This is a genomic window from Streptomyces panaciradicis (assembly GCF_023516615.1).
Lineage (GTDB): Bacteria > Actinomycetota > Actinomycetes > Streptomycetales > Streptomycetaceae > Streptomyces > Streptomyces panaciradicis.
This window is the reverse complement of record NZ_JAMGBF010000072.1, coordinates 1-45645: the sequence shown is the minus strand read 5'-3', so window position 1 is coordinate 45645 and position 45645 is coordinate 1. Positions and strand designations below refer to the sequence as shown.

The following is a 45645-nucleotide window of genomic DNA, read 5'->3' as shown; positions in this document are numbered from 1 at the left end:
AAGGGGACTTCGAGCTGTTGCAGGACCGGGTCGGCGGGGCGGCCGGCGAAGGTGTCGCCGGGCAGCAGCAGGACCGGAAGGTGGTTGATGGTGGCAAGGGCGGCGCCGGTGACCAGGTTGGTGGCGCCCGGGCCGATGGAGGTCGTCACCGCGTGGGTGGACAGCCGGCCCGACTGGCGGGCGTAGCCGACGGCCGCGTGCACCATGGCCTGTTCGTTGCGGCCCTGGTGGTACGGCATGTCGTCCGCGTACTCGACGAGCGCCTGGCCGATGCCGGCCACGTTGCCGTGGCCGAAGATGCCCCAGGTCGCGCCGATCAGCCGCTGCCGTACGCCGTCGCGTCGGGTGTACTGCGCGGACAGGAAGCGCACCAGCGCCTGGGCGACCGTCAGCCTCGTCGTCGAGGTGGTCGGAGTCATCGGTAACCCTCCGTGTGGTCCGGGTGGAAGCAGATCCGCCACTCCCGTGTCCCGCCCGGCCCCGCCATGACGTTGAGGCAGTACATGTCGTGGCCGGGCTGGGCGATGGACGGGCCGTGCCATCCGTCGGGGACGAGGACGGCGTCGCCGGAGCGGACCTCGGCGAGGACGTCGGATCCGCCCTCACGGGAGGGAGATACGCGCTGATAGCCGAAACCGTTCGGGCCGTCGATCTCGAAGTAGTAGATCTCCTCCAGCTCCGCCTCGACGCCCGGCCGGTCCTCGTCGTGCTTGTGCGGCGGGTACGAGGACCAGTTGCCGCCGGGGGTGATCACCTCGACGGCGATGAGCTTGTCGCAGTCGAAGGCGTCGGCGGAGGCGAAGTTGCGGACGTGCCGCAACTGGGCGCCGCTGCCGCGCTGTTCGACGGGGACCTCCGGCGCGGGGCCGTAGCGGGCGGGGAGTCGTCGCTCGCACTTCGCTCCTGCCAGGGCGAAGCGGCCTCCCGCGCCGGAGGCGATCTGGACCCGGGCGTCACGGGGAACGTACGCGAAGTCGGTGACCGACGCGAAAACGCTTCCCCTGCCCAGGAGTTGGAACTGTTCGTCCGCCGTTCGCACGCTACATCCGCCCTCCAGCGGAAGCACGATCCACTCGCTGTCACCGGTGGTGAACGTGTGGGTGCCGCCCGGCGGCAGGGCGACGATCCGCAGACTGCAGTACTCCCAGCCTGCCCGCTCGGGGCCGATGTCGAGCACGTGATCGGCGTCGGCGGTAGCGCCCCGCGGAACGTACAGCTCCTTGCTGCTCATGCGGCCCTCACAGCAGTCCTACGGCGGTGTCCACGGCGGCGGCCACGTCGCCGTCCGCCGGGTACAGCAGTGAGCGGCCGACCACCAGGCCGCGCACGGTGGGCAGTTGCAGGGCGCCGCGCCACTTCTCGTACGCGCCGTCCTGGTCGTCGCCGACCTCCCCGCCCAGCAGCACGGCCGGGAGGGTGGAGGTCTGCATGACCTCGGCCATGTCGTCGGGGTTCTCGGTGACCGGCAGTTTCAGCCAGGTGTAGGCCGAGGTGCCGCCGAGCCCGGAGGCGATGGCGATGGACCGGGTGACCGCCTCGGCGGACAGGTCGTTCCTCAGCCGGCCCTCGTCCGTGCGGCGGCTGAGGAACGGCTCGACGAACACGGGGAGCCGGCGCGCCGCCATGTCGTCGATGGCGCGGGCGGTGGACTCCAGGGTGGTCAGGGAGCCCGGGTCGGAGTAGTCGATGCGCAGCAGCAGCTTGCCCGCGTCGAAGCCGAGCCGCTCGATGTCCTCGGCGCGGTGGCCGGTGAAGCGGTCGTCGAGTTCGAAGCTGGCGCCCTGCAGTCCGCCGCGGTTCATGGAGCCCATGACGACCTTGCCGTCCAGGGCGCCGAGCAGGAGCAGGTCGTCGAGGATGTCGGCGGTCGCGAGGACGCCGTCGACGCCGGGCCGGGACAGCGCGAGACAGAGGCGTTCGAGCAGGTCGGCGCGGTTGGCCATGGCGAAGGCGCGCTCGCCGACGCCGAGGGCGCCGCGGGCCGGGTGGTCGGCGGCGACGATCATCAGCCGGCCGGAGTCGTTCAGCAGCGGACGGCGGACCCGGCGGGCGGCGGCCTCGGCGATCGCCTCGGGGCGCTGGGCCCGCAGCCGGACCAGCTCGCCGACGTCGACGCTGCGCACGGCCGGTGCGCCGCTCGCGCCCCGGTCCGTCCCCTCCCCCTCGGTCCCGCCGACCCGGCCGGCCCTCACTGGACCGCTCCGGCCTTGAGGGCGGCCTCGATCTCGTCCGCCGTCGGCATGGCGGAGGAGCACTCCAGCCGGGAGGCGACGATCGCCCCGGCGGCGTTGGCGCGGCGCATGATCGTCTCCAGGTCCCGGCCCGCCAGCAGGCCGTCGCAGAGGGAGCCGCCGAACGCGTCGCCGGCGCCGAGGCCGTTGAGGACGTTCACCGGCAGCGGGGGCACCTCGGCCGACTCGCCCTTGCTGTCGACGGCGAGGACGCCCTTGGGGCCCTGCTTGACGACCGCGAGCTCCACGCCCGCGGCCAGCAGCGCCTCGGCGGCCGCCCGGGGTTCGCGGACGCCGGTGGCGACCTCCACCTCGTCGAGGTTGCCGACCGCGACGGTGGTGTGGCGCAGGGCCTCCTTGTAGAAGGGGCGGGCCGAGGCCGGGTCGCTCCAGAACATGGGGCGCCAGTCGAGGTCGAAGACGGTCGGGCCGGCCTTGGCGCGGTGGGCGAGCGCCGCCAGCGTCGCCGTACGGCTGGGTTCCTCGCTCAGGCCGGTGCCGGTGACCCAGAAGAGGCGGGCCTCGCGGACGGCGTCGAGGTCGAGGTCGTGGGCGTCGATCTCCAGGTCGGGGGCCTTGGGCTGCCGGTAGAAGTAGAGCGGGAAGTCGTCGGGCGGGAAGACCTCGCAGAAGGTGACCGGTGTGGGCAGGCCCGGTACGGGGGTGACCCAGCGGTCGTCGACGCCGAAGTCCCGCAGCGCCTGGTGGAGGTAGGTGCCGAAGGGGTCGTCGCCGGTGCGGGTGATCACCGCGGTCCGGTGTCCGAGGCGGGCGGCGGCCACCGCGACGTTCGTCGCCGAGCCGCCGAGGAACTTGCCGAAGCTCGTCACCTGCGGCAGCGGAACGCCGGTCTGCAGTGGATACAGGTCCACCCCGATCCGCCCCATGGTGATCAGGTCGTACGCCATCGGCTTCCCTTCGTCACGGCTCTCCCCGCCGTTTGTAGCCCTGTCCGCGCGGCCCTGTCAATGTTTTGTCCAGACATTCGGACGAGACCTTGACAGCGCTTACTGGTGCCGCTGAAGCTGACCGGCATGACGCCGATGTCCTCCCAGTCCTCACTGTCCCGCATCCGGATCGGGTCGGCTCCCGACTCATGGGGTGTGTGGTTCCCCGACGACCCCCGGCAGGTGCCCTGGCAGCGCTTCCTCGACGAGGTCGCCCGGTCCGGCTACGAGTGGATCGAGCTGGGCCCGTACGGGTACCTGCCGACCGATCCCGCGGTGCTCACCGAGGAGGTGAACCGGCGGGGGCTGAAGGTCTCGGCGGGCACCGTCTTCACCGGTCTGCACCACGGCGAGTCCGTCTGGGACAAGACCTGGGCGCACGTGGCCGACAACGCGGTCCTCGCGCAGGCCATGGGCGCGAAGCACCTGGTCGTGATCCCGTCCTTCTGGCGGGATGACAAGACCGGCGAGGTGCTGGAGTCCTCCGAGCTGACCCCCGAGCAGTGGGGCAACCTCACCTCGCTGACCGAGCGCCTCGGACAGCGGGTGCGGGAGGAGTACGGGCTGCAGATCGTCGTGCACCCGCACGCGGACACGCACATCGACAGCGAGGAGAACGTCGTCCGCTTCCTGGACGGCACCGACTCGTCCCTGGTCTCGCTGTGCCTGGACACCGGGCACTACGCCTACTGCGGCGGCGACAGCGTCAAGCTGATCGAGACCTACGGCGAGCGGATCGGCTATCTGCACCTGAAGCAGGTGGACCCGGAGATCCTGGCGGACGTGCGGGCCAAGGGGACGCCGTTCGGGCCGGCCGTCGCCCAGGGCGTGATGTGCGAGCCGCCGTCCGGGGTCCCCGCGCTGGGGCCCGTGCTGGAGGCGGCGCAGCGGCTGGACGTCGACCTGTTCGCGATCGTCGAGCAGGACATGTACCCCTGCGAGCCGGACAAGCCGCTGCCCATCGCCCAGCGCACCCGGGCGTTCCTCCGGTCCTGCGGGGCATAGGGCGTGTGTCGAAAGTCCCGTCGTCCGCCCGAAGGGCGGGCCCCGCGGCGTCTGGTGCGTGCGATCGCAAGGCGCCGGAGCGCCCTAATAGCGGAGCTATTCGGGCGTTTCGGCAACGCCGCGAGCGCGCGTGCCAGGCGTCGCGGGGCAGGCGGGACTTTCGACACACGCCCTAGCCGTCACGGGGGCGTTCGCCCGGCGATGTCAACGCGCCGCGCCCAGGAGCCCGCGTACGCCCGTGCACCACTCCTGTCACGAACGCCCCCTTCGTGTCACACATGTCGCGGGTACGCGGGTCTTGCGTCACACCCGGCGCACAGGCCCTGACCGGCTTTCGGACCCCGTCGTTCACCGGGCACAGGCTTTGTGATCGCCAGCGCAGCGCCCGGCTCCCCCGACGGCCCTCCCCGGCCGCCCCGCGGCGCGCGCAGGGAGGTGCGACTCGTGTCAGACCGACGGCTGTGGTCCTACAAGGAGATCGCCGCGCACATCCGGGTGCAGCCCGACACCGTGCGCTCCTACCGCAAGCACGGGCTGCTGCCGCCGCCCGACCACGTCGAGGGCGGCAAGCCGTTCTGGTACGCCGACACCGTGCGGGCCTGGGTGGCCTCCCGGCCCGGCAACCGGGGCCGCAGAGACGAGTGAGCCGCGGCGGGCGCGGGTGCTACGCGCGCCCGCCCCACGGCTCGATCACCGTCACCCCCGCTCCCGCCGCCGTGCCCAGCGCGGCCAGGGCGGCGGGGGCGGCGTCCAGGCCGATGGCGGAGGTGACCAGCAGGTCGGGACGCAGGACGCCCGCGCGGACCAGCTCCAGCATCGGCGGATAGGTGTGCGCCGCCATGCCGTGGCTGCCGAGGAGTTCCAGCTCCAGGGCGATCGCGCGGGCCATGGGGACGGGGGTGGTGCCGTCCGGCGAGGGCAGCAGGCCCACCTGGACGTGCCGGCCGCGACGGCGCAGGCCGTTCACGGAGGCCGCGCAGGTGCCGGGCGAACCCAGGGCGTCGAGCGACAGGTGGGCGCCCCCGCCGGTCAGTTCACGGATCGCCGCGGCGGTGTCCGGCGTACCGGAGGCGTCGACGACGTGCGCCGCGCCGAACGTCCGCGCCAGCTCCAGGGCCGCGGGCGACACGTCGACGGCGACCACGCGCGCGCCGGACGCCGCCGCGATCATCACCGCCGACAGGCCGACGCCCCCGCACCCGTGCACCGCGACCCACTCCCCCGCGGCCACCCGGCCCTGCTGCACCACCGCGCGGAAGGCCGTGGCGAACCGGCAGCCCAGGGAGGCGGCCGTGGCGTACGACAGGTCCTCGGGGACGGCCACCAGGTTCACGTCGGCGTGGTCCAGGGCGACGTACTGCGCGAAGGAGCCCCAGTGCGTGAAGCCGGGCTGGGTCTGCCGCTCGCAGACCTGGTGGTCGCCCGCCTGGCAGGACGGGCAGCTCCCGCAGGCGCACACGAAGGGCACGGTGACCCGGTCGCCGGGGCGCCAGGCGGTGACCCGCTCGCCGGCCGCCTCGACGACACCGGCGAGTTCGTGGCCCGGCACGTGCGGCAGCGTGATGTCCGGGTCGTGGCCCTGCCAGCCGTGCCAGTCGCTGCGGCACAGGCCGGTGGCCTCGACCCGGACGACGACCCCGTGGGGCGCCGGGCGGGGGTCGGGCAGGTCGCGTACCTCGGCCGGCTCGCCGTACCGCTCGAACACCACAGCCCGCATACCTGCTCCCGTCGTCGTCCGCGTGTGCGCGTACAGGATGCCCGGCGGGGGCACCCGCGTGGCCAGGGGTGTGATCACAACGGGCGCCCCGGACTGCGCCGCGGGCGGTATCTCCATAAAGTTCCGGTAAATCCGCCCTGCATGAGTGAGGGGACCTGCCGTGACCCACTTCTCGCCGCCCGGCGCCCCGCGGGCCCGCATCCCCTCCCCACGGCAGCCCCGGCGGCCGGACCCGCGCATCCGCTCGCGGCTGCGCGCCCTGTTCCTGTGGGCCGGGCTCACCGTGTCGGCGCTGGCCCTGCTGCTGGCGTACGCGGCACGGCCCTGAACGTGAGGCGGTCCACGTCCTCCGGCGCCGCCACCCCTTGGAGCGATACCCCCTAGGGGTATAGTGTGGAGAGTGCGGGGCCCACCGTGGGTCCCGGCAACCCCATACGCCTCCTTGAGGAGAACGACATGACCGCGCAGAGCGACACCCAGGGCACCGTCACCGCCGTCTACAAGGTGAGCGGGATGAGCTGCGGGCACTGCGAGGGGTCCGTCTCGAGCGAGATCTCCGAGATCGCCGGTGTCACCTCGGTGAAGGCCGTCGCCTCGTCCGGCGAGGTCACCGTGGTCTCCGAGGCCCCCCTCGACGAGGCCGCGGTGCGCGCCGCGGTGGACGAGGCCGGCTTCGAGCTCGTCGGCCGGGCCTGAGCCGGCACTTCCGTTCCTGTTCTCCGACCGGCCGTGCCGACCAGCTGATACTGGCTCCGTACGGTCCCGGTCCGATGTCTGGAGTCCGGACATGACCAGCACGACAAGCACCACCGGCAGCACCGCGACACCGATAGCCGACGCCTCCGAGGTCGAGCTGCAGATCGGCGGGATGACCTGCGCCTCCTGCGCGGCCCGCGTCGAGAAGAAGCTCAACCGCATGGACGGGGTCACCGCCACGGTGAACTTCGCGACGGAGAAGGCGAAGGTGACCTACCCCGCGGGCATCCAGGTCGCCGACCTGATCGCGACCGTGGTGAAGACGGGGTACACCGCCGAGGAGCCGCCCCCGCCCCAGCCCCCCGCCGAGACGGCGGCCGGCACGGTGAAGGACGCGGAGGACCCCGAGCTCACCGCCTACCGCGAGCGGTTCACCGTCTCCGCGCTGCTGGCGCTCCCGGTCGTCCTGCTGTCGATGATCCCGGCCCTGCAGTTCGACAACTGGCAGTGGCTGTGCCTCACCCTGGCCGCGCCGGTGGTGGTCTGGGGCGCGCTGCCCTTCCACCGGGCCGCCTGGACGAACGCCCGGCACGGCGCGGCCACCATGGACACGCTGGTCTCGGTGGGCACGCTCGCCGCGTTCGGCTGGTCGCTGTGGGCGCTGTTCTTCGGCGACGCGGGCATGACCGGCATGCACGACGAGTTCCGGCTGACCGTCTCCCGCATGGACGGCGCCTCCACGATCTACCTCGAAGTGGCCTCCGGGGTCGTGGCGTTCATCCTGCTGGGCCGCTATCTGGAGGCCCGCGCCAAGCGCCGCTCCGGAGCCGCGCTCAGGGCCCTGATGGAGCTGGGCGCCAAGGACGTGTCCGTCCTGCGGGGCGGGCGCGAGGTCCGGGTGCCGGTGTCCCGGCTGGCCGTGGGCGACCGTTTCGTCGTACGGCCCGGGGAGAAGGTCGCCACCGACGGCACCGTCGTCGAGGGCGCGTCCGCGGTGGACGCGTCGATGCTGACCGGCGAGTCGGTGCCGGTGGACGTGGGGGTGGGCTCCGCCGTCACGGGCGCGACCGTGAACGCCGGCGGGCGGCTGGTCGTCGAGGCCACCCGGGTGGGCGGCGACACCCAGCTGGCGCGCATGGCGAAGCTGGTGGAGGACGCGCAGAACGGCAAGGCGGAGGTGCAGCGGCTCGCCGACCGCATCTCGGCGGTCTTCGTGCCGGTCGTCATCCTGATCGCGCTCGGCACCTTCGGGGTCTGGCTCGGCGTCACCGGCGACACCGTCGCCGCGTTCACCGCCGCCGTCGCGGTCCTGATCATCGCCTGCCCGTGCGCGCTGGGCCTGGCCACGCCGACCGCGCTGATGGTCGGCACCGGCCGGGGCGCGCAGCTCGGCATCCTCATCAAGGGTCCCGAGGTGCTGGAGTCCACGCGCCGCGTCGACACGGTCGTCCTGGACAAGACCGGCACGGTCACCACCGGCCGGATGACCCTCCAGGAGGTGTACGTCGCCGACGGCGCCGACGAGAAGGAGGTGCTGCGGCTGGCGGGCGCCGTCGAGCACGCCTCCGAGCACCCGGTGGCCCGGGCGGTCGCCGTGGGCGCCGAGGAGCGGGCCGGACGGCTCCCGGAGGTCGAGGGCTTCGAGAACGTGCCCGGGCGGGGTGTGCGCGGGCGCGTGGAGGGCCGCGAGGTGGCCGTGGGGCGGCTCTACGACGAGCTGCCGCCGGAGCTGGCCCGCGCCAAGGACGAGGCCGAGCGGGGCGGCCGTACGGCCGTCGTGGTCGGCTGGGACGGCGCGGCACGCGGTGTCGTCGCCGTCGCGGACGCCGTGAAGGAGACCAGCGCCCAGGCGGTACGGCAGCTGCGGGCGCTCGGACTGACGCCGGTGCTGCTGACCGGGGACAACCGGGCGGTGGCCGAGGCGGTGGCCCGGGAGGTCGGGATCGAGCAGGTGATCGCGGAGGTTCTGCCCGAGGACAAGGTGGACGCCGTACGGCGGCTGCAGGGCGAGGGGCGGGTCGTCGCCATGGTCGGCGACGGCGTGAACGACGCGGCCGCGCTGGCCACCGCCGACCTGGGGCTGGCCATGGGGACCGGGACCGACGCGGCGATCGAGGCCGGCGATCTGACGCTGGTGCGCGGTGACCTGCGGGTGGCCGCGGACGCGATCCGGCTGTCCCGCAGGACGCTGTCGACCATCAAGGGCAACCTGGTGTGGGCCTTCGGCTACAACGTCGCCGCGCTGCCGCTGGCCGCCGCGGGGCTGCTGAACCCGATGATCGCCGGCGCCGCGATGGCGTTCTCGTCGGTCTTCGTGGTCACCAACAGTCTCAGACTGCGGACATTCCGATGAACTCCTGAGAAGTTACTGGCGGTTACTCCGAAGTCGTGACCAGTGGACCTCTGGAGTCCGGCGCCGGGCTCACATAAGCTCTTCACAAGGCTCGCGCATCATCCTTACGCCTGAGTCCCGATCGCTGCGTCGGGGCTCTTGCGTATCAAACGGACAAATGCAAGAGACGCAGATCACAGTGATGCGAACGTAACCATCGAAGGGGTTCGAAGGTCTAAGTTGGCGATGTCAGTAAGCGTCTTGGGGGGCGCGAACTGGCATCTGGGGATGTCTTGGGGGACTTCCTCAGAGATGCGTTGCCGGGGCACGCACCTCGGGAAGCTTTGAGCGGCCCTCCCGAGCGTGCGTTGTCCCGGCAGACCGCACACCCGAGTAGTACGGGCACTTTTGCTCGTTCTGCTCAACGGCAGTACCAGCAGCAGTGGAAGAACAGCGATTCAGGCGCTGTCCTCTCAGACGCCCGGCCGGATCCCGTGGGGGGAATCCGCACCGGGACATGGGAAGGCGCCCTGGACGTCGGCCCGTGGGGGGACCGGCGCCAGGGCGCCTTCCGCTTTTGTCAGCTCTTGAGATGGGTTCAGGGCAACGCCCTCAAGGGGCGCGGGGAACTGCGCGACCGGCCACAGCCGGCCCGCAGCCGCCCACGCTCCTTCAGCACCGACCTCTCAGGCGATCGGCACCCCCGCCGGAGGCGTCAGCGCTGCTCTACAGGGACGAAGTCCCGCTCCACCACGCCCGTGTAGATCTGGCGCGGGCGGCCGATGCGCGAACCCGGCTCCTTGATCATCTCGTGCCACTGGGCGATCCAGCCCGGCAGGCGGCCGAGGGCGAACAGGACCGTGAACATCTCGGTCGGGAAGCCCATGGCCCGGTAGATCAGACCGGTGTAGAAGTCGACGTTCGGGTAGAGGCTGCGCGAGACGAAGTAGTCGTCGGAGAGCGCGTGCTCCTCCAGCTTCAGCGCGATGTCCAGCAGCTCGTCGGACTTGCCGAGGGCCGAGAGGACGTCGTGCGCGGCGGCCTTGATGATCTTGGCGCGCGGGTCGAAGTTCTTGTAGACCCGGTGGCCGAAGCCCATCAGACGGACGCCGTCCTCCTTGTTCTTCACCTTGCGGATGAAGGAGTCGACGTCGCCGCCGGAGGACTGGATGCCCTCGAGCATCTCCAGGACGGACTGGTTGGCGCCGCCGTGCAGCGGGCCCCACAGCGCGTTGATGCCGGCCGAGATCGACGCGAACATGTTCGCCTGGGACGAGCCCACCAGGCGGACCGTGGACGTCGAACAGTTCTGCTCGTGGTCCGCGTGCAGGATCAGCAGCTTGTCGAGGGCCGCGACGACGACGGGGTCGAGGTCGTACTCCTGCGCCGGCACCGAGAAGGTCATCCGCAGGAAGTTCTCGACGTAGCCGAGGTCGTTGCGCGGGTAGACGAACGGGTGACCGATCGACTTCTTGTACGCGTACGCGGCGATCGTCGGAAGCTTGGCGAGCAGGCGGATCGTCGAGAGGTTGCGCTGCTTCTCGTCGAAGGGGTTGTGGCTGTCCTGGTAGAAGGTGGACAGCGCGGAGACGACCGAGGACAGCATGGCCATCGGGTGGGCGTCGCGCGGGAAGCCCTTGTAGAAGTTCTTGACGTCCTCATGCAGCAGGGTGTGCTGCGTGATGTCGTTCTTGAACACCGAGAGCTCGTCGACGGTCGGCAGCTCGCCGTTGATCAGCAGGTAGGCGACCTCCAGGAACGTGGAGCGCTCGGCCAGCTGCTCGATCGGGTAGCCGCGGTACCGGAGGATGCCCGCCTCGCCGTCGAGGTAGGTGATGGCGGATTTGTATGCGGCCGTGTTGCCGTAGCCGCTGTCCAGGGTGACCAGCCCGGTCTGGGCGCGGAGCTTCCCGATGTCGAAGCCCTTGTCGCCGACGGTGCTGTCGATCACCGGGTAGGTGTACTCGCCGTCGCCGTACCGCAGTACTACAGAGTTGTCGCTCACGTCTTCCCTCACCGACGTAGTGCCTCATCTTCGAGGTTGCCCTGACTGTCTCTACCATCCCCCAATTGGCTCAGGAGAGTGCACTCGGGGTCGACCATCGGGCCTACTGGCGGCACTGAGTGCCGCCAACTTGCACATCCTGCCCCCTTGATTCCCCATCCGGAAGTGCTCTGTGACCTTCGCGACTCATTTGATCGATCATTTTTTGTGATGCCTGCCTCAGCGCCCGGTCTCACGGCTCCAGGGGGCGGGGTGAGAGCCGGAAGTCGAGCGCGGTGCAGCGCCGTCCCGCCGAGACCGTCCGCACCGCCTGGCCGATGGCCTTGCGCGAGCCGACGAGCACGACCAGCCGCTTGGCCCGGGTCACGGCGGTGTAGAGCAGGTTCCGCTGCAGCATCATCCAGGCACCGGTGGTGACCGGGATCACCACGGCGGGATATTCACTGCCCTGCGAGCGGTGAATGGTCACCGCGTACGCGTGGGCCAGCTCGTCCAGTTCGTCGAACTCGTACGGCACCTCCTCGTCCTCGTCCGTCAGCACCGTCAGGCGCTGGTCGACCGGGTCGAGCGCGGTGACCACGCCCACGGTGCCGTTGAACACACCGTTCTTTCCCTTCTCGTAATTGTTGCGAATCTGGGTGACCTTGTCGCCGACGCGGAAGACCCTGCCGCCGAATCTCTTCTCCGGCAGGTCGGGGCGGGCCGGGGTGATGGCCTGCTGGAGCAGGCCGTTGAGGTTGCCGGCGCCCGCGGGGCCCCGGTGCATGGGGGCGAGCACCTGGACGTCCCGGCGCGGGTCGAGCCCGAAGCGCGCCGGGATCCGCCGGGCAGCCACGTCCACGGTCAGCCGCCCCGCCTCCTCGGTGTCGTCCTCGACGAACAGGAAGAAGTCCTTCATGCCGTCGGTGACGGGGTGCTGCCCGGCGTTGATCCGGTGCGCGTTGGTGACGACCCCCGACTGCTGGGCCTGCCGGAACACCCGGGTGAGGCGGACGGCCGGGACGGGGCCGCCGTCGGCGAGGAGGTCGCGCAACACCTCGCCCGCGCCCACGGAAGGGAGCTGGTCCACGTCACCGACGAAGAGGAGATGGGCACCGGGCGGTACGGCCTTCACCAGTTTGTTGGCGAGCAGCAGGTCCAGCATCGACGCCTCGTCGACGACCACCAGGTCGGCCTCCAGCGGGCGGTCCTTGTCGTACGCCGCGTCGCCGCCGGGCTTGAGCTCCAGCAGGCGGTGGACGGTGGAGGCCTCGGCGCCGGTCAGCTCGGCGAGGCGCTTGGCGGCCCGGCCGGTGGGCGCGGCGAGGACGACCCTGGCCCGCTTGGCGCGGGCCAGCTCGACGATCGACCGGACCGTGAAGGACTTGCCGCATCCCGGACCGCCCGTCAGCACGGCGACCTTCTTCGTCAGCGCCAGCCTGACGGCGGCCTCCTGCTCGGGGGCGAGGTCGGCGCCGGTCCGGGCCCTGAGCCAGCCGAGGGCCTTGCCCCAGTCCACGTCCCCGAACCCCGGCATCCGGTCCTCCTCGGTGCGCAGCAGCCGCAACAGCTGTCCGGCGAGGGAGAGTTCGGCCCGGTGGAAGGGAACCAGGTAGACGGCGGTGACGGGTTCCCCGTGCTCGCCGGGGACCTTCTCCCGTACGACACCGGGGTCCTCGCCGTCCTCGGGCGGCTCGGCCAGCTCGGCCAGGCACTCGATCACGAGCCCGGTGTCGACCTGGAGGAGCTTCACGGCGTCGGCGATCAGCCGCTCCTCCGGGAGGTAGCAGTTGCCCTGGTCCGTGGCCTGCGACAGCGCGTACTGCAGGCCCGCCTTCACCCGCTCCGGGCTGTCGTGCGGGATGCCGACGGACTGGGCGATCTTGTCCGCGGTCAGGAAGCCGATGCCCCAGACGTCGGCGGCGAGGCGGTACGGCTGGTTCTTCACGACGGAGATGGAGGCGTCCCCGTACTTCTTGTAGATCCGCACGGCGATGGACGTGGACACCTCGACCGTCTGCAGGAACAGCATCACCTCCTTGATCGCCTTCTGCTCCTCCCAGGCGTCGGCGATCTTCTTCGTCCGCTTCGGACCGAGGCCGGGCACCTCGATCAGCCGCTTCGGCTCCTCCTCGATGATCCGCAGGGTCTCCAGGCCGAAGTGCTGCGTGATGCGGTCGGCGAAGACGGGACCGATGCCCTTGACGAGCCCCGAGCCCAGATAACGCCGGATGCCCTGGACGGTGGCCGGCAGCACGGTCGTGTAGTTCTCCACGGTGAACTGCTTGCCGTACTGGGGGTGCGACCCCCAGCGCCCCTCCATCCGCAGGGACTCCCCCACCTGCGCGCCGAGCAGCGCACCGACGACCGTGAGGAGGTCGCCGGCGCCCCTGCCGGTGTCGACACGGGCGACGGTGTAGCCGTTCTCCTCGTTGGCGTAGGTGATGCGCTCCAGGACGCCCTCGAGCACCGCCTGATTGGACATGATCCGACGGTACTGGTGCGCACTGACAGTCAGCGAAGGGATGTGGATTTCAGAGCTTCGAGGAAGGTGGAGAAGGCGGGGGCGGGGAAGGTGAGGGTGGCCCGGGCGGGGGCTTTGCTGTCGCGGACGGCGGTGTGGGTGGGGGTGGGGGCTATCTCCACGCACTCGTTGCCGTCGCCGGGACCCGAGTAGGAGGACTTGCGCCAGCTGTACATGGAGGCCCTCACAGTTCCTTCATCAGCCTGTGGATGAACTCACGCGACTGTCCGGGGTCGAGTGACGCGCCCTCCACTTTACGAAAGCCCGTTCGGTAGGTGTTGAGCTGGGCCTCCGAATCGAAGAACGCCGAGCCATGGAGCGCGTCGCGCACCACCGTGTCCAGCTTGGGCACCGGGCCACCCACGTACGTCATCGTGCTCGCGGCACTGGCGAAGCCGTCCTGGTCGAAGGGGATGACGCGCACGGTGATGTGGTGCGCTTCGGAGAGCTCGACGAGCCGGGCCAGCTGAGCCCTTGAAGTGGCACGGTCGCTCACTCTGATCCGAAGTGCCGCCTCGTGGATCACCGCGTCGTACGGAATCGTGAACTGCTGGCGGGCCTTGCGATGCTGGATGCGCAACTCCACCTCTTCTTGAGTGAGTTCGGGGAGCCTGGACGAGAAGACGGCTCGCGCGTAGTCCTCGGTCTGCAGCAGACCCGGTACGTACAGGATCGCCACGTGGCGCTGGAAGCGGGCGTGGTGTTCCAACTCGGAAAGGTCCAGGAACGGCGTGGGCAGCAGGCCCCGGTACTCCTCCCACCAACCGCGAGTCCGATCAGTGGCCATGGCGACCAGGGCGTCGATGAACTCCTCGTCCGTACAGGCGTAGTGGGACGTGAGACGGCGGAGTCGCTGCTCACTGACTCCGGCGAGTGCGGACTCGATGTGAGTGATCTGAGCCGGACTCACCCCAAGGAGTGACGCCGCCTCACGGGAGTTGAGCCCCGCGGCCTCGCGGAGCCTGCGCAACTCCGTGGCCAGACGCATCTGACGTGCCGTCGGTTCACGCCGCTTCACCATCGAACGGTCCTCCCTTTCGGCGTCAGATTACGCGATCGGCTTGCCGCGTCCCTATATTTAGATCTACTTTCAGTGACGCAACGCACACTCTGCGGAAGTGCACCGCTCCGTCCTGCCTGTCCTGACGGCCGCGGCGATGCCACCGCCAACCCCCCACCACCTCAACGGAGTTGCCGCATGCCCGAAAACACCCCCGAACCCTGGGAGTACTGCCTCTCCATCCCCAACGACCCGCGCGCGGTCACGGTGAGCCGCCGCACCCTCCGTCTGATCCTCACCGCGCACGGTCTGATCGGCCTCGTCGACGTCGCCGAACTGCTCGCGACCGAGCTGATCACCAACGCCGTACGGCACACCAAGGGCCCCGCCGCCCTACGGGTCCGCTGGGCGCCGCCCGGCACGCTGCGGATCGGCGCGTGGGACGCCGACCCCGAACCCCCCGAGCCTCCGGTGCCGTTGGCGCGGCTCGGTGAGGCGGAGCAGGGCCGGGGGCTGCTGCTGGTGCGCGCCTGCTCCCAGGTCTGGGGTTGGCACCCCCTGTCCCGGCACGGCAACCGCGGCAAGTACGTGTGGTGCGAACTCCCGGCGGCGTAGCTCGTTGATCAGCGCGATGGAAAGGAGAGCAGATGGTCGGCTCGTCGCATGAGGCGCTGCACCGGATCTTCCAGAAGGACCGGACAGCGCCGCTGTCTTCGTGCAGTTCGTCGACTCCTGCCTGGCCGACCCCCAGGCGAAGCAGATGTGGAGGGATCTGATGACGGCGATCCAGTACTTCTGGCGACACCCGCTGGCGGAACAGGTGCGCGAGGAGGGGCGGGAGCAGGGCCGTATCGAGGAGCGGCGAGAGGCGATCCTGCGCACCCTGGAATGGCGAGGCATCCCTGTGCCCGACTCCGTCCGTGAGCGCGTGGAAGAGTGCACGAACCTCGCCCGACTGGAGACCTGGGCCCAACGCGCCCTGCACGTCACGGAGCCGACGGAGCTGTTCACCGACGAGTAGGCATCGCCGGGCCGCTGCCGGTGGCCATCTTCCCGCCGGCAGCGGCCTCGGCGCGCAAGCGGTTCGGACAGTTCCAGGCACCGGAGGAACACCTTGACGGGCATCCAGTACTTCTGGCGGCACCCCCTCGCGGAACAGGTGCGTACGGAGGGCCGGGAACAGGGCCGACTCCAGAGCCGTCAAGAGATCATCCTGCTCACGCTGGAATGGCGAGGCATCCCCGTACCCGACTCCGTCCGTGACCGCGTCACGGCCTGCGCCGACCTTGATCAGCTCGCCACCTGGGCCCGGCGCGCCCTGGGCGCCACGGACGCCGGCGAACTGTTCGCCGACGAGTAAGAGGCCGGCCTCCTCCTCGCCCACCTTCATCACGATCCGGTCTCAGGGGCTTGCCAAGCGCTCGTGTAATCGATTCCAATCCCTTCTGCACGAAGTCGTGTAATCGATTCCACGAGTTCCACGAGGAGGTGGAGCGGCGATCGCGAGCATCAAGGACGTGGCCGCCGAGGCGGGGGTCTCCGTCGCCACGGTGTCGCGTGTCCTGAACGACCATCCGTCGGTCAGCGACGACGCACGCACGCGCGTGCTGGCCGCCGTCGAGACGCTGGGCTACCGCCCGAACGCCGTCGCCCGTTCGCTGCGCACCGACCAGACCCACACCCTCGGCCTGGTCATCAGCGACGTGATGAACCCCTACTTCACCGAGCTGGCCCGTTCCGTCGAGGAGGAGGCCCGCGCGCTCGGCTACAGCGTCATCATCGGCAACGCCGACGAGCGGCCCGATCTGCAGGACCATCACGTGCGGACGCTGCTCGACCGGCGGATCGACGGGTTGCTGGTCTCCCCCACCGACGGCGGGTCCCCGCTCATGCTGGACGCCGCCCGCAGGGGCACGCCCATGGTGTTCGTCGACCGGTGGATCCCGGGCGTCGACGTGCCGGTGGTGCGGGCCGACGGCCGGGCGGCGGTACGGGACCTCGTCGCGCATCTGCACCGGCTCGGTCACCGGCGGCTCGCGATCATCGCGGGGCCTGCGGCCACCACGACCGGACGGGAGCGCGTCGAGGTCTTCCGGGAGGCGCTCGCCGAATACGGGCTGGAGCTTCCCGACGCCTACATCGGACAGGGCGACTTCCAGGCCGAGAGCGGGCGGCGGGTCACCGAGGGGTTCCTCGACCTGCCCGAGCCGCCCGAGGTCGTCTTCGCCGCCGACAACCTGATGGCGCTGGGCGCCCTGGACGCCGTACGCGCGCGAGGGCTGCGGGTCCCGCAGGACGTCGCGCTCGCCGCGTTCGACGACATCCCGTGGTTCGTGCACACCGATCCGCCGATCACCGCGATCGCCCAGCCCACGGGCGAGCTGGGCCGGGCCGCCGTACGGGCCCTGGTCGACCGCATCGAGGGGCGGCCTCCCCAGTCCGTCACCCTCGCCGCCCGCCTCGTCGTACGCCGCTCGTGCGGCGAGAACCCCACCGAAGTGCAAAGGAGCACGTCGTGAGCAACCGGGACGAGTTGCTGCGCATCGAGGGCATACGGAAAACCTTCCCCGGCGTGGTCGCGCTCGACGGCGTCGACTTCGACCTGCGCCGGGGCGAGGTGCACGTGCTCCTCGGCGAGAACGGCGCAGGCAAGAGCACGCTGATCAAGATGCTGTCCGGCGCCTACCACCCCGACGAGGGCCGTGTCCTGGTGGACGGCGAGGAGGTACGCATCCGCGGGGCGCAGGACGCCGAGCGGCTGGGCATCGCCACCATCTACCAGGAGTTCAACCTCGTACCGGACCTGACCGTCGCCGAGAACATCTTCCTGGGGCGGCAGCCGCGCCGGCTCGGGATGATCGACCGGAAGCGGATGGAGGCCGACGCCGAGGTGCTGCTCAAGCGCGTCGGCGTGAGCGTCTCGCCCCGCGCGCGGGTGCGTGAACTGGGCATCGCGCGGCTGCAGATGGTCGAGATCGCCAAGGCGCTCAGCCTGAACGCGCGCGTGCTCGTCATGGACGAGCCGACCGCCGTGCTGACCTCGGAGGAGGTCGACAAGCTCTTCGCGATCGTGCGGCAGCTGCGCGAGGACGGCGTCGGGATCGTCTTCATCACGCACCACCTGGAGGAGATCGCCGCCCTGGGCGACCGCGTGACCGTCATCCGCGACGGGAAGTCCGTCGGGCAGGTGCCCGCCACCACGGCCGAGGACGAGCTCGTACGGCTGATGGTGGGGCGGTCGATCGAGCAGCAGTACCCGCGTCAACAGCCCGAGAAGGGCGCCGCGTTGCTCACCGTCGAGGGCCTCACCCGGGACGGCGTCTTCCACGACGTCGGCTTCGAGGTGCACGCCGGTGAGGTCGTCGGCATCGCGGGGCTCGTCGGCGCCGGGCGCACCGAGGTGGTGCGAGCCGTGTTCGGCGCCGACCCGTACGACAAGGGCGCCGTGAAGGTCGCCGGGGCCGCGGTGCGGCGCGGTGACGTCAACGCCGCCATGGCCGCCGGGATCGGGCTGGTGCCCGAGGACCGCAAGGGCCAGGGGCTGGTGCTGGACGCGTCCGTGGAGGAGAACCTCGGGCTCGTCACCCTGCGCACCGCCACCCGCGCGGGGCTCGTCGACCTCAAGGGGCAGCACGCGGCCGCCGAGCGGATCGCCGGGCAGCTCGGCGTGCGGATGGCCGGGCTCGGGCAGCACGTGCGCACCCTGTCCGGCGGCAACCAGCAGAAGGTCGTCATCGGCAAGTGGCTGCTCGCCGACACCAAGGTGCTGATCCTCGACGAGCCCACGCGCGGCATCGACGTCGGCGCCAAGGTCGAGATCTACCAGCTGATCAACGAACTGACCGCGGCCGGCGCCGCCGTACTGATGATCTCCAGTGATCTGCCCGAGGTGCTCGGCATGAGCGACCGGGTGCTGGTGATGGCCCAGGGCCGGATCGCGGGCGAGCTCGCGGCCGGCGAGGCCACCCAGGACGCCGTGATGGCCCTCGCGGTCAGCAACCCCACGAACGAGAAGACCGGAACGGAGGCCAGCCGTGGCCACTGACACGCTCAAGAGCACCACGGGCGCCGGTGGCGCCACCGGCGGCCTGCGCCGCCTGCTCCTCGACAACGGCGCGCTCACCGCGCTGATCGTCCTCGTCATCGCCCTGTCGGCGCTGTCGGGGGACTTCCTGACCACCGACAACCTGCTCAACGTCGGCGTCCAGGCGGCCGTGACCGCCGTCCTCGCCTTCGGCGTCACCTTCGTGATCGTCTCGGCGGGCATCGACCTGTCGGTGGGCTCGGTGGCCGCGCTGTCCGCCACCGTCCTCGCCTGGAGCGCCACCTCGCACGGCGTGCCGGTCGTCCTCGCGGTCGTGCTGTCCGTGGCGACCGGTCTCGTGGCCGGGCTGGTCAACGGCTTCCTGATCGCGTACGGGAAGCTGCCGCCGTTCATCGCGACGCTCGCCATGCTCTCGGTGGCCCGCGGTCTGTCGCTGGTGATCTCCGAGGGCTCCCCGATCCCCTTCCCGGACTCCGTCTCCCACCTCGGCGACACGCTCGGCGGCTGGCTGCCGGTGCCCGTGCTGGTCATGGTGGTCATGGGGCTGCTCGCGGCGTTCGTGCTGGGGCGGACGTACATCGGCCGTTCCATGTACGCGATCGGCGGCAACGAGGAGGCCGCCCGGCTGTCCGGGCTGCGGGTGAAGAAGCAGAAGCTCGCGATCTACGCCTTCTCCGGGCTGTTCGCGGCGGTAGCGGGCATCGTGCTCGCCGCCCGGCTGTCCTCCGCGCAGCCGCAGGCCGCCGACGGCTACGAGCTGGACGCGATCGCCGCGGTCGTCATCGGCGGGGCCTCCCTCGCGGGCGGCACCGGCAAGGCGTCCGGCACGCTGATCGGCGCGCTGATCCTGGCGGTGCTCAGGAACGGCCTGAACCTGCTGAACGTCTCCGCGTTCTGGCAGCAGGTCGTCATCGGTGTCGTCATCGCGCTGGCGGTGCTCCTCGACACGCTGCGGCGCAAGGCCGGCGCGACGCCGGTGGCCGCGGGTACCGGGGGCAACAGGTCCAAGCAGGCGGGAACCTACGCGCTCGCGGCGGTCGTCACCGTCGCGCTGGTCGGCGCGACCTCCTTCCTGCACAACGGCAGCTCGTCCTCCACCACCCCGAAGATGGGCCTGTCGCTGTCCACCCTCAACAACCCCTTCTTCGTGCAGATCCGCTCCGGCGCGCAGGCCGAGGCGAAGAAGCTGGGCGTGGACCTGACCGTCACCGACGCGCAGAACGACGCCTCGCAGCAGGCCAACCAGCTGCAGAACTTCACCAGTTCGAGCCTCGGCGCGATCATCGTCAACCCGGTGGACTCGGACGCGGCGAGCAACTCCGTGAAGGCCGCCGACAAGGCGGACATCCCGGTGATCGCCGTCGACCGCGGCGTCAACAAGGCGGCCGTGGACGCCCTGGTGGCCTCCGACAACGTCAAGGGCGGTGAGCTGGCGGCGAAGACGATCGGCGAGAAGCTGGGCGGCAAGGGCAAGATCGTGATCCTGCAGGGCCAGGCGGGCACGTCGGCGGCGCGCGAGCGGGCGGCGGGCTTCGCGGCCGGCCTCAAGGCCTACCCCGGCATCCAGGTGGTCGCCCAGCAGCCGGCCGACTTCGACCGCACCAAGGGCCTCGACGTGATGTCGAACCTGCTCCAGGCGCACCCGGACGTCCAGGGCGTCATCGCCGCCAACGACGAGATGGCCCTCGGCGCGATCAAGGCGCTGGGCTCCAAGGCCGGCAAGTCGGTCCAGGTCGTCGGATTCGACGGCACCCCCGACGGTCTGAAGGCCGTCGAAGGGGGGACGCTGTACGCGTCCGTGGCGCAGCAGCCCTCGCAGCTGGGCAGAATCGCCGTGGACAACGCCCTCAAGGCCCTTGAGGGCAAGAAGGTCGAGGAGACGGTGAAGGTGCCGGTGAAGGTCGTCACGAAGCAGAACGTGGCCGGCTTCACCGGCTGACGACGGGGAACGGGCGGGCGGCCAGGGGGACCGCCCGCTCCAGCACACTCATCTGGGGAGTCTTTCTGATGTACGACTACGACCTGCTGGTCGTGGGTTCGGCCAACGCCGACCTGGTCATCGGTGTCGAGCGCAGGCCGGCGGCGGGCGAGACCGTGCTCGGCTCCGACCTGGCCGTCCACCCGGGCGGCAAGGGCGCCAACCAGGCGGTGGCCGCCGCCCGCCTCGGGGCCCGTACGGCCCTGCTGGCGCGGGTCGGCGACGACGCGTACGGCCGGCTGCTGCTCGACTCGCAGCGGGCGGCCGGCGTCGACACGGTGGGCGTGCTGGCGGGCGGGGCGCCCACGGGGGTCGCGCTCATCACCGTCGACCCTTCGGGGGACAACAGCATCGTGGTGTCGCCGGGCGCGAACGGCCGGCTGACGCCGGCCGACGTCCGGGCGGCGGCCGGCCTCCTCCAGCGCTCGCGGGTGGTGTCGGCGCAGCTGGAGATCCCGCTGGAGACGGTGGTGGAGGCGGTGCGGAGTCTGGCGGAGGGCAGCCGCTTCGTGCTCAACCCGTCGCCGCCCCGGCCGCTGCCGGCCGAGGTGCTGGCGGCCTGCGACCCGCTGATCGTCAACGAGCACGAGGCGAAGGTCGTCCTGGGCGAGGCGTGCGCGTCGGAGCGTCCGGAGGACTGGGCGCGGCTGCTGCTCGCGAAGGGTCCGCGGTCGGTGGTGATCACCCTCGGCGCGCAGGGTGCCCTGGTGGCCTCGGCGGAGGGGGTGGAGCGGGTGCCGTCGACGAAGGTGGACGCGGTCGACACGACGGGCGCGGGCGACGCGTTCACGGCGGCGCTGGCGTGGCGGCTGGGCACGGGCACGGGCCTGGCCGAGGCCGCCGCCTACGCTGCCCGGGTCGGCGCGGCCGCCGTCACCAGGGAGGGCGCGCAGGAGTCCTTCCCCACCGCCGAGGAAGTCGAGGCGCTGTGCTGTGCCGACCCGGGGGACGGCACCCGGACCCCCGGCACTGGGTCGGACGACGCATCCGGCACCGGCTCGGCAGGTGAGTCCCTGTGAAGAAGGCGGGAATCCTCAATCGGCACCTCTCCGGCGCGCTGGCCGAGCTGGGGCACGGGGACGGGGTGCTGGTGTGCGACGCGGGCATGCCGATCCCGGACGGCCCCCGCGTGGTCGATCTCGCCTTCCGCGCCGGGGTGCCGTCCTTCGCGACGGTCCTCGACGGGCTGCTGGCCGAGCTGGTGGTGGAGGGGGCGACCGCTGCCGCGGAGGTCCAGGACGCCAATCCCGGGGCCGCCGCCCTGCTGAAGGGCGAGTTCCCGCAGCTGGAGCTGGTGTCGCACGAGCGGCTGAAGGAGCTGTCGGCCGGGGCCCGGCTGGTGGTCCGCACCGGGGAGGCACGGCCGTACGCGAACGTGCTGCTGAGGTGCGGGGTGTTCTTCTAGCGGCGGCACCGGCACGCCGGACGAAATTCGAGGGGGCCCGATCCGTCGACCGGGCCCCCTCGGCTTTTCCCCTCCTGCATCAGAACCCCCGCGATCCCCCCAGATCCCCCTCCAAGAGTCCTGACACCAAGTACGACCCGCCAGGTGGGGGAAGGGTTGTACGGCATTTCCAAGATTTTTTCGCGGGGGTCGTTCCCGGTGTCCTGCGAGCCCGGGGTCAGGCGGTGTGCTCCACGAAGCGGCGTGCGGTCTCGGCGAGGACCTCGCGGCCGTCCCTCGCCCAGAGGGCGTCGTTGAAGAGCTCGACCTCGATGGGGCCGGTGTAGCCCGCGGCCTCGACGTATCCCTGCCACTCCCGCATGTCGATCGCGCCGTCGCCGATCTGGCCGCGGCCGTTGAGGACGCCCTCCGGCAGCGGGGTGGTCCAGTCGGCGAGCTGGAAGGTGTGGATACGGCCGTCCGCCCCGGCGCGGGCGATCTGCGCGGGCGCGGTGTCGTCCCACCAGATGTGGTACGTGTCGACGGTGACGCCGACCTGGTGGGCCGGGAAGCGTTCCGCGAGGTCGAGGGCCTGGGCGAGGGTCGAGACCACGCAGCGGTCGGAGGCGAACATCGGGTGCAGCGGCTCGACGGCCAGCCGGACCCCGTGCCGCTCGGCGTACGGGCCCAGTTCCGCGAGCGCGTCGGCGATCCGCTCCCGGGCGCCGCGCAGGTCCTTCGAGCCGGCCGGGAGGCCGCCCGAGACCAGCACCAGGGTGTCGGTGCCGAGGGTCGCCGCCTCGTCGACGGCGCGGCGGTTGTCGGCCAGGGCGGCGGCGCGCTCGGCCGGGTCGATCGCCGTGAGGAAGCCGCCCCGGCACAGGGTGGTGACCGTCAGGCCCGCGTCGCGCACCAGCTTGGCGGTCGCGTCGAGGCCGTACGACCGCACGGGCTCGCGCCACAGGCCGACGTTGCCGATGCCCAGGTCCCGGCAGGCGTCGACCAGTTCGGGCAGCGACAGCTGCTTGACCGTCATCTGGTTGATGGAGAAACGCGTCAGGTCGAGGTCGGTCACTGGGTCACTCCGTACAGGGCGAGCAGGTTCCTCATCCGCTCCTCCGCGAGCTTCGGGTCCGGGAACAGGCCCAGGCCGTCGGCGAGTTCGTAGGCGCGGGCGAGGTGCGGCAGGGAGCGGGCCGACTGCAGGCCGCCGACCATGGTGAAGTGCGCCTGGTGACCGGCCAGCCAGGCCAGGAAGACCACGCCGGTCTTGTAGAACCGGGTGGGCGCCTGGAAGAGGTGGCGGGACAACTCGACCGTGGGGTCGAGGAGTTCGCGGAACCCCTGGACGTCCCCGGTGTCCAGGACGCGTACCGCCTGCGCGGCCAGCGGGCCGAGCGGGTCGAAGATGCCGAGCAGGGCGTGGCTGAAGCCCTTGTCGTCACCGGCGATCAGCTCGGGGTAGTTGAAGTCGTCGCCCGTGTAGCAGCGCACGCCCTGCGGGAGGCGGCGCCGGATGTCGATCTCCCGCCGGGCGTCCAGCAGCGAGACCTTGATGCCCTCCACCTTGTCGGGGTGGGCGGCGATGACCTCCAGGAAGGTGTCGGTGGCCGCGTCGAGGTCGGCGGAGCCCCAGTAGCCCTCCAGCGCCGGGTCGAACATCGGGCCCAGCCAGTGCAGGACCACCGGCTCGGCGGCCTGGCGCAGCAGGTGGCCGTAGACCTCCAGGTAGTCCTCGGGGCCGGACGCGGCCGCGGCGAGCGCGCGGGAGGCCATCAGGATCGCCTGGGCGCCGGAGGACTCCACGAGGGCGAGCTGCTCCTCGTAGGCCGCGCGGACCTCCGCGAGGGTCCCGGCGGTGATCTGGTCGGTGCCGACGCCGCAGGCGATCCGGCCGCCGACCGCCCTGGCCTCGGCGGCGCTGCGGCGGATCAGCTCGGCCGCGCCCGCCCAGTCCAGGCCCATGCCGCGCTGGGCGGTGTCCATGGCCTCGGCGACGCGGAGCCCGTGGGACCACAGGTGACGGCGGAAGGCGAGGGTGGCGTCCCAGTCGACGGCCGCCGGCGAGTCGGGGGTGGTGTCGGCGAACGGGTCGGCGACGACGTGCGCCGCCGAGAAGACCGTACGGGAGGTGAAGGGGGCGCCGGGGGTGACGGCGAACGGCTCGGGGCGGGGTTCGTACGTCCGCAGCCCGCCGGTGGAGTCCGGGAGTCGGATGGTCACAGCTGGATCTCCGGTACGTCGATGCGGACGCCCTCGGCCGAGGACTTCAGGCCCAGCTCGGCGAGCTGGACGCCGCGGGCGCCGGCGAGCAGGTCCCAGTGGTAGGGGGCGTCGGCGTAGACGTGCCGCAGGAACAGCTCCCACTGGGCCTTGAAGCCGTTGTCGAAGTCGTCGTTGTCGGGGATCTCCTGCCACTGGTCGCGGAAGGAGTAGGTGGCCGGGAGGTCGGGGTTCCAGACCGGCATGGGGGTCATGGAGCGGTGCTGGACACGGCAGTTGCGCAGGCCCGCGACCGCCGAGCCCTCGGTGCCGTCGACCTGGAACTCGACGAGTTCGTCGCGGTGGACGCGGACGGCCCAGGAGGAGTTGATCTGGGCGATCGCGCCGCCGTCGAGTTCGAAGACGCCGTAGGCGGCGTCGTCGGCGGTGGCGTCGTAGGGCTTGCCGTTCTCGTCCCAGCGCTGCGGGATGTGGGTGGTGGCGATGGCCTGCACGGACTTCACGCGGCCGAACAGCTCGTGCAGCACGTACTCCCAGTGCGGGAACATGTCGACGACGATGCCGCCGCCGTCCTCGGCGCGGTAGTTCCAGGAGGGGCGCTGGGCGGTCTGCCAGTCGCCCTCGAAGACCCAGTAGCCGAACTCGCCGCGCACGGAGAGGATGCGGCCGAAGAAGCCGCCGTCGATGAGGCGCTTGAGCTTGAGCAGGCCGGGCAGGAACAGCTTGTCCTGGACGACGCCGTGCTTGATGCCGGCCGCGTTCGCGAGGCGGGCGAGCTCCAGGGCGCCGTCCAGGCCGGTGGCCGTCGGCTTCTCGGTGTAGACGTGCTTGCCCGCCGCGATCGCCTTCTTGATCGCCTCCTCGCGGGCCGAGGTCACCTGGGCGTCGAAGTAGATGTCGACGCTCGGGTCGGCGAGCACCGCGTCGACGTCGGTCGAGATGTTCTCCTCGGCCAGGCCGTGCTGCTCGGCGAGCGCCCTGAGGGCGTGCTCGCGGCGGCCGACCAGGATCGGTTCCGGCCACAGCACGGTGCCGTCGCCGAGGTCGAGGCCGCCCTGCTCACGGAGGGCCAGGATCGAGCGGACCAGGTGCTGGCGGTAGCCCATGCGTCCGGTCACGCCGTTCATGGCGATCCGCACCGTCTTGCGTGTCACGTCATTCCCTTCGTACGCGGGGTCCGCGCCGCGTACGCCCCCGTCTTTCACTGACGAGCGCCACAGCAAGCGCTTTCTATGACATAAGAAGCTAGCCTCTGACAAGCGGTCTGGACAAGACCGTGACGGGGTCGAGTTGTTCGAGGGGGCGAACAACCAGGGGGTGTGGCCGTAAGGTCTGGTCGAAAACCATGGCCGGGGTCCCCGCGAAACCGCGGCCGTGGCCTGTGCGTGTACAACGAGGTACGACGATGATGCGCGACCGGAGGACGACGAGATGACGGTGACCCTGGCGGACGTGGCGGCCCGCGCGCAGGTCTCGCCCGCGACGGTGTCGCGCGTGCTGAACGGGAACTATCCCGTGGCCGCCTCCACCCGTGAGCGGGTGCTGAAGGCCGTGGACGAGCTGGACTACGTACTGAACGGGCCGGCGAGTTCGCTGGCCGCCGCCACGTCGGACCTGGTGGGAATCCTCGTCAACGACATCGCGGACCCCTTCTTCGGGATCATGGCGAGCGCGATCCAGTCGGAGATCGGCGGACCGGGCGGCCGCGCCGGCGGTGAGCGGCTCGCGGTGGTGTGCAACACCGGCGGTACGCCGGAGCGCGAGCTGACCTATCTGACCCTGCTGCAGCGGCAGCGGGCGGCGGCCGTGGTGCTGACCGGCGGGGCGGTGGAGGACGAGCCGCACGCGACGGCCGTGGCGGCGAAGCTGCGCAAGCTGGCGGAGGCCGGGACGCGCGTGGTGCTCTGCGGGCGGCCGCCGGCGCCGGAGACCGGGGCGATCGCGCTGACCTTCGACAACCGCGGGGGCGGGCAGCGGCTGACCGAGCACCTCATCGGGCTCGGGCACCGCAGGATGGGCTACATCGCCGGCCCCGAGGAGCGGACCACGACCCGGCACCGGCTGGAGGGCCACCGGGCGGCGCTGGCCGCGGCGGGCATCGAGGAGGACCCGCGCTGGACGGTGTGGGGGCGCTACGACCGGCAGGCGGGGTACGAGGCCACGCTGGAGCTGCTGCGCCGGGACCCGTCGCTGACGGCCGTGGTCGCCGCGAACGACTCCGTCGCGCTGGGGGCGTGCGCCGCGCTGCGGGAGTCGGGGCTGCGGATTCCCGAGGACGTGTCGGTCGCCGGGTTCGACGATCTGCCGTTCAGCGTGGACGCGGTGCCGGCGCTGACGACCGTGCGGTTGCCGCTGGCGGAGGCGGGGGCTCGGGCGGGGCGGATCGCCATGGGGCGGGAGGAGCCGCCGCCCGGGGGGATCGCGACGGTTCGGGGGGAGTTGATGGTGCGGGGGTCCACCGGGGGGCCGCGGGTGTCTTGAGGCGCCGGCCGTTGTGAGGGGCCGCCTGTTCTTGCCGACGTCGACTGGGGGCTTGCAGCCCCCAGACCCCCGCTTCGGCCCTGAACGGGCCTCGCCCTCAAACGCCGGACGGGCTGAAAAAACGGCTGGTCGCCTCCGTTTTCGTGGCTTACGCTCGGTATCTCTGACTCAGTCAAGTATCCGGGGGTCGACGATCATGACCGTCCAGGACATCCGGGCCTTCAACCGGTTCTACACGAACGTGATCGGCGCGCTCGACTACAGCCGGCAGCTGTATGCGCCGTACACCCTGACCGAGTCCCGTGTGCTGTACGAGCTCGCGCACTCGGCGCGGACCGACGCGGCCGATCTGCGGGCCGAGCTCTCGTTGGACGCGGGCTATCTGAGCCGGATCCTGAACAAGTTCGAGGAGGCCGGGCTGATCGAGCGCACCGCCTCCCCGTCCGACCCCCGGCGGCGGCGCGTCACCCTCACCGCGAAGGGGCGGGAGACCGCCGCGCTGCTCGCCGAGCGGGCCGACGAGTCGGTCGGCGCGCTGCTGGCCACCGTTCCGCCCGACGACCGGCCCCGTCTGGGTGAGGCGATGCGGACCGTGCGGACGCTGCTGTCGGACGCGCGGCCGCCCACGCGGGAGGACGTGCTGCTGCGCGATCCCGGCCCCGGCGACCTGGGCTGGATCGTGCAGCGCAACGCCGCGCTGTACGCCGCCGAGTACGGGTGGAACACCGACTACGAGGGCCTGGTCGCCCGGATCGTGGCCGACTTCGCCGAGGACCACGACCCGCATCTGGAGCGGGTGTGGATCGCCGAGCTGGACGGGCGGCCGGTGGGGTGCGTGATGTGCGTGCGCGACGAGGCCCCGGGCACCGCGCGGCTCAGGCTGCTGCTGGTCGAGCCGGAGGCCCGCGGGCTCGGCATCGGCGACCGGCTGGTGCGGGCCGTGATCGACTTCGCGCGCGGGGTCGGCTACCACGAGCTGGTGCTGTGGACCAACGACGTCCTCGCCGCCGCCCGCCGCATCTACCAGCGCCACGGCTTCGTCCTCGCCGCCGAGAAACCGCACCGCTCCTTCGGGAAGGATCTCAACGGCCAGGACTGGCGGCTGGACCTGAACGGCACGCGAGAGTGACTCGGCAGGGTTGGTTCGCGCATTCCCGGTGACAATAGGGACCATGCGACTGGCCTTCTCCACCCTCGGTGTCCCCGGTCTGCCCGTCCCGGACGTGGTCCGGCTCGCGGCCACCCACGGCTACCACGGCGTCGAGCTGCGCGCCCATCCCGAGGAACCCGTCCACCCCGGCATCGGCCACGGTGAACGGGCCGACGTGGCGGGCGAGTTCAAGGCGGGCGGCATCGAGCTCCTGGGCCTCGCGGGGTACACGCGGGTGGCCGCGCCCGGCGACGACGGCCCCGTGATCGACGAGATCCGCGAACTGCTCGACCTCGCCCACGACCTCGGCGCCCCGTACGTCCGGGTCTTCCCCGGCGCCGACCCCGAACAGACCCGCGAGCGCGCCGACGCCATCGCCGCCCGCCGGCTGGGCACCGCCGCGGAGTACGCGGGCGACCTCGGCGTCCGCATCCTGCTGGAGACGCACGACTCGCACCGCACCGCCGCCGACGCGATCCGCGTCCTCGGCCTGGTCGGCCACCGGCACGTCGGCGCCCTGTGGGACGTCATGCACACCTGGCTGGGCGGCGAGCAGCCCGCCGAGTCGTTCGCGGCCCTCTCCCCCTACCTCGGCTACGTCCAGGTCAAGGACATCGCCTCCGCCGACGACACCACCCCGCTGCCCCTCGGCGCGGGCGTGCTGCCGCTGTCCGACACCGTGGAGGTGCTCTCCCGGCACGAGTGGGACGGATGGCTGTGCTGGGAGTACGAGAAGCGGTGGTACGAGGACGCGGCGCCCCTGGAGGGCCTGCTGGAGGCGGGGCGCGCCCACCTGGGACGCCTGCTCAACGATTCGGCGTGATCCGGGCGGCCGGGTCCAGGCACCAGTCCAGGACCGCCGGCCACTCGCCGTAACCGGCGTCCAGGTCGAGGTGGGCGGCGCCGGGCAGGATGTCGGTGGGGATGCCCAGGGGGTCTCCGTAGAGGGCGCGGGCGCCCTCCGGGCAGTAGGGGTCGTCGTCCCCGGCCACCAGTCTGGTGGAGGCGGGGAGGGTGAAGTCCGGGGCGGGCGGCGCGAAGGCGGCGACCTCCGGGTGGCGCAGGAGGACGGAGGCGGAGGGCGGGGCGACCAGCAGGACGCGGTCCACGGCGCCGTCCGGCACCAGCCCGCGCGCGACCGCGTGCAGCCACAGCACCGCGGAGGCGCTGTGCGCGACCACGACCCGCTCGGCGTCCGCGCGCAGACCTGCCAGGTGGCGGGTGAGCTCCGACAGCCAGGTCTCGAGGTCCGGGTCGTCCGGGTCGGGGAGCTGGGGGTAGGTCACCGGGTGGCCGAGCGCGGCGAGGCGGTCGGCGAGCCGGTGCTGCCAGTGGGCCGCGGGGCGGCGGTTCTGCCAGCCGTGCAGGATCAGGACGTGCGAGGTCATGGGGTGCCCTTCGTGCTCGGGATCGTGGTGCTCAGGCTCGCGTCAGGAACCCCGCCACCCGCTCGCGCAGCCGTTCGCGGCACTGCGGCCACTCCTCGGCCGTGACGGAGAAGATCGCCGAGTCGCGCAGCCGGTCCTCCTCCCCCGGCGCCCAGGACCGCGACCAGTTGCGCAGGACGCCCTCGAAGCGGGCACCCACGCTCTCGATCGCCGCCCGGGAGCGGGCGTTGCGGGCGTCCGTCTTCAGGTCGACCCGCGACACGCCCCACACCTCGAAGGCATGGCCGAAGAGCAGCAGCTTGGCCTCGGCGTTCACGCCGGTGCCCTGCATCGAGCGGGCCAGCCAGGTGAAGCCGACCTCGACCGCGTCGAGCCGGTCGTCGCTGTGCCAGCACCGCGGCTCCCAGTACGCCGTCGCTCCCACCGCCCGCCCGGACGCGCGCGACACCTGGGCGTAGGGCGCGAGCCGCCCCGTCGCGGCCCGTGCCAGCTGCGCGTCGATGTAGGCGCCCACCTCGTCGGCCCTCGGCACCCAGGTGAAGCCGTAGGTGTCCCGGTTCTCCTCGGCCGCCGCTGCGAGGTCGGCGGCATGCCGGACCTCCAGCGGCTCCAGGCGCACCGACGCGCCCTCCAGCACCGGGCCTCGCAGCATGTGCCCCACTCAGTCCTCCAGCCCGCTCGTCAGCCGTCCCGCGAACTCCGCGAACGCCCTGTGAAAGCCGGGGAAAGTCTTGCGTACGCAGTCGGGGTCGTCGAACGAGATTCCCGGTGCGCGCAGCCCGGTGACCGCGAAGGACATGACGACGCGGTGGTCGCCGTAGGAGGTGATCTCCGCCGGTGCGGGCGGGGTGCCCGGACGGATCTCGATCCAGTCCGGGCCGGTGGCCACCTCCACACCGAGCCGCCGCAGGTTGTGCGCGCAGGCCTCCAGCCGGTCGCACTCCTTGACCCGGGTGTTCGCCACGTCCTCGATGCGCACGGGGCCGGTCGCGAAGGGCGCGATCGCCGCCAGCGTCGGCATGGTGTCGGAGATGTCCCGCATGGCGACCGTCAGGCCGCGCAGCTCGCCCGTGCCGCGGACGGTCGTGGCGTCCGCGCCGACCGTGACGTCCGCACCCATGCGCCGCAGCACCTCGACGAAGCCCAGGTCGCCCTGGAGGGCGCCGCGGCCCAGGCCGGGGACCGTCACCTCGCCGCCCGGGGTGACCGCGGCCGCCGCGAAGAAGTAGCTCGCGGTCGAGGCGTCGGGTTCGATCGGGCAGGTCGTGGCGCGGTAGCCGCCCGGGGGGACGACGAAGACGTCGCCCTCGCGGGTCACCTCCGCCCCGAAGGCCCGCATCATCGCGACGGTGATCTCCACGTACGGGGCGGAGACCAGGTCCGTGACCCGGATGCGCAGGCCCTCGCGGGTCAGCGGGCCGAGCAGCAGCAGCGCCGTCAGGTACTGCGAGGACTGGCCGGCGTCCAGGGTGACCTCCCCGCCCGCGACGCCGGCCGCCCGGACCGTGAGGGGATGGTGGCCCTCCGCCTCCTCGTGCCGCAGGTCCACGCCGAGGTCACGCAGCGCGCGGGTGAGCGGCAGCAGCGGGCGGCGGCGCATCTGGGGCGAGGCGTCGAAGCGGTACGTGCCGTGCCCGGTCGCCGCCAGCGCGGGCAGGAAGCGGGCGGTCGTGGCTCCGTCCCGGCAGTACACGTCCGCCTCCTTCGCGGCCGGGCCCTGCGGGCGGCCGTCGATCTGCCAGGCGTCCGGGGTCCTGCCGACCCGGTAGCCGAGGCGCGTCAGGCCTTCGGCGAAGCCCTCGGTGTCGTCCGAGCGCAGCGGCCGGACGAGGGTGGTGACCCCGTCGGCCGCGGCGGCCAGGAAGAGGGCGCGGGCGGTGAGGGACTTGGAGCCGGGGAGGTGCGCAACGGGCATGGTTCATGATCGGCCCAGCACCGGCTCGGGCGCCGCCCCGTCCACGGGATGGACCGCCTCGCGTCGCCGCCGCGGCACCGACGCGAGCCCCACCCCGCCGACCAGCAGTGCCGCCGCGCACCAGCGCAGGCCGCTCACCGACTCGCCGAGGAACAGCGCCGCCGACGACATCCCGAAGACCGGCACCAGGAGGGAGAAGGGCGCGACCGTGGACGCCGGGTGCCGGCGCAGCAGCCAGCCCCACGCCCCGAAGCCGAAGACCGTGGTGACCCAGGCGACGTAGACGACCGTGCCGGCGCCCTGCCAGTCGAGGGCGCGCAGGGCGTCGTAGTCCCGGCCGGGGCCCTCCAGGAGGAGGGACAGGGCGAGGAGCGGGAGGACCGGGACCGTGCTGACCCAGACCATGAAGTTCAGCGCGTCGGGCGGGGCCGCCTTGCGGGTGAGGACGTTCGAGACGCCCCAGCAGGCCGCCGCCCCGATGACGAGGGCGAACGCGCCGAGGGGTCCCGAGGCGCCCTCGTCCACCGCGGCGACGCCGATGCCCGCCAGGGCGACCGCCATGCCCACCACCCGGAGGCGGGAGGGACGTTCGCCGAGCGCGACGAAGGCCACGGCCGCCGTGAACACCGCCTGGATCTGCAGCACCAGGGACGACAGGCCGGCCGGCATGCCCGCGTCCATGCCGACGAAGAGCAGGCCGAACTTCGCCACTCCCAGCACCAGTCCCACCGCCAGCACCCACTTGAAGGCCACCTTCGGGCGGCCCACGAAGAAGACCGCGGGGAGGGCCGCCGCGAAGAAGCGCAGGGCCGAGAAGAGCAGCGGCGGGAAGTGGGCGAGGCCGATCTCGATGACGGTGAAGTTGACGCCCCAGACGGCGGCCACGAGGACGGCGAGGGCGAGGTGCGCGGGTCTCATGCGTCGAGCATCACTTTCCCCGACCGTGAAGCACCAGCGATGATTGCTGCATGGTCGGATGAAGCATCGCTGATGAATGGGGGGCTCCCGTGCTCGATCTCCAGCGGCTGCGCGCGCTGCACGCCGTCTCCGTCCACGGCACCGTGGGCGCGGCGGCGGCCGCCCTCGGGTACACGCCCTCGGCGGTGTCCCAGCAGATCGCCAAGCTGGAGCGGGAGACCCGGACCGTGCTGCTCGAACGGGAGGGGCGCGGGGTGCGGCTGACGGCCGAGGCGCACCGACTGGTCGACACGGCGCAGGAGTTGCTGGCCATCGTCGAGCGGGCCGAGACCGAGCTGGAGGAGCGGCGCGGGATGCCGGCGGGGCGGCTGACGATCGCCGCGTTCGCGTCGGCGGCGCGCGGGCTGATGCCGGCCGTGCTGGCCGACCTCGCCGTCCGGCATCCGGCGCTGGACGCCCGGCTGTCCGAGATCGACCCGCATCTGTCGGTGGACCTGGTCGCCAAGGGCGCCGTCGACCTGGCCGTGGCGCACGACTGGGACATCGCGCCGATGCCCGTGCCGCCCGGTGTGGAGCACGCGGCGATCGGCGACGACCGCAGCACGCTGCTGGTGCCCGAGGGGCATCCGTTCGCCGGGCGCGAGTCGGTGCGGCGCGAGGACCTGGGCGGGCAGCGGTGGGTGTGCCAGCCGCCGGGCCGGGTCTGCCACGACTGGCTGCTGCGCACGATGCGCGCGGCCGGGCACGAGCCGGAGATCGTGCACCAGGCGGACGAGAACCCCACGCTCGTCGCCCTGGTCGCCGGCGGCCTCGGCATCTGCCTGGTGCCGCGTCTGGGCCGCGGCCCGCTGCCGCCCGGGGTCGTCGAGGTGCATTTGGATCCGACCCCGGTGAGGCACCTGTACGCCCTGTGGCGCAAGGGAGCCGCCCGTCGTCCGGCGATCGCAGAGACCGTACGCACGCTGCAGGAGAAGTGGCCGGAAGTGGCGGCACTTCCGTCCCGCTGAGCCCTCCGTCACCAACTTCCGGAATTCGGGCGGAAGGCGGGAACCCACCCCGAACACGGTTCGTCCAACCCGCAGGCTGCCGGATGAGTCTCCGCCGTGCGGTGTCGGCCCTCGCTGCTGGCTGCGATCGCTGACCTACCCTCTCCGCCGTGCTGCGGCCGGCAGCGAAGCCGCCATCGGCGCGCCCCCCTCCAACAGCGCCGATGGCGGCCCCTTTCTGATCTCGGGCCTGTCGTTTGGATCAGCTCGGCGTCGCGGGCCCTGGCACGCACATCTGCCGCGTTGTCGTCACTCGCCGACGCTCCGCGTCGACTCCCTCCTCCGCCTTGCAGCTGCACGCACCAGACCCCGCTCGGGCCGGCCAGGACGCACCGTCCCCTGCAGCCGACCTGATCCAAACGACAGGCCCGAGCGTGCGCAGTGTCTTGACTGGCAGAAACTTTCTGGATATCTCATCTCCACGGAAGTTTCCTTCAGCGGATCTTCTCCGGAAGGAGCGCACGTGCCCTCCAGACGTACCGTTCTCGCCGCGACGATGGGTGTCACCGCCGCCCTCGCCGTCGGCGGCACCGCCCGGGCCGACGACGAGAGGCTGCGCGCCCTCGTCTCCCGTATGACCCTCGAGGAGAAGGTCGGCCAGCTCTTCGTCATGCGGGTCTACGGCAATTCGGCCACCGACCCCGCCCAGGCCGACATCGACGCCAACCTCAAGGAGATCGGCGTCCGCACCGCCGCCGAGCTGATCGCCAAGTACCGCGTCGGCGGCATCATCTACTTCACCTGGGCGCACAACACCGAGAACCCGCGCCAGATCGCCGCCCTGTCCAACGGCATCCAGCGCGCCTCCCTCGGCGCGCCCCGCGGTCTGCCCGTCCTGATCGCCACCGACCAGGAGCACGGCATCGTCTGCCGCGTCGGCCGGCCGGCCACCCTGTTCCCCGGCGCCATGGCCATCGGCGCCGGCGGCTCCCGCGGGGACGCCCGCACCCTCGGCCGCATCTCCGGCGGCGAGTTGCGGGCCATCGGCATCAACCAGGACTACTCCCCCGACGCCGACGTGAACGTCAACCCGGCCAACCCGGTCATCGGCGTACGGTCCTTCGGCGCCGACCCGGACGCGGTGGCCGCGCTGGTCGCCGCCGAGGTCCAGGGCTACCAGCGCTCGCGGGTCGCCGCGACCGCCAAGCACTTCCCGGGGCACGGCGACACGGCCGTCGACAGCCACTACGGCTTCCCGGTCATCACCCACACCCGGGAGGTCTGGGAGAAGCTGGACGCGGTGCCGTTCCGGGCGGCGATCAGGGCGGGCATCGACTGCGTCATGACCGCGCACATCCAGTTCCCGGCCCTCGACGACTCCGGTGACCCGGCGACCCTGTCCCACCCGATCCTCACCGGCATCCTGCGCGGCGAACTCGGCTACGACGGGGTCGTGGTGACCGACTCCCTGGGCATGGAGGGCGTCCGCACCAAGTACGGCGACGACCGCGTCCCGGTGCTCGCCCTCAAGGCCGGCGTCGACCAGCTCCTCAACCCGCCGGACCTCGCCGTCGCCTGGAACGCGGTCCTGAAGGCCGTACGGGACGGGGAGCTGACGGAGGCACGGCTGGACGAGTCGATCCTGCGCATCCTGCGGCTGAAGGCGCGGCTGCGGCTGTTCGACGACCCGTACGCGCGAGAGGCGGACGTGGACCGCAGGGTGGGCACGAAGAGCCACCTGGAGGCGGCCGACCGCATCGCCGAGCGGACGACGACCCTGCTGGTCAACGAGGGCGGCCTGCTGCCGCTGTCCCCGCGCACCCGGACGAGGGTCCTCGTCGTCGGCGCCGACCCGGCCTCCCCCTCCGGCACCACCGGCCCCCCGACGGGCGTCCTCGCGGCGGCCCTCACCGAACTGGGCTTCGCGGCGACGGCGTTGTCGACGGGCACCGCCCCGTCCGCGGCCACGATCGCCCAGGCGGTCGCGGCGGCGGGGGACGCGGACGCGGTGGTCGTCGGGACCTACAACCTGACCGCGACCGGTTCCCAGAAGACCCTGGCCGAGCAGCTGGTGGCGACCGGGAGGCCGGTGGTCGCCGTCGCGATCCGCAACCCCTACGACGTGGCCCAGCTGCCCTCCGTACCGGCCGTCCTGGCCGCGTACTCGTGGACGGACGTCGAACTGCGGGCGGCGGCCCGGGTGATCGCCGGGAAGGTCGCGCCGCGCGGACGGCTGCCGGTGCCGGTGCAGCGGGCCGACGACCCGGCGCAGGTGCTGTACCCCATCGGCTACGGGCTGACGTACTAGACGGGGCGTAGCCCCCGTACGTCGCACAACCGGCGTACGCCCCCCAAAGGGCTCAAACCATCCCGCGCGTCTGGCGTGCGCCCGCTGTCGCGGGTCACGCTGGGGCCGGGGGTATGTGGGGGGAATGCGATGCGTGCGAGATGGTCGGCGGGGGTGCTCGGCGTGCTCCTGGTCGCCGGGATGGCGAGCGGGTGCGGGCTGCTGTCCGGGTCCGGTGCGGCCGGGGACGGAGCACCGAGCGGGCCGCCGACGGGCGGCGGGACGGCCGCCTCGGCGCGCCCGTCGGGGTACGGCGCGGTGTTCCTCGCGGTCGACGAGTGCAGTTCCTTCGGCACGAGCAGCTTCACCGAGGTGCCGTGCACCAGTGAACGGGCGGCGGCCCGGGTCGTCGCCCGCTTCGACGGCACGGTCGCCCAGGGGCCGCTGTGCCCGGCGACCACCGACTTCGTGCTGCACATCAGCGAGCAGAGCCCGTCCTCCGACGAGGACGGCGACGGCACGGTGCCGCAGGGCTACGCCTGCATGCGCAACCTGGAGCCGCCGCATCCCGGCGACCCGGGCGGCGGGGGCGGCCCGCGCACCATCGTCGGCGACTGCGTCTACGGCTCCGGCGACGGCCAGGTCCGCGAGACGGCGTGCGACGGCAGCGGGAAGAGGAAGCCGCAGTACGAGGTGGTGAAGGCGGCGGCCACGCGGGGCGCGTGCCCCCGGGACACGGCCCTGTACGTACGGCTGAGGGGGACGGACCCGGTGGGCTGCGCCCGGCGGCTGTGACGACCGCCGGGCGCAGCACGGGAGTTACGGTCGCAGCGCCGGCTCGCGCTCGACGTCCCGCACGTCCAGGCGGGCGTCGAACCGGGCCAGCGGCTTCGCCTGTGCCGTGGACGCGGCCGGGACACCGGCCCACTGGAGGATCCGGGCGGTGGCGAAGGCCTTCTGGTCGGCGACCAGACCGGCCACGTTCGCGCCGTGGTTCATGCCGGGCGCGGTGAAGACGTACGAGTCCTTGGCGCCCTTGTCGACGCGGAACCGCTCCGAGCCCCACGGGTCGTTCTGGCCGTAGACGTACAGCGTGTGCCGGGCGTGCCGGCGCACCCAGGTGTCGACGTCCCGCATGGCCCGCGGCTGGAACCGGGTCGGGATCTCGCGCGGGACGAAGTTCCGGGGCGGCTGGTAGCCGTAGCGGATGTACCGCTTCTCGATGTACGGGAAGTGGATGGTGGGCGCGCCGAGTTGGGTGGCCGCCTGGTAGTAGTACGGCGTGTACGGCTCCAGGCCCTGGTCGGCGTAGGCGGAGAAGCCGGAGATCGTGTCGATGGAGTCCCAGATCTGGTCGTCGGTCGCGCGCTTCGCGTCCGGCGGGATCAGGCTGTCGTCAGCGCAGTTGGCGAGCAGGTTGTACTGCCAGAAGCCCCAGACGTAGTCGAGGACGACCGCCTCGTACGCCTTGTCGAGGCTGCCGACGGTGGTGAAGGTGTAGCCGTTGTCGGCCGCGTACGCCGCGTACTTCTTCTCCAGCGGCTCCCGGCGCACCAGCGCCTCGCGCTGCACCGCGTTCAGCCGGTCGCGGCACTGCTCGGTGCCGACCTTGGTGAAGAAGCGGTCGTAGGCGGAGTCCTCGTCGTTGACGACGTCGTTCGGGGCGACGTAGGCGACGGTGCCGTTCATGTCGCCGGGGTAGAAGCGCTCGTAGTAGGTGGCGGTCATGCCGCCCTTCGAGCCGCCGGTGGCGATCCAGTTCGCGGAGTAGATCGGCTTCAGCGCCTGGTAGATGCGGTGCTGGTCGCTCGCCGCCTGCCAGATGTCCAGCTTGGACCAGTCGGCCGGCGCGGGCCGGGACGGGGTGAAGAAGCGGTACTCCATGGAGACCTGGTTGCCGTCCACGATCTGGGTCGGCTCGCGGCGGCTCGCGTTCGTGGAGACGTTGTAGCCGCTGGTGTAGAAGACCGTCGGGCGGCTGACGTCCTTGTGCAGCACGGTGATCCGCTGCTGGAAGGTGCCCTTGGACGGGTGCCGGTGGTCGACCGGCTGGGTGTAGTTCAGGACGAAGAAGCGGTAGCCGGGATACGGCTTCTCCTCGATCAGGCTCATCCCCGGTACGGAGAGCAGCCGATCCTTGATGTCGGTGCCGGTGGCCTCCGGCTGGGCCGCGGTGGCGGCTCCGGCCGTGCTCAGCGTGCCTATCAGCACCGTGAGCGCGAGCAGCCATCTGAGCGCCTTGCGCATGCACCCTCCCCTGTGTGAACAGATGTCCGCCGGAAGCTAGCCCAGCAACGGACGCCTGCGAAAGGGGAGTTCAAGAAATACCCGGGAGAATCCCGTGAATCAGCAAAGGATCCAGCCGGAACTGACCGTGCCCCGCCCCACCGAGCCGGTGATCCACACGCACCGGTGCCCGGCGTGCACGGTCACCGGGCCCGCGTGGTGGCTGTAGCGGCCCTTGTCGACGACGGGGCGGTTGCCGCGCGCCTGGACGCCGACGGACATCGAGCGCCGCGCGGCGGAGGGCTTGGCGGGGAAGGTGACGGCGCAGACGTAGCCGTCGTGCTTGTAGACGTGGACGACCCCGGTGGAGAACGACAGGTCCCTCACCTTGCGCCCCCCGCAGTACGAAGCGGCCTGCGCGTTACCGGGTGCCGCGAGCGCGAGCAGTCCGGACGCGGTCAGCACGGCCATGCCGACCGCGACCCGCCGACGTATCGCACCAGTGTCCACTGTCGTCCCTCCCCTACCGCCGCCAACGAACGTACTGATGTACGGACGCAGGACGTATGTCGGATGGTTGCACGACCGTCAGTGGGACGCGGCGACCGGCTCTCCGGGGTCCGGTTCGCCGATGAAGGTCCGCCACAGCTCGGCGTACCGCCCGTCCAGGGCGAGGAGTTCCTCGTGCGTGCCGTCCTCGACGACCCGCCCGTGGTCCATCACCACCACCCGGTCCGCGCGGGCCGCGGTGGTCAGCCGGTGGGCGACCACGAGTGTCGTACGGCGGCCGGCCAGCCGGTCCGTCGCCGCGTTGACCTGCGCCTCCGTGGCGAGGTCCAGGGCGGCGGTCGCCTCGTCGAGGAGCAGCACGTCGGGGTCGACCAGTTCGGCGCGGGCGAGGGCGATCAGCTGCCGCTGGCCCGCGGAGAGGTTGCGGCCGCGCTCGGCGACCTGGTGCAGGTAGCCGCCCTCCAGCGTGGCGATCATGTCGTGCGCGCCGACCGCCCGGGCCGCCGCCTCCACCTCGGCGTCGGTGGCGTCGGGGCGGCCGTAGGCGATGGCGTCGCGGACGGTGCCCTGGAAGAGGTACGCCTCCTGCGGGACGACGCCCAGCCGGTGGCGGTAGGCGGTGAGGTCCAGCGCCCGCAGGTCGGTGCCGTCGACCGTCACCCGGCCGCCCGTCGGGTCGTAGAACCGGGCCACCAGCTTCACCAGCGTCGACTTCCCGGCGCCCGTCTCGCCGACGAACGCGACCGTCTGCCCGGCGGGGATCTTCAACTCGATCCCGGCGAGGGCCTCTTCGTCGTCGCCGTAGGCGAAGTGCACGTCCTCGAAGGCCACTTCGCCGCGCAGGGAGGGCACGTCGAGGGGTTTGTCGGCGGCCCGGGTGGAGGTCGGCTCCCGGAGCAGCTCCTGGATGCGGCCGAGGGAGACGGTGGCCTGCTGGTAGCCGTCGAAGACCTGGGAGAGCTGCTGCACCGGCGCGAAGAACAGGTCGATGTAGAGGAGGTAGGCGACCAGGGCGCCCGTGGTGAGCGTGGCGTTCTCCACCCGGCCCGCGCCCGTGAACAGCACGGCCGCCGCCGCGACGGACGACAGCAGCTGCACGAACGGGAAATAGATGGAGATCAGCCACTGGCCCCGGATACGGGCCTGGCGGTAGTTGTCGCTGCGCTCGGCGAACCGCGCGCCGCCGTCCCGCTCGCGCCGGAAGGCCTGCACGATCCGCAGCCCGGAGACCGACTCCTGCAGGTCGGCGTTGACCAGCGCGACCCGCTCACGGGCCAGTTCGTACGCCTTCACGCTCGCCCGGCGGAAGAAGTACGTGCCGACGATCAGCGGCGGCAGCGTGGCGAACACCACGAGCGCGAGCTGCACGTCGATCACCAGCAGGGCGACCATGATGCCGAAGAAGGTGACGACGGAGACGAAGGCGGTGACCAGGCCGGTCTGCAGGAAGGTGGAGAGGGCGTCGACGTCGGTCGTCATCCTCGTCATGATCCGGCCGGTCAGCTCCCGCTCGTAGTAGTCCAGGCCGAGCCGCTGGAGCTGGGCGAAGATCTTCAGCCGCAGCGCGTACAGGACCCGCTCGCCGGTGCGCCCGGTCATCCGGGTCTCGCCGATCTGCGCCGCCCACTGGGCGAGCACGGCGGCCAGACCGAGCAGCGCGGCCGCCCAGACCGCGCCGAGGGCCAGGGCGTTGACGCCCTTGTCGATGCCGTGCCGGATCAGCACCGGCAGCAGCAGGCCCATGCCGGCGTCGACGGCGACCAGGCCGAGGCTGATCAGCAGCGGCGGCCCGAAGCCCCGCAGCAGCCGCCTGAGGCCGTAGGACACCTCCGGCAGCACCGCCCGTGCCTCGTCGATGTCCGGCGTGTCGGTCGCCGGGGGCAGCGCCTCGACCTGGGCGAGGAGTTCGGGGGTGGCCGGCATGCCCTCCGTCGCCGTGTCCCGCGGGGTGCGCTCCCCGGCCCACAGCCGCGGGGTGATGCCCCGCTCGGCGTCGAACTCGGCGTCCAGCTCCTCCCGCACCGAGGTGTCCTCGCGCGGGCAGGCGGGCTGGGTGTGGCCGGGCGAGACCCCGCCGAGCTCGTCGGGGTCGGTGAGCAGGCGGCGGTAGAGGGCGGAGCGTTCCTGGAGCTCCTCGTGGGTGCCGAGGTCGGCGAGCCGGCCGTCCTCCAGGACGGCGATGCGGTCGGCGAGGTTCAGGGTGGAGCGGCGGTGGGCGATGAGCAGGGTCGTACGGCCCCGCATGACCTCCTTGAGCGCCTCGTGGATCTCGTGCTCGACCCGGGCGTCCACGGCCGAGGTGGCGTCGTCCAGGACCAGCAGCCGGGGGTCGGCGAGGATGGCGCGGGCGAGGGCGACGCGCTGGCGCTGGCCGCCGGAGAGGGTCAGTCCGTGCTCGCCGACCTTGGTGTCGTAGCCGTCGGGGAGCTCGGCGATGAAACGGTCCGCCTGGGCGGCGCGGGCGGCCGTCAGGATCTCCTCCTCGGTCGCGTCGGGGCGGCCGTAGGCGATGTTGTTGCGGACCGTGTCGGAGAAGAGGAACGAGTCCTCGGGGACCAGGCCGATCGCGGCCCGGAGCGAGTCGAGGGTGAGCTCGCGGACGTCGTGGCCACCCACCAGGACGGCGCCGTGGGTGACGTCGTAGAAGCGCGGCAGCAGCAGGGAGACCGTGGACTTGCCGGAGCCGGAGGAGCCGACGACCGCGAGGGTCTCGCCGGGGCGGATCTCGAAGGACAGGCCCTTGAGGACGGGGCGCTCGTCGTCGTAGCCGAAGGACACGTCGTCGAACTCGACGGTCGCGGGCGCGTCGGCGGGCAGCTCCTTCGTGCCGTCCGTCATCGACGGCTCGGTGTCGATCAGCTCCAGGACGCGCTCGGTGCCGGCGCGCGCCTGCTGCCCCACCGTGAGCACCACGGCCAGCATGCGGACCGGGCCGACGAGCTGGGCGAGGTAGGTGGAGAAGGCGACGAAGGTGCCGAGGGTGATGTGCCCGCCGACCGCCAGCCAGCCGCCGATGGCGAGCATGGCGACCTGGCCGAGGGCGGGGACGGCCTGCAGGGCCGGGGTGTAGGTGGAGTTCAGCCGGATGGTGCGCAGCCGCCCGGCGAAGAGCCGGCGGCTGACCTCGCGCAGCTTCCCGGTCTCCTGGTCCTCCTGCCCGAAGCCCTTGACCACGCGGACGCCGCTGACGGCGCCGTCGACCACGCCCGCGACGGCGGCGGCCTGGGCCTGGGAGTACCAGGTGGCGGGGTGCAGACGGGAGCGGCTGCGCCGGGCGATCCACCACAGGGCCGGCGCGACCGCGAGGGCGACCAGGGTCAGCGGCAGCGACAGCCAGGCCATGATCACCAGGGAGATCAGGAAGAGCAGGATGTTCCCGATGGTCATCGGGAGCATGAAGAGCAGGCCCTGGATGAGCTGGAGGTCGCTGGTGGCCCGCCCGACGACCTGGCCGGTGGACAGCTCGTCCTGCCGCCGGCCGTCGAGCCGGGTGATCGTCCCGAACATCTCGGTCCGCAGGTCGTGCTGGACGTCGAGGGCGAGGCGGCCGCCGTAGTAGCGGCGCACGTAGGTGGCGGCGTAGACGAGGACGGCGGCGCCGAGCAGGGCGCCCACCCAGGGGCCCATGGAGCGGCTGTGGTCGCCGATCACGTCGTCGATGATCACCTTGGTGACCAGCGGGACCACGGCCATGACGGCCATGCCGGCGAGCGAGGAGCCGAGCGCGAGGACGACGTCCTTCGGATACCGCCACGCGTACGCGGCCAGTCGCCGTGCCCATCCCCGTTGCTCGCTCACGCGGGTGCCCTCCGTCGAAATCTCCTGATCTACCGGAAGGCACCAACACACGAGGAAGCGGATTTCATCCCTCCGCAACAAAACGGGGGGCGGCGGCGGGCCCCGTGCCCGCGGGTGCGCTCAGATCCGTACCCGCAGGTGGTAGAAGCGGGTCGTCTGTACCGCGTTCTGGTTGTCGTCGCTGACCAGCAGCACCTTCAGGCGGCCCTTCGAGTACCCCGTGACGGCCATTCCCTCGATGTTGTCGAGCAGCGGGTTCGGCTGGGGCTGCTTGGCGGTGGCGCCGAGGGAGGGGCAGGCGGCGAGGTCGGCGAGGAGGGTCTTCCGGATCGGGCGGACGCCCGGCTGCCCGGTCAGGTTCACGACGCCGGAGGTGTCCGTGGCGTGGCGCGGGTCGGCCAGGTAGAGGCGGACGGTGTTGCCGACGCCGGAGGTGAAGCCGCGCTCCAGGCCCAGGAGGCGGCCGTCGGGGGTGGCCTGCACCTCGGGGACGCCCAGGCCGGCGTCGAGGGGGTAGGCGTACTGCGCGGCCGGGCGGAAGCGGCCGCCCTTCGCGCGGGTCCAGGTCTGGAAGCGGACGAGGGTCGCCGAGTCGCCGGAGAGCGCGTTCTCCATCGAGGCCAGCAGAGTGCGGCCGCCGGGCAGGAGGGTCAGGCCCTCGAAGGTCTGGTTGGCCGTGGCGCGGCCGGCGGGGGCGACGAGGAGCGGGGAGGGGACCGGGAGCCGGTCGAGGATTTCGCCGTCGGGGCTGTAGCGGCGGATCGACGGCTCGGTCTCGGAGGTGATCAGCCGGGTGCCGTCCCGGTCGACGACCAGGCCCTCACTGTCGAGCGCGGCGCCCTTCTCGTCCGCGAGCGGGACGACCCGCTTCGGGGCGAGGGTCCGGGCGTCCAGGTCGAACAGGGACGAGCGGTCCTCCAGGGCGGCGATCGAGCCGTCCGTGTCCACCGCGAGCGCGGAGAAGTTGCCGACGAAGGTGCCGTCGTACGTCGTCTTGTCGAGCGCGTCGGAGAAGCGGTCGACGGAGACGGCCGGCGAACAGGCGTGAGAGGCGCGGGGGGTGGCCGTGGCGGGCCCGGCGGCGGTCAGGCAGGTGGCCGCCGCCAGGGCCGCGGTGGTGGTCGCGAGTACGGATCTCAGGCGCATGGGCGCCACCGTAGGACGGGACGGTGACGGGCGGGAGACCGGCAGGGGTCAACTGGCGGCCAGATCCTTGTGGATGACCTTGGCCACGCCCTGGATGGTGTTGATGCCGTAGCTCATGGTGCTGTTGCCCCAGGTGAGCACCGTGATCATGTAGTCGTGGCCGCCGCCGTTGAAGGTGCCCAGGCTGTGCACCCGCCAGCCGTGCGTGGAGCGCTGCAGCCAGCCGTTCTTGACGTGCCAGGTGACCCCGGACGGGGTGCCGTACGGCGTTCCCCAGCGCTGCGAGGAGATGACCTGGCCCATCAGCTTCAGGATGAAGGCGCGGGAGTTGTCGCTCAGCACCGCGTTCCTCGCGGTGATCAGCTTCAGCAGCTTCTGCTCGTCGGTGACGTTGACCTGCGTCAGACCCCAGTAGTTGTTCGCGCCGGGCACGGTCTTCGTCATCCCGGCGGCGGTGAGGAAGCCCTTGATCTTCGTCAGGCCGAGCTGCTTCCACAGCGTGCTGGCCGCCGCGTTGTCCGACTTGGTGATCATGGCGGTGGAGAGCGAGACCTCGGTGTCGGTGAGGTAGCGGTTGTGCTTCTTCGCGTCCCACAGCAGCGTGGCGAGGATGGTGACCTTGACGATGCTGGCGGAGTCGTAGGAGTTGGTGGCGCGCAGCGAACACGTCGTGTTGGTGGTGCGGTCGTAGAGGCCGACGGCGATGGTGCCCGAGCGGCCCGCGACGGCGGCGGTGATGTCCTTCTGCAACTTGGTGGCCAGCGCCGCCTTGGAGGACGTGCAGCTGACGGCGGTGGCGGCCGAGGCGGGCGCGGCGGCCACGACGGGTATGAGGACGCCGAGTCCGACGGCGCCGGTGACGAGCGCTCTGGCACGTCTGGTGGAAGTCCCGAGATTCATGCCCCTGTTGACACACGGGTTCGGGTGAATGGTTGTACGCGTGACCTGCCGCCTTGGGCAAAGCCTGTCCCATGCGTGACCGGGGCTTGGCCGATTCACAGCCGGGAGCAAGGTCCGGCACAGCCCGCACCCACGCCCCCTCTGCACGATGCGCTCGTGACATCTGCCACCGATCCGCACCCCCACACCGAGCCCGCGTCCGCCGACCGGACGCCGCCCGCTCCACCGACGGCACCGCCGGACCGGGCGCCGCGCTGGTCGCTGCCCGCCCTGATCGCGATCCTCGTCGTGGCGGCCGTCCTGTACGCCTGGAACCTCTCCGGGTCGGGCATGAACACCTTCTACAGCGGTGCCGTCTGGGCCGGCACCCAGAGCTGGAAGGCCTGGTTCTTCGGCTCGCTGGACCCCGGCAACTTCCTGACCGTCGACAAACCGCCGCTCGCCCTCATGGTCATGGGCCTGTCGTGCCGCCTGTTCGGCTTCGGCACCTGGCAGATGATGGTGCCTCAGATCGGCGCCGGCCTCGCCACCGTCTGGATCCTGCACTCCTCCGTGAAGCGGGTGTGGGGCCATGTCGCGGCGACCGTCGCCGCGCTGGTGCTGGCGCTGACCCCGATCACCGTCGCCATCAACCGCGACAACAACCCCGACACGCTCCTGGTGTTCCTGATGGTGGCGGGCGCGGCCCTCGCGCTGCGCGCCACCCGTGACGAGCGGCTGCTGCCGCTGCTCGGCTCGGCCGCCTGCTTCGGCCTGGCCTTCAACACCAAGCTGCTCGCGGGCTGGATCGCGCTGCCGGCCGTCTTCGCCCTCTACGTCTACGCGTCGAAGGCCCCCTGGGCGAAGCGGACCGTCAACCTGCTGCTGGCCGCGCTCGTGCTGGCCGTCTCCAGCTTCTGGTGGGCGATCGCGGTCTCCCTGGTGCCGGCCGCCGACCGGCCGTACATCGGCGGCTCGACGGACGGTTCCGCCTGGGACCTGATCATGGGCTACGACGGCCTCGGCCGGGTCTTCGGCGGCGAGGGCAACGGCGGGGGCGGGGGCGGCGGAGGCGGCTTCTCCGGCTCCGCGGGCCTGGGCCGCATGTTCAACGACATCCTCGGCGGCCAGATCTCCTGGCTGCTGCCGTTCTCCGCGATCGCCCTCGTCGGCGGCCTGGTGCTGTGCGGGCGGGCCCCGCGCGCCGACCTGAGGCGGATGGCGCTGGTGCTGTGGGGCGGCTGGACCGTCCTGCACTACGTCATCTTCGCGACCGCCCAGGGCACGATGCACCCGTACTACACGACCGCGCTCGCCCCGGGCATCGCGGCGCTGTGCGGCGGCGGTGGCGTGATGCTGCTGGACGCCTTCCGCCGCGACCGCCGCTGGGCGTGGGTGCTGCCCGTCGCCTTCGGCGTCACCGGGATCTGGGCGATCGTCCTGCTGCGCCGCGCCTCCGGCTGGAACACCTGGCTGTGGCCGGTGGTCGGCGTGCTGACCGTGGCGGCCGTCGTGGGCATGCTGGTCCTGCGGTCCGGCGGCCGGACCCGGCTGCTCACCGTTTCCGTCGCGGCGGCCGTGGTCGCCTCCCTCGCGGGCCCAACGGCGTACGCCGCGTCGGAGCCGTTCGGTTCGAGCGGCGGCGGTGGCGGCATGGGCGGCACGAATCCGACCGCCGGTCCCACCACGGGCGGCAGCTTCGGCGGGCCCGGCGGGGGCGGCAACCGGGGCGGCTTCCCGGGCGGCGGCGAGATGCCGGGCGGCACCGGGCAGGGCAGCCGGAACGGCCAGGCGGGCGGCTTCCCCGGCGGCGGCGAGATGCCGGGCGGCACCGGGCAGGGCAGCCGGAACGGCCAGGCGGGCGGCTTCCCCGGCGGCGGCGAGATGCCGGGCGG

Annotated in this window: 41 protein-coding genes; 20 read left to right on the top strand and 21 right to left on the bottom strand. The window is 71.9% G+C overall.

Features of this window, described 5'->3' with window-relative positions; all coding sequences use genetic code 11:
• The 4 genes from M8J74_RS23690 to iolC all read right to left on the bottom strand — a co-directional run.
• Window positions 1-419, bottom strand: a 419-nt coding sequence (locus M8J74_RS23690) for a thiamine pyrophosphate-binding protein (RefSeq protein WP_249838373.1), incomplete at its 3' end; no start/stop codon positions are given.
• On the bottom strand, window positions 416-1231 hold the full coding sequence (gene iolB, locus M8J74_RS23685; RefSeq protein ID WP_249838372.1) for a 5-deoxy-glucuronate isomerase: 816 nt from the start codon (window positions 1229-1231) through the stop codon (window positions 416-418). The genes M8J74_RS23690 and iolB, both read right to left, overlap by 4 nt.
• Before the next feature lie 7 nt (window positions 1232-1238).
• On the bottom strand, window positions 1239-2123 hold the full coding sequence (locus M8J74_RS23680; RefSeq protein WP_058928403.1) for a Cgl0159 family (beta/alpha)8-fold protein: 885 nt from the start codon (window positions 2121-2123) through the stop codon (window positions 1239-1241).
• Between the two features lie 65 nt (window positions 2124-2188).
• Complete coding sequence (gene iolC, locus M8J74_RS23675; RefSeq protein WP_249838371.1) at window positions 2189-3139, bottom strand: 5-dehydro-2-deoxygluconokinase; 951 nt, start codon at window positions 3137-3139, stop codon at window positions 2189-2191.
• 126 nt (window positions 3140-3265) lie between these two features.
• Here iolC and M8J74_RS23670 point away from each other — a divergent pair, with 126 nt between their 5' ends.
• Window positions 3266-4183, top strand: coding sequence for a sugar phosphate isomerase/epimerase family protein (locus tag M8J74_RS23670; RefSeq protein ID WP_249838370.1), 918 nt, complete (start codon window positions 3266-3268; stop codon window positions 4181-4183).
• A 444-nt stretch (window positions 4184-4627) separates the two neighbouring features.
• Window positions 4628-4828 (top strand): helix-turn-helix transcriptional regulator, encoded by a 201-nt coding sequence (locus M8J74_RS23665; RefSeq protein ID WP_058925190.1) that lies wholly within the window; start codon window positions 4628-4630, stop codon window positions 4826-4828.
• 19 nt (window positions 4829-4847) lie between these two features.
• Here M8J74_RS23665 and M8J74_RS23660 read toward each other — a convergent pair whose 3' ends face one another.
• The gene (locus M8J74_RS23660) at window positions 4848-5900 is read right to left on the bottom strand and encodes a zinc-dependent alcohol dehydrogenase family protein (RefSeq protein WP_249838369.1); all 1053 of its coding nucleotides are present in this window, start codon (window positions 5898-5900) and stop codon (window positions 4848-4850) included.
• A 160-nt stretch (window positions 5901-6060) separates the two neighbouring features.
• Here M8J74_RS23660 and M8J74_RS23655 point away from each other — a divergent pair, with 160 nt between their 5' ends.
• From M8J74_RS23655 to M8J74_RS23645, 3 genes are all read left to right on the top strand, one after another.
• Entirely contained in the window at window positions 6061-6228 is a 168-nt protein-coding gene (locus tag M8J74_RS23655) for a hypothetical protein (RefSeq protein ID WP_249838368.1), read from the top strand.
• A gap of 128 nt (window positions 6229-6356) precedes the next feature.
• The gene (locus M8J74_RS23650; RefSeq protein WP_058925188.1) at window positions 6357-6596 is read left to right on the top strand and encodes a heavy-metal-associated domain-containing protein; all 240 of its coding nucleotides are present in this window, start codon (window positions 6357-6359) and stop codon (window positions 6594-6596) included.
• Between the two features lie 91 nt (window positions 6597-6687).
• Window positions 6688-8949 (top strand): heavy metal translocating P-type ATPase, encoded by a 2262-nt coding sequence (locus tag M8J74_RS23645; protein ID WP_249838367.1) that lies wholly within the window; start codon window positions 6688-6690, stop codon window positions 8947-8949.
• Between the two features lie 694 nt (window positions 8950-9643).
• Here the strand turns inward: M8J74_RS23645 and M8J74_RS23640 are convergent.
• The 4 genes from M8J74_RS23640 to M8J74_RS23625 all read right to left on the bottom strand — a co-directional run bounded on the left by M8J74_RS23640 (window position 9644) and on the right by M8J74_RS23625 (window position 14457).
• Window positions 9644-10933: a citrate synthase gene (locus M8J74_RS23640; protein ID WP_058925186.1), complete on the bottom strand. Its 1290-nt coding sequence runs from the start codon at window positions 10931-10933 to the stop codon at window positions 9644-9646.
• Window positions 10934-11165: 232 nt separating this feature from the next.
• Window positions 11166-13397 carry an SF1B family DNA helicase RecD2 gene (recD2, locus tag M8J74_RS23635; protein ID WP_249838366.1) on the bottom strand — a complete coding sequence of 744 codons (2232 nt, stop codon included), beginning with the start codon at window positions 13395-13397 and terminating at the stop codon, window positions 11166-11168.
• Window positions 13398-13426: 29 nt separating this feature from the next.
• A complete protein-coding gene (locus tag M8J74_RS23630; RefSeq protein WP_249838365.1) occupies window positions 13427-13612 on the bottom strand; it encodes a DUF397 domain-containing protein in 186 nt (61 codons plus the stop codon).
• Between the two features lie 8 nt (window positions 13613-13620).
• Complete coding sequence (locus tag M8J74_RS23625) at window positions 13621-14457, bottom strand: helix-turn-helix domain-containing protein (protein WP_249838364.1); 837 nt, start codon at window positions 14455-14457, stop codon at window positions 13621-13623.
• Window positions 14458-14634: 177 nt separating this feature from the next.
• Between M8J74_RS23625 and M8J74_RS23620 the strand changes: the two genes are divergently transcribed.
• The 8 genes from M8J74_RS23620 to rbsD all read left to right on the top strand — a co-directional run bounded on the left by M8J74_RS23620 (window position 14635) and on the right by rbsD (window position 21864).
• Window positions 14635-15051 (top strand): ATP-binding protein, encoded by a 417-nt coding sequence (locus M8J74_RS23620; protein ID WP_249838363.1) that lies wholly within the window; start codon window positions 14635-14637, stop codon window positions 15049-15051.
• 100 nt (window positions 15052-15151) lie between these two features.
• A complete protein-coding gene (locus M8J74_RS23615) occupies window positions 15152-15457 on the top strand; it encodes a hypothetical protein (RefSeq protein ID WP_372500249.1) in 306 nt (101 codons plus the stop codon).
• 93 nt (window positions 15458-15550) lie between these two features.
• Entirely contained in the window at window positions 15551-15796 is a 246-nt protein-coding gene (locus tag M8J74_RS23610) for a hypothetical protein (protein WP_249838362.1), read from the top strand.
• A gap of 139 nt (window positions 15797-15935) precedes the next feature.
• Window positions 15936-16955 carry a LacI family DNA-binding transcriptional regulator gene (locus tag M8J74_RS23605; protein WP_249838375.1) on the top strand — a complete coding sequence of 340 codons (1020 nt, stop codon included), beginning with the start codon at window positions 15936-15938 and terminating at the stop codon, window positions 16953-16955.
• On the top strand, window positions 16952-18481 hold the full coding sequence (locus M8J74_RS23600) for a sugar ABC transporter ATP-binding protein (protein ID WP_249838361.1): 1530 nt from the start codon (window positions 16952-16954) through the stop codon (window positions 18479-18481). The genes M8J74_RS23605 and M8J74_RS23600 overlap by 4 nt, the downstream gene beginning before the upstream one ends.
• Complete coding sequence (locus M8J74_RS23595; protein WP_249838360.1) at window positions 18471-20420, top strand: ABC transporter permease/substrate-binding protein; 1950 nt, start codon at window positions 18471-18473, stop codon at window positions 20418-20420. The genes M8J74_RS23600 and M8J74_RS23595 overlap by 11 nt, the downstream gene beginning before the upstream one ends.
• 68 nt (window positions 20421-20488) lie before the next feature.
• Window positions 20489-21478 (top strand): ribokinase, encoded by a 990-nt coding sequence (locus M8J74_RS23590; protein ID WP_249838359.1) that lies wholly within the window; start codon window positions 20489-20491, stop codon window positions 21476-21478.
• Window positions 21475-21864: a D-ribose pyranase gene (gene rbsD / locus M8J74_RS23585; RefSeq protein ID WP_058925175.1), complete on the top strand. Its 390-nt coding sequence runs from the start codon at window positions 21475-21477 to the stop codon at window positions 21862-21864. Before M8J74_RS23590 ends, rbsD begins: the two co-directional genes overlap by 4 nt.
• A gap of 217 nt (window positions 21865-22081) precedes the next feature.
• Here the strand turns inward: rbsD and M8J74_RS23580 are convergent, their stop codons facing one another.
• From M8J74_RS23580 to M8J74_RS23570, 3 genes are read right to left on the bottom strand one after another with little or no spacing between them, the layout of a single operon-like run.
• On the bottom strand, window positions 22082-22879 hold the full coding sequence (locus M8J74_RS23580; RefSeq protein ID WP_249838374.1) for a sugar phosphate isomerase/epimerase family protein: 798 nt from the start codon (window positions 22877-22879) through the stop codon (window positions 22082-22084).
• 35 nt (window positions 22880-22914) lie between these two features.
• On the bottom strand, window positions 22915-24066 hold the full coding sequence (locus M8J74_RS23575; RefSeq protein WP_249838358.1) for a dihydrodipicolinate synthase family protein: 1152 nt from the start codon (window positions 24064-24066) through the stop codon (window positions 22915-22917).
• Window positions 24063-25220, bottom strand: coding sequence for a Gfo/Idh/MocA family protein (locus tag M8J74_RS23570; RefSeq protein ID WP_249838357.1), 1158 nt, complete (start codon window positions 25218-25220; stop codon window positions 24063-24065). Before M8J74_RS23570 ends, M8J74_RS23575 begins: the two co-directional genes overlap by 4 nt.
• A gap of 277 nt (window positions 25221-25497) precedes the next feature.
• On the opposite strand from M8J74_RS23570, the gene M8J74_RS23565 reads away from it, so the two are divergent.
• The 3 genes from M8J74_RS23565 (at window position 25498) to M8J74_RS23555 (ending at window position 28520) form a co-directional block, all read left to right on the top strand.
• Window positions 25498-26547 carry a LacI family DNA-binding transcriptional regulator gene (locus M8J74_RS23565; protein ID WP_058925172.1) on the top strand — a complete coding sequence of 350 codons (1050 nt, stop codon included), beginning with the start codon at window positions 25498-25500 and terminating at the stop codon, window positions 26545-26547.
• A 196-nt stretch (window positions 26548-26743) separates the two neighbouring features.
• On the top strand, window positions 26744-27676 hold the full coding sequence (locus M8J74_RS23560) for a bifunctional helix-turn-helix transcriptional regulator/GNAT family N-acetyltransferase (RefSeq protein ID WP_249838356.1): 933 nt from the start codon (window positions 26744-26746) through the stop codon (window positions 27674-27676).
• 43 nt (window positions 27677-27719) lie between these two features.
• On the top strand, window positions 27720-28520 hold the full coding sequence (locus M8J74_RS23555) for a sugar phosphate isomerase/epimerase family protein (protein ID WP_249838355.1): 801 nt from the start codon (window positions 27720-27722) through the stop codon (window positions 28518-28520).
• On the opposite strand, the gene M8J74_RS23550 is transcribed toward M8J74_RS23555, so the two are convergent.
• The 4 genes from M8J74_RS23550 to M8J74_RS23535 are packed head-to-tail and all read right to left on the bottom strand — an operon-like array spanning window position 28504 to window position 31918.
• Window positions 28504-29085, bottom strand: coding sequence for an RBBP9/YdeN family alpha/beta hydrolase (locus M8J74_RS23550; protein ID WP_249838354.1), 582 nt, complete (start codon window positions 29083-29085; stop codon window positions 28504-28506). The genes M8J74_RS23555 and M8J74_RS23550 overlap by 17 nt on opposite strands.
• Before the next feature lie 31 nt (window positions 29086-29116).
• On the bottom strand, window positions 29117-29737 hold the full coding sequence (locus M8J74_RS23545) for a GNAT family N-acetyltransferase (RefSeq protein WP_283948511.1): 621 nt from the start codon (window positions 29735-29737) through the stop codon (window positions 29117-29119).
• 9 nt (window positions 29738-29746) lie between these two features.
• Window positions 29747-31000 carry a 3-phosphoshikimate 1-carboxyvinyltransferase gene (gene aroA / locus M8J74_RS23540; RefSeq protein WP_249838352.1) on the bottom strand — a complete coding sequence of 418 codons (1254 nt, stop codon included), beginning with the start codon at window positions 30998-31000 and terminating at the stop codon, window positions 29747-29749.
• Window positions 31001-31003: 3 nt separating this feature from the next.
• Complete coding sequence (locus tag M8J74_RS23535; RefSeq protein WP_249838351.1) at window positions 31004-31918, bottom strand: EamA family transporter; 915 nt, start codon at window positions 31916-31918, stop codon at window positions 31004-31006.
• Between the two features lie 89 nt (window positions 31919-32007).
• On the opposite strand from M8J74_RS23535, the gene M8J74_RS23530 reads away from it, so the two are divergent.
• The 3 genes from M8J74_RS23530 (at window position 32008) to M8J74_RS23520 (ending at window position 35986) form a co-directional block, all read left to right on the top strand.
• Window positions 32008-32925, top strand: a complete 918-nt coding sequence (locus M8J74_RS23530) for a LysR family transcriptional regulator (protein WP_249838350.1) — start codon at window positions 32008-32010, stop codon at window positions 32923-32925.
• Between the two features lie 502 nt (window positions 32926-33427).
• Window positions 33428-35212, top strand: coding sequence for a glycoside hydrolase family 3 protein (locus M8J74_RS23525; protein WP_249838349.1), 1785 nt, complete (start codon window positions 33428-33430; stop codon window positions 35210-35212).
• Window positions 35213-35341: 129 nt separating this feature from the next.
• The gene (locus M8J74_RS23520; RefSeq protein ID WP_249838348.1) at window positions 35342-35986 is read left to right on the top strand and encodes a hypothetical protein; all 645 of its coding nucleotides are present in this window, start codon (window positions 35342-35344) and stop codon (window positions 35984-35986) included.
• A gap of 24 nt (window positions 35987-36010) precedes the next feature.
• Here M8J74_RS23520 and M8J74_RS23515 read toward each other — a convergent pair whose 3' ends face one another.
• From M8J74_RS23515 to M8J74_RS23495, 5 genes are all read right to left on the bottom strand, one after another.
• On the bottom strand, window positions 36011-37438 hold the full coding sequence (locus M8J74_RS23515) for a S28 family serine protease (protein ID WP_249838347.1): 1428 nt from the start codon (window positions 37436-37438) through the stop codon (window positions 36011-36013).
• A gap of 99 nt (window positions 37439-37537) precedes the next feature.
• Window positions 37538-37927 (bottom strand): hypothetical protein, encoded by a 390-nt coding sequence (locus M8J74_RS23510; protein ID WP_249838346.1) that lies wholly within the window; start codon window positions 37925-37927, stop codon window positions 37538-37540.
• 78 nt (window positions 37928-38005) lie between these two features.
• Complete coding sequence (locus tag M8J74_RS23505) at window positions 38006-41725, bottom strand: ABC transporter ATP-binding protein (protein WP_249838345.1); 3720 nt, start codon at window positions 41723-41725, stop codon at window positions 38006-38008.
• A gap of 120 nt (window positions 41726-41845) precedes the next feature.
• Complete coding sequence (locus M8J74_RS23500; RefSeq protein ID WP_249838344.1) at window positions 41846-42871, bottom strand: esterase-like activity of phytase family protein; 1026 nt, start codon at window positions 42869-42871, stop codon at window positions 41846-41848.
• 48 nt (window positions 42872-42919) lie between these two features.
• Entirely contained in the window at window positions 42920-43771 is an 852-nt protein-coding gene (locus M8J74_RS23495; protein ID WP_249838343.1) for a serine hydrolase, read from the bottom strand.
• A 156-nt stretch (window positions 43772-43927) separates the two neighbouring features.
• On the opposite strand from M8J74_RS23495, the gene M8J74_RS23490 reads away from it, so the two are divergent.
• Window positions 43928-45645 (top strand): ArnT family glycosyltransferase (locus tag M8J74_RS23490; protein WP_249838342.1); only part of this gene is annotated, 1718 nt, incomplete at its 3' end.

Coding starts and splice junctions, on each gene's coding strand:
- iolB (WP_249838372.1), bottom strand. CDS start 1,231: ATGAGCAGCAAGGAGCTGTACGTTCCGCGGGGCGCTACCGCCGACGCC.
- iolC (WP_249838371.1), bottom strand. CDS start 3,139: ATGGCGTACGACCTGATCACCATGGGGCGGATCGGGGTGGACCTGTAT.
- M8J74_RS23670 (WP_249838370.1), top strand. CDS start 3,266: ATGACGCCGATGTCCTCCCAGTCCTCACTGTCCCGCATCCGGATCGGG.
- M8J74_RS23660 (WP_249838369.1), bottom strand. CDS start 5,900: ATGCGGGCTGTGGTGTTCGAGCGGTACGGCGAGCCGGCCGAGGTACGC.
- M8J74_RS23650 (WP_058925188.1), top strand. CDS start 6,357: ATGACCGCGCAGAGCGACACCCAGGGCACCGTCACCGCCGTCTACAAG.
- M8J74_RS23645 (WP_249838367.1), top strand. CDS start 6,688: ATGACCAGCACGACAAGCACCACCGGCAGCACCGCGACACCGATAGCC.
- recD2 (WP_249838366.1), bottom strand. CDS start 13,397: ATGTCCAATCAGGCGGTGCTCGAGGGCGTCCTGGAGCGCATCACCTAC.
- M8J74_RS23630 (WP_249838365.1), bottom strand. CDS start 13,612: ATGTACAGCTGGCGCAAGTCCTCCTACTCGGGTCCCGGCGACGGCAAC.
- M8J74_RS23625 (WP_249838364.1), bottom strand. CDS start 14,457: ATGGTGAAGCGGCGTGAACCGACGGCACGTCAGATGCGTCTGGCCACG.
- M8J74_RS23620 (WP_249838363.1), top strand. CDS start 14,635: ATGCCCGAAAACACCCCCGAACCCTGGGAGTACTGCCTCTCCATCCCC.
- M8J74_RS23590 (WP_249838359.1), top strand. CDS start 20,489: ATGTACGACTACGACCTGCTGGTCGTGGGTTCGGCCAACGCCGACCTG.
- M8J74_RS23580 (WP_249838374.1), bottom strand. CDS start 22,879: ATGACGGTCAAGCAGCTGTCGCTGCCCGAACTGGTCGACGCCTGCCGG.
- M8J74_RS23565 (WP_058925172.1), top strand. CDS start 25,498: ATGACGGTGACCCTGGCGGACGTGGCGGCCCGCGCGCAGGTCTCGCCC.
- M8J74_RS23560 (WP_249838356.1), top strand. CDS start 26,744: ATGACCGTCCAGGACATCCGGGCCTTCAACCGGTTCTACACGAACGTG.
- M8J74_RS23555 (WP_249838355.1), top strand. CDS start 27,720: ATGCGACTGGCCTTCTCCACCCTCGGTGTCCCCGGTCTGCCCGTCCCG.
- M8J74_RS23550 (WP_249838354.1), bottom strand. CDS start 29,085: ATGACCTCGCACGTCCTGATCCTGCACGGCTGGCAGAACCGCCGCCCC.
- M8J74_RS23545 (WP_283948511.1), bottom strand. CDS start 29,737: ATGCTGCGAGGCCCGGTGCTGGAGGGCGCGTCGGTGCGCCTGGAGCCG.
- aroA (WP_249838352.1), bottom strand. CDS start 31,000: ATGCCCGTTGCGCACCTCCCCGGCTCCAAGTCCCTCACCGCCCGCGCC.
- M8J74_RS23535 (WP_249838351.1), bottom strand. CDS start 31,918: ATGAGACCCGCGCACCTCGCCCTCGCCGTCCTCGTGGCCGCCGTCTGG.
- M8J74_RS23520 (WP_249838348.1), top strand. CDS start 35,342: ATGCGTGCGAGATGGTCGGCGGGGGTGCTCGGCGTGCTCCTGGTCGCC.
- M8J74_RS23515 (WP_249838347.1), bottom strand. CDS start 37,438: ATGCGCAAGGCGCTCAGATGGCTGCTCGCGCTCACGGTGCTGATAGGC.
- M8J74_RS23500 (WP_249838344.1), bottom strand. CDS start 42,871: ATGCGCCTGAGATCCGTACTCGCGACCACCACCGCGGCCCTGGCGGCG.
- M8J74_RS23495 (WP_249838343.1), bottom strand. CDS start 43,771: ATGAATCTCGGGACTTCCACCAGACGTGCCAGAGCGCTCGTCACCGGC.